Here is a 57,671-nt window from a genome sequence, read left to right on the forward strand (position 1 = left end):
GAGACAAAAAAGCTGAATATGGAAAGAAGAAGAGAACACCTTATTTATAATATGTATTCCCGTCTCCTCCTTTATTTAAAATAGCTACTCACCTTTTTGCAAGCTTCCCCGTATCGCTCCATGTTCTGCTCGGATAAAGGAAAATCTTTAGCGGGAAGGATGGGAATCACTTTCACCGCAAAGTTTTTGGCATCATAACAATTACCACAGACTTGGATAAATGCTTTGCCGTCTACCGGTTGGTAAAAAGGCTGATAGTTTTCAGTTCCTGTGCGCCGGGGTTCGGCAGCTGATAGAAACTCGGCACTACCTTCGTAGAACCCGCCTTTCTGAAGCCAGTAATTGGTTTGCAACGACATGGCAAACACATATTCGATGGTGGGATTCTGTGATAAAACCCATTCGATGTGTTCAATTCCTTTCAGAGCTTTATCTTCGGGTATGAGAACCCTCTTTCCTTTGGGGGCAGGTTCCAAGTTATCATTGCACAGATTGGTGATATAGAAATCTTCGGGAGTCATTTGGTTACCCGTCAGTTTGATGATATAATTGAAAAGGTTGCGCGCCTCTACATTACGGCTGCGTTCACCATGATCTTCGGGAAAGCCACGGAAGTAGTAATCGGCAAACATTACATATTCAGGCACAGTCTCCGACCATTGTAAATTAGAATCTTCACCCACTACCAGCACTTTGGCATTATTTATTGCTTTCCAGTCTTTTGTCCTCATTTTGTTCCTTATTTAATTCAGTGTACAAAAGTAGGATATTCTAATTGGATTTAGGCTGATTATCCGGATTAATTGTTTCTGATGTTTCATTTACTAAAGTCATAAAGGTTTTAAACGAAGCAAGCTGAAACTTAGTAGGTTTCAGCTTGCTGGATATTAAATTTTGCTTAATTCATTGGCGCTATTGATTGAATTAAAGTTAATAAGCATAGCAAGCACGCACTTTGTAACTCGGTTTACCAGAAGTTGAACTACCACCACCATTAAAGGAAATAGCTGAATCGCTGCCAGAATCAGTATTGGAAGTCCAATAGTAATTCTTAAACGTATCTAAATTTATGGCTGTTCCACCTGCATTGGTAAATTTCGTATTATAAGTTGTTGGATTCGCATACCAAATGTTGCCAAATCCAGTCAATTCACCTTTAGCAGGCAAATACCATCCTACACCTTTGGCTACACACCATGCTGCGGCAGGATATTTCGTATCAGCCTCTGCTTGTTCCATTATTATCTTGGTATTTGCAGCACCATCATTATAATCATTTATTGTGAAATAGTGATTCACCGTACTCCACTGTGCGGTAGTCTCATCCAATGATATGACTTTACCATGAACGCCTCCATTAGTAATTTTAAATACTACACCTACAGCAGTGCTTGAATCGTCCGCATCAGGATAATAATCTCCGACATTATAAGCCTTTAAAGGTATGCTCGTTACTTCCACTTTGCAAGTAGCAGTTTTACTTCCATCTTCGGTAGTTACAGTAACGGTTGTTTCACCTGCGGCTTTACCTTCTATTGTACCATCAGTGCCAATAGAAGCAATCTCTGGGTTACTGCTGTTCCATATAATTTTTTTATTCGTAGCATTGGCTGGGGCAATAGTAGCAGTGAGCTTTACCGTTTCACCTATGGCTATGGCTTTGTCTCCCTCAAGCGTAACACCAGTCACGGCAACGCTCTTCACGGTCACGGTGCAAGTAGCAGTCTTAGTAGCATCGGCTGTAGAAGTAACAGTGATAGTTGCAGAACCAGCCTTAACCCCTGTCACTTTTCCAGCTGCATCTACGGTTACAATCTCATCATCACTACTTTCCCACTTTAGAGTTTGAGTAGTAGCGTCGGCAGGTGTGATGGTAGCTATTAAATTCGCTTCGTCACCTACATTGACATCAATTGTGACCTGATTAAGTGTTACACTTTCCACAGCTACTTTCGTACTATATACGATGATACGTGTAGCAGCATGCTCCTGCCCTTTGGTATCAATTACTGTTACTTTCAGTAGGGCAAATTCGTCTTCGGCTACATCGGTAGGGAAGTCGAAGGTAACTACGGCGTTCTCTTTAATCGACTTATCAGCATTGAATGTTGGCTCTTTGAGTGTTACACCCCACGGACTACCGGCTGCGGCACGAGTGGCTTTTACGATAGCTGTCGTCATGCCTTTACTGCTGGTGAGTTCAGCTTTAATAGCTGTGTATTCGTCCTGTTTCAAGTTCAAATCAAGTGTTAGAGTCTTCATCGCTGGGCGCACCATACAGTCAGTAAACTCTTTAAATATCTTCATTTCGCTTGCCATAGGCAGGGTAAATGTTGCACCGTCTTCACCTGCAAGGGTAAAGGTCACCGTGCCTTTGGTTTTGTCTACCGTTACACCGTCTGCGGCAAATACGGCATCGCCTTGTGCACCGTCTGCTCCGGCAGCACCTGCTGAACCTGTTTCACCCTTGTCGCCTTTATCACCTGTGGCTTGAACTTTCTTTCCGCTGTTCAACAGCCATTCACCGTTTACTTTCCAATAAACTTTGCCGTCGGTGTCTGCAGCTACGCTTAATACAGGAGAAGTTCCGGCTACTCCTGCGCTTCCGTCCGCACCCTTATCGCCAGTGGTGCGAATCTTCTTGCCATCGGCGTCGAGTATCCAAGTAGCAGCCGCGGTGCCTGTTTTTACTGTCCAGTAATACTCTCCTTCGAATTTGTCTACTCCAATCACAGGAGTCACACCGTCCGCTCCTTTGGCTCCATCCTTGCCGTTGTAGATGGTGATAGCGTCGCTCTTGGAGAAAGTGATAGTGTAACCATTGGTCACGGGTGAAACTCCTGTCACGTAGTCTTTCGCTTCCAACGCGGTGACCAAACCTTGTAGGGCACTGATTTGCCCATTGACGGTGGTACACCACGTTTCCAACTTTTCCACTCTTGACTGAAGATCGCTAATGTCCTGCTTCAATTCGGTGTCGTCATAGTCTTTTGAACAACCGAATACTGCCATTGCCGTAACCAGTAGTAGGGCGTAATGTCTGAATTTCTTCATTGTTTTGTTGCTTTAGTTAATAATTTGAGTACGTCCCGTTACTTCGTAGGTAACGGGAAAACCTTTGTTTACGCCTGTTGCAAGGTAAATCATACATGGAAAATAAAAAATAGTAATCAAACTCTCCACCCCTGCTTTTCAGGAGAATGGTAGGGTGAGAATGTCTTTTGCAAATTTTAGATGTCGATGAAGCTCTAATGCAAAGAAGTAATATGTTTTGCTCGTGTTATTTCCCTTTTGGAACTATTTGTTAGAAATAATGTTTGTTTCTGTTTGCTTATTTTAGTAAATATGCATACTTTTGCTGCATATTCAAAATCCCGTTACCTACGAAGTAACGTTCTATTTGTCAAGCGATTGCTTTCCCTATCGACCGCTCTACGAAATCAATAATCCTCCTGTTCGCATCATCTATTTTCTTGCTGTGGAATGGCTTCAGGTAGGTTTCTGTCACCGTGATGGACGAATGTCCCATCGCTTCAGAGATCACTCCCGGATGGATTTCGCAATAATAAGCAGTCGTAGCCCACGTATGACGCGCGGCATAAGAACTTAACTTGCCTTTGATTCCCAACAGCTCGCCCAACAAAGCCAGCTGGTGATTGAATCCCCGCAATGCCAACTGCTATTCCCGGTATGCCTCTTCCGTTCCCTCACCACTCCGCAGGATGGGAAACAGATAGGGAGAAGCGACATCCCGATTCATATAGCGCTGCAACAGAAACATCGCTTCCGTTGTCAATGTCACGGACAATGTGCGGCCTGTCTTTCTGCGTCGATACGTGATAACATTCTCCTTCAAATCGTTCTTGCGTAGATAAGCCAGATCGACGAACGGCAATCCGCGGAGCAGGAACATCAGGATAAACCAATCCTGTGCGGTGCGCATGGCAGTAGTGGCGGAGGATTGTGTAGCCAGACGGGTGAACACTTTCTTCATGTCCTCATTGTCCAATGCCCGCTGACGGTCTGCCCTTGTACCCGTGTAAACCGAACGGAATAAATGAGGCACATACGTCGCTTTCCGCTGACTGACCGCACGATTATAGACCGCCCGCAAGGTGCGCAGATAAGTAGACACTGTGTTCCAACTGCATCCACGTTCCCGCAGACTATTCTCAAAACGCTTCAACCATTCGGGCGTCAGTTGTCGGAACGGCATCTTGTCCGCACCCAGAAAGGTGCGGATTGCATTCAAGCTGCTCCGGTACACATGAGCAGTCCCTAAATTTCCCCTTCGCTGCAACTCGGCAGCGATTTCTTTCATAAACGAAATCAAATCTTCTTTCTTCATCAACTTTTTTAATAATTACTATGAGCTGGTTTAACAGCCGAATTTATTCGAAAAAAGCAAAACTACAAATAATTTTTAGCACATGCGATTTGCGTTATAAAGATTCAAAAAATAGGAAAATCGAACTATATATTTTAATATATATAGTTTATTATTTATATATTTATAATAATACCGGTAAGTGTTCAGGGGGGGCTTTTTTAGGTAGGTGTAACCATCTGCCATATAGCGAGTTATCTGCCTTTGGAGAGTGTTCCACTATGCGTTCGGCAAAAAGGCGCTTTTTTATCCCCTAAATGGAGGCTCTAAATCCATGCGGAAGAGCCTCCGTTTGATACATTCAGAGGTTCTGTTTCAAGCAAACAGAGCCTCTGTTTTTTTGCTCTTGTTTCTTTCTGTCTCTAATTCTTTCTGCTTATCCAGACACTCCAAAAAAAGTTATTAATGTACTTACGTGACTGTTTAGAGCCAAACTCGGCCGAAAAGAATCGATAGTTTGGGAAACTTCTGGTTCATGGAGTATTTTTGTTGAAAATTTCAAAAAGGAACAAATATGCAAAATATAAATCCACAACAAATAGTCGGAAACGATTATAGACAAACTTCGACATACGCTTTCACAATATTTCATGATAATAATATCTTGAATATTTTTCTGTTTTTATTTCAATCTACCCAATATACAAATAAGAAAAAGTTAAACTTCATCTTTCACTCTTTGAATATTTACGATGTCATAAGAACAGAAAACATAATTACTTAAATCTTAATCTTTTTCAATTATGGACGTATTAGTGGAGTGCTATCAGCGCAGAAAAACACCAAATAAAGAACAGGAGTAATACATAAAAAAACGAGAAACCTTTTTATTTTTACCGCAAAAGAGATGGAAAGCCAAGAATTATTGTACCTTTGTAATACGAAGAAAAAGCCTCTTTTTTATGTATAAAGAGAAACGTCTCTTTGCAAAACATAAAAAGAAGCGACCCAAAACAATGAGTAAATTTATCAATCCGTTCACCGACTACGGATTCAAACTAATATTCGGCAGAGAAGTGTCTAAGGATTTACTAATCGAATTTCTGAACGACCTGCTCGAAGGTGAACGAGTGATAACGGACTTACAGTTTTTGAATAATGAGCAATTGCCGCTCTATCCGGAAGGACGAGGTATTATCTATGATGTATATTGCACCACGGACACAGGCGAAAAAATCATCGTTGAAATGCAGAACCGTATGCAAAGCAACTTCAAAGAACGCTCGATTTATTATTTATCGCGTGCCATCGTCAATCAAGGAAGGGTAGGCAATGAATGGAAGTTTGAAATAAAAGCCGTATACGGAGTTTTCTTGATGAATTTCATTATCGACAAGAACATAAAACTCCGCACGGATGTTATTCTAAGTGACAGGGAAACAGGAGAACTCTTCTCGGATAAGTTCCGGGAAATCTTTATCGCTCTCCCTCTCTTCAACAAAAACGAAGAGGAATGCGAAACGAATTTTGAACGTTGGATTTATATATTAAATAATATGGAAACTTTAAAACGCATGCCGTTCAAGGCACGAAAAGCTGTCTTCGAGAAATTGGAAGATATCGCTGATGTGGCTTCTATGTCTCCGGAAGACAGGGAGCGATACGACAATAGCGTCAAAGTGTACCGAGATTATTTGGTGACAATGGATGCAGCTGAACAAAAAGGAATAAAAGAAGGGTTGGAGAAAGGTATAGAGAAAGGAATGAAAGAAGGTACACAAAGAGCCCAGCTGAAAATAGCCCGGAACATGAAAGCCAAAGGGATAGACAATGAGTCTATCGCCGAATGTACCGATTTACCTTTAAGCATAATCGAAGGGTTATAAAGTAATCGGATTCATAAAGGCACTATTTACCAACCAACCGTTTACGAACGAAGAAAATAAAAGAGGTGAGCTCCCTTTTTAGGGTAGCCCACCTCTTTCTCTTCATACACAAACATTCAAATTATCAGGTTTCAGGTGTTCGTCAATATAACGGATACCGTCCATCTTAAAAAGCCCCCGCAGAAGCGTATAGTTCAACATACGCTGCACCAGGTACGGGGTGCCTTGCAAGCTGCTCTGGTAGATGACCTCCTGCAAATCCGGTGCAAAACGGTCGGGATCGACTCCGGGAAGCAGATAACCGCAAATCTTACAATGCGTCAAGACATCAATCAACTGCTGCAACCAGAAAGCTTCCTCCCGCTCGAAAGCAGCACGGTATTCCCTGTCGGTAGCAATATCCATCAGCAACTTCTTCCCCAGCGAATGAAGCAGGGTGAGATAGCCATCCACTGTGATGAAAAGTGCCTCCATGCACGAGCTGTCCATCCGTATCTGTTTTTGCTGGATCCGGCTTCTGATTCCGTTAGCAAAATCAGAAAGACAGACACGGAACAGACTCGTTTTGCTGGGAAAGAGCTTGTAGAGTGTCCGCTTCGACATCTTCATTCCCCTGGCTATATCATCCATCGTCAACCCGTCGGCACCATGCTGGTACATTTCCCGCTTGGTGTAGTCGAGTATCCGGCAACGCAGTGTTTCTGGATTCATACATACCTCCCTACATACGGCCGCCACCCAATGCCTGATACAAAGTGATTACGCCTTGGATTTCGGTAAAGCGGTTCGCCACTTGTGACAGTTGCGCGTTGAGCAACGTCTGTTGGGCGGTCAATACTTCCAGATAAGTGGTGTTGCCATGTTTCATCAACAGGCTTGTGCTCTTGGCTGCTGTTTGCAGAGAAGCCACCTGCTTGTTGTAGTAGTCGGCTTTCTCGCGGGCAGTCTGGTACTGCACCAGTGCCTCGTTCACTTCCACGCCTGCGTTCAGCAAGGTCTGTTCGAAACTAAGGCGGGCTTCCTCCTGTTGGGCTTTCGCTATTTTCAGTTGGGCGATGTTCGCTCCTTTATTAAACAAAGGCTGCGTCAGGGAAGCCACGGCGGAGGCCAGGAACTTACCCGGGTTGACAATCATGCTCCCTGCACTGTTTGTCCACCCTGCGCTGCCGCTCAACGTGATGGAAGGATAGAAAGCGGCACGTGCGGCATTCGTTGTATAGAAAGCCTGTGCCAACGAAAATTCTGCGCTACGCACGTCAGGACGGTTGGCAAGCATCTGTAAGGGAACACCCACGGAGAAGTTTTCCGGCAACTGTTGATTTCCCAGTTTGCCACGCTGTATTTGGTGGGGAGTTTCTGCCAGTAAAAGTGCCAGTGAATTTTCCGCCTGATTGATTTGCTCTTTCAGGTCGAGTACGGTGGTACATATATTGAAGTAGGTAGCCTCCGTCTGCGCCAGTCCGGCCTCATTCACCATCCCGGCCTTTTTCATGGCACGGGTGGCATTCACACTTTCTTTCCAGGCAGCTTCGGTAGCCACAGCTATCTCATACTGCGAATCGAGCATCAGCAAGGTGTAATACGTATTGGCAACGGATGCTACCAACTGCGTCTTGACAGCCTGTTCATATTCCTTGCTCTGTTCGTAGGCAGCTTTCGCACGACGCTTTGCTGTTGTCACCTTTCCAAAAATATCCAGTTCCCACGAAGCAGTCACGGGCAGCGAATAAGTTTGTGTAGCCTTTCCACGGTCGAAGCTGCTGGCAGCTCCTTCCGGTGCCAGAAACAAAGAAGGCAGATAAGACAGTTTGGACGTCAACAGCGTGGCTTCCGCTTCTTTCACACGCAAATGGGCAGTCTGCATATCGGTGTTGCGCAAGAGTGCCGAATCCACCAAATTCTGCAGATAAGGGTCGGTAAAGACCTCCCGCCACGAGAGGTTACCGAAGTTTGCCGTATCGGTGGCAGCAACAGACTCGCTGCCGTAAAGTCCTTCGGGAACTTCCGATACCGGTTTGTATTTATTGTAGATACCGCAACTACTCAATATAAGCGTTGCTGCGGACAGAATGATTATTTTTCTCATTAGTTCTTATTTTAATTCAGGTCTAAAACCTTTAATCATCAATTATTCTTTTCCAGCTTTAGATTTTTCTTCCTCGCTCACTTTGATTTCTTCTTCAATCTGCCAGTCATGCGTCGGGACGCTCTGCACGGGACGCAAACGTTCCTGCAACCACTGGAAAGCAATAAACAAAGTAGGCACGATGAAGAGCAACGCCAACGTACCGATGGTCATACCACCTACTACACCCGTACCCAATGAACGGTTACCGTTGGCTCCCACTCCACTTGACATCATCAACGGGAACAGACCGAAAATCATCGTCAATGCCGTCATCAGAATCGGACGCAGACGGGCTTTAGCCGCACTGACCGCAGAAGCAATCAGCCCCATACCTGCTTTACGACGTTCGGCAGCATATTCCGTCAGCAAAATAGCCGTCTTCGCCAGCAGACCGATCAACATAATCAAACCTGTTTGCAGATAAATATTATTCTCCAGTCCGAACATCCAGGCGAAAAGGAAGCTACCCATCAATCCGCAAGGCACACTCAAAAGCACAGCGAACGGAATAATGAAGCTCTCATAAAGCGCACTCAAAATAAGGTAAATCATCAGGAAGCAGATACCGAAAATAATGATCGTCGTACCGCTCTGCTGGTTTTCCTCACGGGTGATACCTCCGTAATCATAGCCATAGCCTTTCGGAAGAGACTGTTCGGCAGTTTCCTGCACAGCCTTGATGGCGTCTCCCGTACTATATCCGTCGGCCGGCATCGCATTTACCGCAATGGAGTTATACATATTGAAACGGCTCAACGATTCCGCACCGTAGCTACGGGTCAGCGTAACGAACTGGCTCAATGGCGCCATCTCTCCATTCGACATACGCACAAAAGCATTATCGAGGGAAGTTTCGTCCAAACGGAACACCGGATCGGCCTGAATCATGACACGGTACACTTTAGAGAAACGGTTGAAATTGGACACATACTGCCCACCGTAATAACCGGACAGCGTACTCAACACAGCGTCGGGCGTGATACCTGCACGCTTACATTTAGCCGCATCCACCTCTACCGTCCACTGCGGATAGCGAACGTCGAACGTCGAATAAGCCATCGATATTTCAGGCCGCTGGTTCAAAGCTCCCAAGTATTGCTGGGTGGTGGTGAAGAACTCGTTCATATCACCGCCCATCTTATCCTGCATGTGGAGTTCGAGCGCATTACCCATACCGTAACCCGGAATCATACCCGGAGAGATGGCGAACACACTGGCATCCTTGATATCAGCCGTACGCGCATATACCTGACCGATCACCGACTGCACATTGTCCTCATCACCCGGACGTTCGTCCCACGGTTTCAGTTTGAGAATCAACATACCGAACGAACTACCCTGTCCTGCCAACAATCCGTAACCGGCCACTTTCTGCACGTGTTTCAGTTGAGGTATTTCTATCAGGCGTTTTTCGATACGTTCCATCACCTTATCCGTCGTTGTCAGCGAACTGCCTGCCGCTGTACTCACATTGACGAAAATAACACCCTGATCCTCGTCGGGTACCAGACTGGTCTTCGTGTTATTCATCAGTAACACAAGCAATACCACGGAACAAGCCAGCAACGACCATGTCAACCATCTGCGCTTGATAAAGAACAATACAATCGTCTTATATTTATCCACCATCATATCGAAAGCCGAATTGAAAGCCTTACGGAAGCGTGCCGCAAAGTTGTTCTTCTGCGTTCCGTCTTCATTAATATAAGGTTTCAGCAGCAATGCACACAAAGCCGGACTCAAAGTCAACGCGTTAATAGCGGAGATACCTACCGCAACCGCCATCGTCAAACCGAACTGGGTATAGAACGTACCGGAAGTGCCGCCCATGAAGGACACCGGAATGAACACCGCCATAAACACCAGCGAAGAGGTGATAACGGCATTACTGATACCTTTCATAGCGTCGATACTTGCCATATATGACGACCTGTAGCCCACATCGAACCGCGCCTGCACCGCCTCGACGACAATAATGGCATCATCCACCACCGTACCGATAACGAGCACTAGCGCAAACAGGGTCAGCAGGTTGATACTGAATCCGGCTATCGCCATGAAAGCAAACGTACCCACCAGGGAAACCACAATTCCGACCAGCGGAATCAATGTAGAACGGAAGTCCTGCAAGAAGACGTACACCACAAGGATAACCAGGATGATAGCCTCGATCAACGTTTTCACCACCTCATGAATGGAAGCGAACAGGAAGTCGTTGGAGCTCATCATCTGCGTCAGTTCCACGCCTTTCGGAAGGTCTTTACTTGCCTCTTCGAGGAGTTTGTCGATATTCTGGTTTACTTCGGTCGCATTGGAACCTGCCGTCTGGAACACCATACAGGATACACCCGGATGACCGTCCATACCACCGTGGTAAGCGTAGCTGTCCTGTCCCAGTTGGATATCGGCAACGTCTTTCAGTTTCAAGACTTCGCCATTGTCGGTGGAACGGATGACGATATCCCCGAATTCTTCGGGAGTAATGAGACGTCCGGTGTACTTCATCGTATACTGATAAGTCTCATCGGAATTTTCACCGAACGAACCGGTAGCCGATTCGATATTCTGCTCGGCAAGCACACCGGTGATATCGGACGGAATCAGTTTGTACTGTGCCATCACGTCCGGTTTCATCCATACACGCATACTATATTCACCGCCCATAATCATCAGGTCGCCCACACCGGAGATACGAAGAATCTGCGGTTTCAGGTTGATGCTGATATAGTTGGACAGGAAGTTCTCGTCGTAACTGTCGTCCGGACTATACAATGAGAACATCTGCAGAATACTCGTCTGACGCTTGGAAGTGGTCACACCGACCTGGGTTACCTCCGCCGGAAGTTGTCCCGTAGCACGTGATACACGGTTCTGCACGTTGACAGCCGCCATATCGGGGTCTGTGCCCTGCTTAAAATAGACGGTGATGCTCACCGAACCGGAATTGGTGGCGGAGGAAGTCATGTAGGTCATGTCTTCCACTCCGTTGATCGCCTCTTCCAAAGGCGCAATAACACTCTTCTGCAATGTTTCCGCACTGGCGCCATAATAGGTGGTACTCACCATAATGGTAGGCGGAGCAATATCGGGATACTGCTCAACGGGCAAGCTGAACAGCCCGATGATACCCACTACGACAATCGTGATAGAGATGACTGCCGATAATACGGGGCGTTCTATAAAGGTTCTTAAATTCATGAATGATTCCTCCTTGGTTTAATTTTCAGTAGTAGTTGCCGGAGACTTCGTTGTTGTCTCTGTTGATGAGGATTGATTAGCATTTGTCACTCCTGCCACTGGAGTTTGAGCAGCCTTTGCCTTGACCGGAGTACCTTCACGAAGCAAACCTACTCCTTCTGCCACGATCACATCTCCCGGTGCCAATCCTTCATCTACAATAAATTCCCGACCGCCATTGACACGGGTCACTTGTACCTGGCTGGATTGAGCCTTGCCGTCCACTACCTTATAGACATATCTCTTATCTTGTATTTCGAAAGTGGCAGCCTGTGGAATGGTCAGCGCAGCTGTTTTTTGAACAGGAACAATCACATTACCCGCACCACCGCTATGCAGCAATCCTTCCTTGTTCGGGAAAACTGCACGCAGGCTGACCGTACCCGTCGAACGGTCGATCACTCCGCTGATAGATTCAATCTGTCCCCGTTCGGAGTAGGCTGACTTATCGTTCAGTTGCAGGTCGATGGCAGGCATATTTTTCAATGCTTCCTCTTTAGAACCGTATTGGCGGATCAGTCCCAGTAATTGGTTTTCCGTCATGGAGAAGTAGACGTACATATCCGAATTGTCGGAAACGGTAGTCAACGGCTGGGCAAGAGCGGAACTAACCAAAGCTCCTACACGGTAAGGCAACGTGCCTACCACTCCGTCGGCCGGACTTTTCACAACCGTATAAGAAAGATTATTGCGGGCACTCACTTCCTGCGCCTTGGCCTGTGCCAACTGTGCTTTGGCAGCCAACAGGGAGTTTTTTGCCGTACTCAAATCGAAAGAGGAAATTACGTTCTCTTTATACAGTTCCTCTTTACTGTCATACGTCAGTTGCGCTGTAGCCAGAGAGGCCTTGGCCGATTCAACGTTTGCCACTGCCGTCTGCAAAGCAGCTTCATACGGCACTTGGTCGATGATGAACAATGTCTGTCCGTTCTTTACACGCTGCCCTTCCGTTACACAGACTTTAGTCAGCGTACCACTTACCTGGGGGTAAATATCAATATCCTGACGTCCGCGGATGGTCGCCGAGTAGGCGCTTGAAATCATCCGGTCGGCCGGAGAAACGGTCATCACTTCGTATTCTGTTTCCATTTGTGCCGGAGGAGCTTGTTTACAGCCCGTAGCAGCTACCATACAGCAGAGCAACAATAGCCCTTGCTTCACTTTACATACCTTTTTACTCATTTTCTGTTACCTATTTAACTATTTTTGAACGCGGCAAAGGTAGACTGTTTTCTTCATAGGAAACTGGACTTAGTATCTTCAGTTTTGTTCATTTTAGGAACATTAAAACCGATATTTAGTGAAAAAGTCCTATTTTTGTACCCAAAATAAGAACAACAATGGAATCAAAAAACTCTAGCCTAGCCATACTTCATGAACCGTTCGTTGCCGGAATGGACGAAAACCTGTCTCCAATTATGCAACGCCTGTGGAAACTGGAAGGGGGTGCCATCTATTTTTGCAGAAGCGGATGGGCACACGTCACAATCGACCTGAAAGACTATGAAATAGTAGAAAACACTCAAATCGTGCTCTTGCCGGGAACGATTATCCGCATCAATGGCAACAGCAGCGATTTCACAGCTTCTTTCTTCGGATTTCCCAAAGAAATGTTTCGCGAAGCCTGCCTCCGTTTCGAGCCGATCTTCTTCCGGTTCATCAAAGAAAAACCGTGCTATACACTCAAGGATGAAAGCACAGGAGCAATCAACGGGTTAATGCGTGCCACAACAGCTATATACAACGATCGTGAAAACCGTTTCCGCAACCAGATCGCCAAAAATCATCTCCAGTCGTTTATGCTGGATATTTATGATAAGTGTTACCGCTACTTCGACCGACAGGAAATCGAAGGAGGAAGCCGGCAGGATGAAATCTTTAAGAATTTCATCGCACTGGTACATGAAAACTGTATCTCACAACGGGAAGTGACTTTCTACGCCAGCAAACTGTGTATCTCCACCAAATACCTGACAGGTATTTGCAAAAGCGTGACGGGCGAGGCTGCCAAAAAGATTATCGACGACTTTGCCATCCTGGAGATAAAAGTGTTGCTTCAATCCACCGGACTGACGATTCAGGAAATAGCCGACCGACTTGGTTTTCCCGATCAGTCGTATTTAGGAAGGTACTTCAAACGGCACGAGGGAATGTCGCCGAAAGAGTATCAGAGTAAGTATTCTATCTAATCAAGTAAAATAATCTTTTATTATTAGATTATTAGGCACGGATTACGCGGTTCTTTTATTAACTAAAACCGTGTAATCCGTGCCTCCATTTATTTTATTAATTTGTATTTATCGCACAACACAGATTGTTAACAGATCTGTAATACTATCTTAATCTGCCTTGCATTCCTTTGCACCGTGAAACAAAAACACGGGTGTGAATAACTTTATTTCATTTAATAAATTAAAAGAAGCAAGGTAAAAGATTATGAAAAGAAACAAATGGCTGCTTTCTCTGTCGATTGGGCTCTTGTGCTGTGGCTCTGCATACGCACAGACAACAGTGAAAGGAAAAATCACAAGTGAAGGCGGGGAACCGTTAATCGGGGCTACCGTAGCTGTGAAAAACTCGACAGACGGCACGGTGACCGACATCGACGGAAACTACTCCCTGAAGACTAAGAAAACATTGACTCAAAAGGATTTGCTTGTATTCAGTTATGTGGGATATAAAACGCTACAGAAGAACTATGCAGGCAATACGATGAACGTAAAACTGGCGGAAGAGTCGCAACAACTGAATGATGTGGTGGTGACTGCCCTGGGGATCAAACGTGAAGAAAAAGGATTGGGATATGCCACGGAAACCGTGAAAGGGGATATGATTACGAGTGCCCTGCCCACCAACTGGTCGACGGCACTGAACGGCAAGGTAGCCGGATTGAGTGTTATCTCTTCCGGTGGTCCGCTTAATTCGAGCCGTATCTCGCTGCGGGGGGACGTCTCGCTGAACCAGAACGGAAACGACGCATTGGTGGTAGTGGACGGTGTACCGATGAGTAGTCCGATGACCAATCCGGGTGTTGCCTACGGTGCAGGTTCAAACAGCGAACTTTCCGTGGACTATGGTAACGGATTCTCCGACATCAATCCGGATGATATCGAAAGCATCCAAGTATTAAAAGGGGCCAGTGCGACAGCCTTGTACGGTACGCGTGCAGCCAATGGCGTGATTATGGTGACTACCAAATCGGGAGCGGGTGCACCCAAAGGTATCGGTGTGTCTTACAGCGGTAACTTCAGTATTGACGATGTGATGAGATGGCCCGATTACCAGTATGAATTCGGACAGGGATTGCCGAGCAATATCGGTCCGGCAGGTTCTATCTACGAAGGCCAGCCCTATTACTCTTACGGGAAAGCGGAAGACGGCAGTTACGCAAGCACTAGCGGAACCAGTAGCGCCTACGGAGCACGTTTCGACGCCAACAGGTTGTTCTACCAATATGACCCCGTAACGCAGGGACGCGCTTCTGTTGCCACCCCTTGGGTAGCGTACAAAAACAACCGCAAAGATTTGTTCCAGACAGGATACACCCTGACCAACTCGGTAGCCTTGACCGGAAAATCCGACCGGGGCAGCGTACGGGCGTCCATCACCCACACTAAGAACGAATGGATTCTCCCCAATACAGGTTTCCAGCGTATCACCGCCATGGTTTCCGCCCAACAGCAGATTTCGAGGGCACTGCGCATTAATTTCAAGTCGAGTTATACGTACCGCAAGCTCAACAACACGCCTGCACTGGGATATAACAGTAACTCTATCTCCTACTTCCTTATCTTCCAGAATCCGAATGTCAACCTCGACTGGTTGCGTCCGATGTGGCGTACCGGACAGGAAAATGTGAAACAGCTCCAACCGTACAGTTCCTTTATCGGAAACCCGTATGTCATTCTATACGAATCTGAAAATCCTTCGGAGAAACACAGTAATGTATCATCCATTTCTGCCAATCTGCGCATCAACAGTAAATTCGATTTCATGATCCGGTCCGGTATCCAGTTGTCAGCCGACCAACGCGAACAGCATCGTCCTATCAGTGACGTGGTTTTCGGAAACGGGTTTTTCAAGAAACAGAATGTGTTCGATTATGAATTAAACAGCGATGCTTTATTTACTTACCATGATTCATTCGCCAACGGATTGCGTGTCAACGCTTCGGCAGGTGGAAACATGATGCAACAAAGCTACGATATGTTGGCTGCCTCGGTGGTAGGATTGATTACGCCGGGAGTATACAAACTGGCAAACGGTGTTTCCAACCCGAACGTGCAGACGGTTATCAAAAAGAAAGCGCTGAACAGTCTTTATTTCACGGCCAATTTCTCGTATAAGGATAAACTGTTTCTCGATGTCACCGGGCGCAATGACTGGTCGTCTACCCTGCCGAAAAGTAACCGTTCTTTCTTCTATCCGTCGGTCAGCGTCAGTGCAGTGATGAACGAGTGGTTCACGTTGCCGGAACAGATCAGTCTGTTGAAAGTGAGAGGTTCGCTGGCACAGGTGGGCAATGACACAGACCCTTACAAGACATCGCCCTATTATGGCACGAGCGATTTCCCCGGATCGGCCATCGTATCTTCTACGCTCTATAATCAGGATTTCAAACCGGAGATTTCGACCAATTACGAAACGGGATTCGACTTCCGTATGTTTCACAACCGCATCGGACTCGATTTCACATTCTATTATAACCGCACCAAAAACCAGATTCTGGATGCTCCGATGGACCCGACCACAGGTTACAGCAAAGCTACCATCAATTCGGGATGCGTCCGCAACCGCGGTTACGAAATCCAGTTGGACGTTACTCCGGTAGTCAGCAGGGATTTCCGATGGAATGCTACTTTCACCTGGTCTAAGAACGAGAACCGGATTCTCTCACTGGCGGAAGGGGCGGATGAGAACCAGTTAATCAGCAGTATCGGTAGTGTGTCTATCATCGGACGTGTGGGTGGAACTACGGGCGATCTCTGGGGATATAAACTGGTACGCGACCCGGAAGGAAATGTGGTCATCAACGACAACGGATTGCCCGAACGTTCGGGAGAGATCGAATACGTCGGCACGGCCTATCCGAAATGGAAAGCCGGACTGTACAATGAATTTTCTTACAAGAACTTCACGCTTAGCGTCCTGCTCGACGGACAGGTGGGAGGTAAAATGTACTCGCACTCGCACCACAAAATGACGGAACAGGGAAAACTGCAACATACCCTGAACGGACGTCTGCCGGGAACGGAATTTTATATGTCGAAAGACGACCCGCGCATCGCTGCCGCCGGACTTTCACCACAAGACGGGATGTACATGATTGCTCCGGGAACAGTGAAGAACGATGACGGAACTTACTCGCCAAACACCAAAGTGGTGACCGTGGAAAGTTATTATAAGGAATATTACCGGATGGCCAATGTGGAAACTAACACGTTCGACACTTCATTCCTCAAGTTGCGCGAAATGAGACTGGAGTACAAGTTGCCGAACAGCACACTGAAGAAAACACCGTTCAGCAAAGCATCGGTGGCACTCTACGCACGCAACCTGTTCTGTATCACTGACTATCCTCTGTTCGACCCCGAATCTGCCGCCCTCAACGGAAGTTCGATGGTGACCGGTGTGGAGACGGGCTCACTGCCTACGGCACGTACTTTCGGACTGAATATTAACGTATCTTTTTAAACACTGACTTATGAAAACCAATAAACTTTTCAAAAATATAGTATGGGGAATGACTTTGTGCGGAGCTCTCTGCACGACTTCCTGCACCAGCTTCGACGAACTCAATACAGACCCCACCCGCATGGATGAGGTGAATCCCGGCACGCTGCTCAACCCGATTTTATACGAAACATCGGTCTACAACTGGAAACGCTACAACAGCTATACCTACGACCTGATGCAATGCGCCGTATCTACCAGCAGCACCAACGGTGTGGGATGGTGGTATATGACGGACAGCGAAGGAGACGGCACATGGACTACTTATTATAAATGGATCAACAACGCCAAAGAGATGATGCGCCTCACCGGAAAATTGCCGGAAGCCTCCAAACAACCCAACTACGATGCTATATCGCTGACTTTGCAATGTTGGTTATACCAGATTCTGACGGATGCCTTCGGTGATATTCCGATGAGCGAAGCCTGCTCCGCCGACGAGGGAATACTTGCACCGAAGTTCGACACCCAGCAGCAGGTGTACCAACAGATTATCGACAATCTGAAAACAGCTAACGAGTTGTTCGACAAAGCTAACGGGTTGATCTACAACCAATCGGGCGAAATGTTGTACAAGACGTCCAAAGGGGATGCAACCGGTATTTTGAAATGGAAGAAGTTCTGCAACTCGCTCCGTCTGCGTGCACTGCTCCGGGTGATCGACGTGCCGGAATTCAACGCGAAACAGGAGCTGCGTACCATGCTGACCGATCCCGCCACTTATCCGGTATTCGAATCGAACGATGATGCTGCCCTGCTTGCCATCAGCGGAACTTATCCGGAGGAAGCTCCGCTCACCCGTCCACAGGATTTCACTTCTTATGTTCAGATTTCAGAGTTCTTTGTTAATCTGCTGAAAGGTTGGAACGATCCCCGTCTGCAGGTGTATGCAACACAGGTCACTCTCCCCGACCAGACTAAAGATTATGTGGGTTTGCCCAGCGGTTATCAGACGTTGCCTTCAATCACTGCTTCGGGACTGAATCAGGAAATGGCGAAGGCACCTATGAAACTTGCCATGATGCCTTATGCCGAAGTGGAATTCATCAAAGCGGAATTACTGAAAAAAGGAGTGATCGACGGAGGAAGTAGCGCTGCCAAAGAGGCTTATCAGAAGGGAGTGCAGGCGGCTATCGAACAGTGGGGACAGAAAATGCCTGACCATTATTTTGAAAATCCGGAAGCTGCTTATGATGATACGCTGGAACGAATCATGAACCAGAAGTTTGTCGCACTGTTCTTCTGCGATTATCAGCAGTGGTTTGAATATAACCGTACCGGTTTTCCTGTGTTACCTGTGGGGCCCGGCATCGCAAATGCTAATAACAAAATGCCGAAACGCTTTAAATATCCATCTGCTCTGCAGCGTACTAATCTGAAGAATTATCAGGCGGCTAAAGCGAACATGGGAGGCGATGACTTCCATATCCGACTGATGTGGCAGCAATAAATGAATGTGTCGGTCACCAAGATTGCGGCAATAATTATCATTTCAATCAATCTTTAAAATTCAATGAATATGAAAAGAATAATCAGTATGGCTGTTGTGTTAGTTATAACGATGGCAGCAACGGCGCAAAAAGGAGAGCTCGCCATGAACGAGAATATCTCCGGAAAAAACCATATTTCCAAAAACGAAAAAGAAGCTACTCCCGTAGGCAAAAAGCCGAAAGCGGTGTTTATATTCGACGTGTATGGAGAAATCCCGACTACCAAACCAGTGTTTGAAGCGGAACATTATCTGGGGAGTGACATTACCGGAAAATGGAATACTTTCATCCAGAATTATACGCATGAGTATGATGTAACAATCGGATTTACGGATTCTTCGGTCGAAATTTTGAAGCCTTCTATTTACAAGGCGGTTAATAAGGTGAATAAATATTATAAGAAGGCATTGAAGAAAGAAGAGGTGAGCCGGGAAGTTGCTACATTCAACATGGGTCATATTCTGGATTGCGCCAATGTGATGTGTTTCGATGATAACAGCAAGTCTTTTGAGGAGGCTCTCAAGTCGGCAGATGAACCGGAAGAAATTATCGCATTATTCAATCAGGTTACTTTAAGAAAGTTATAAGCAATGAAAAAGATCAATTTTAGAAAAACGCTGTTTGCAGCGGTTTTGCTTTTCCAGCTGAACGCTATTGCCGCCTTTGGTCAGACGGTGGTGAAAGGTAGTGTGAAAGATAATACAGGTAAACCCATCAGCGGTGTAGTGGTGACAGACGGGGCACATTTCAATACGACTGATGCAGAAGGAAATTATGTTCTGAACACTGATCCGACACGTTATCCAATGGTTTACATCTCTACTCCGGCAGCGTATGAGCTTCCTTCCAAAGAGGGGGTAGCCGATGGTTTCTATCAATATCTGGATGCCGGGAAAAGCGAGAACCAATGTGACTTCGTATTGACTAAACGGCAGAAACCGGTGGATGAATTTGTCTACATCGTCCTTTCCGACCCGCAAGTGAGAAACGAAAAGCAACTGGACCGCTTCCGCACGGAAACAGTGCCCGACCTGAAACAGACTGCCGACTCACTAAAGAACTTCGAAATCGTCGGCATGGGACTGGGGGATCTGGTGTGGGATGCCATGAACCTGTACGCTCCTTACCGTCAAGCGGTGTCCAACTTAGGAATGACGATGTTCCAACTGATGGGAAACCACGACTTCAACCTGCTCTACAAATCCATAACGCAGACGGATCATCCGGCGGATGGTTATGGGGAACAGAATTATTATCAGTCATTCGGCCCGGCCAACTATTCATTCAATATCGGTAAAGTTCATGTGATAGCAATGAAGGATATTGATTACGACGGCAACAAGAAATACACGGAACGCTTCACGCCGGAAGATTTGGACTGGTTGAGAAAGGATTTAAGTTATGTGCCCAAAGGAAATATCGTGTTCCTGAACGTTCACGCTCCGGTAGCTAATAACACGGTAGCTGCGGGTGGAAATGCGCGCAACGCCAATGCGCTTTTCCAACTGTTGAGGCCTTACCAAGTACATATTTTCTCCGGACACACGCACTTTTATGAAAATCAGTCGCCCGCTCCTACCATTTACGAACATAATATCGGGGCTGCTTGCGGCGCATGGTGGGCAGGACACGTGAATCGTTGCGGAGCACCGAACGGTTATCTGGTGGTACAAGTGAAAGGTGATGATGTGAAATGGCGTTACAAGGCAACAGGGTGTTCTCCCGACTATCAGTTCCGGCTTTACCAACCGGGAGAGTTTGAAAGCCAGAAAGACTATATAGTAGCCAATATCTGGGATTGGGACTGGACGTATACGGTAAACTGGTATGAGGATGGAGTGTTGAAAGGTGCTATGCAGGCTTTTGACGATGAGGATCAGGATTATATCAATATGGTAAAGGGAAAGAAAACGGGTTATCGCACACGTCATCTTTTCCGTGCACAGCCTTCCAAAGATGCAAAATCTGTCAAGGTGGTGGTTAAGAATCGTTTCGGGGAGATATTCACGGAAGAGATAAAGCTGTAGTTTCTCCTACGAAACACAAATAAGTATTGATTCCTGACATCCTACCATCGTGACAAAAAATAGAGTTTATATCATCCGGCTACGAAAATAAACTATTGTAGCTATCCGACATAAACTCTACTTTTTTCAAACCTGTCGCCTACCTCTTATATCTTTATAAATATTTGCTTTTTGTACAGCACCCATACAATTAGATAATTGAATCCGATAAACAGAAGGGCGTAAATCAGAGAGGCCAGATGAGCATCGGGAAGAACGCTCCAAATGGAAGTGTAAATCTTCTCCTGCAAGCTACTCCCCCCAACCGTAATTACTTCCAGCAAAGTAGCTAACACACCGGCCACTATATAAATAAACAATGGATTCGTACCAAAAACATGGAAAGGATATCCCCATTTCTGCTTTTTACGAATATCAATCAGCCAGGTGAGAAACACAAGCAACAAGGAAGCAAAACCACAAGTCACCAGCACAAAAGTCGGACTCCATACTTTCTTATTCAACGGGCAGCCGTAACTCAACAACCATCCTGCAAACAAAAGAGCAATACCCAGTATGGAGATCTGCAACAGCCGGTGATGGATTTCAGTCTTCTCCCGCAAAATATTTCCGCAGAAATAACCGATAATCACTTGCGCAATGCACGGCAAGGTACTCAACAGGCCTTCCGGGTCGAAAAAGATACGCCCGCCATCCGGCAACCACTCCCGATACAAATGGGCTTCTCCGAATAGTGTGCGATCTGTAACGGCAATAATATTCTGTTCGGAAAGTTCAAATCCGTGTCCCAAAGCCAGCAAGATGGAATAACCTGCCAGAATGATCCCGGAGATCCATGCCAGATTTGCCGGACGCCGGACACCCACAATCAGCAAGGAACCAAAGAAATAAGCCAATGCCAACCGCTGCAACACTCCCAGAATACGTATGTGCGAGAAAGGTTGTTCTACTCCTGTGCACACCAACGAGAACCAAGAAAGAAAAAGTCCCAACAAAAACAAGATCACCGTGCGCCGTACCAGTTTGATGATAAAACCGCGACTGAAATGATGATCGAACCGGGATAAGGCAAAACTCATGGAAACGCCCATTATAAACATGAAGAACGGGAAGACCAAATCAGTCGGAGTCAGTCCGTTCCATTCGGCATGTCGCAAGGGTGCGTAAATGGATTCCCATGTTCCGGGGTTGTTCACCAAAATCATTCCGACAATGGTGATTCCCCGGAGTATATCTAATGAAAGTAAACGTTCTGATTTCATATTGTTCTTAGTGTACCAGGATTAAAGAAATCCCGGTTTGGTGAAATAGAATCCATTCGCATTCAACCATTTAACATGCCATTTCAGGCGATTGGTAAAATCAATCCAGTTACGGCTACTTCCCCACGCCAACTCCGAAAATGCTTGAAGAGAGGGAAACACGTGCTGGCCAAACTTCCGTTCATTAGGAATCATCTCCGTCCATACACAAGCCTGGAAGCCTAACACATTTTGCTTCACGATGCCGGGAAACTGGGGTTCGAACTCGAAGTTATACAAAGAGCTTAATCCTTCGTCTGAAGGCGTTGCACTCAAATAGAAACGGGACCATTCCATGAATATAATCGGATACCCTTTCTGGGTAATCTTTCCCGGCTGATCGGGCAGCCAGTCACGCCAATAAGTATAAATCAAATCCTGTGGCTCTTTTTCAAGAAAAGCATCGTCCCATCCCATCACTTTCTTGCCTTTACCCTTCACATAGTTCGTCATAATCTTCACAAAACGGTTTTGCAGTTCATCCACTTTCTGATAACCTTCCTGCTGCATCAATCGCTGACAAACTTCACACTGTTCCCAGTTATCTTTCTCCACTTCATCTGCTCCGATATGGAAATATTCCGAAGGGAAAATCTCGACCATCTCATCAATGATGGACTGCACGAACTGATAGTTCTCCGGGCGCGAGGGACAGATAGGATAAGAGAATTCTTCTCCCCATCCGGCTTCTCCCGTGCACGACAACTCGGGATAGACTTTGATAGCCGCCGAGAAATGACCTGGCATGTCAATTTCGGGTACAATATCGATCCCTCTTTCCAACGCATAACTTACCAAACCTTTCATCTCTTCCTGCGTATAATGACCACCATATTGAGAACCGTTTCTCACGAAACGGGGATCTATCTCATAGTTATAATCCTGTTGGGAAAGTTCTACGCATCTCTTGTCATATTCGTCAAAGTCGCGCCAGCTGCCTTCCTGCGTCAGCAACGGATATTTTTTCACTTCAATGCGCCAACCCTGATCGTCCGTCAGATGCAAGTGAAGCTTGTTTATCTTGTAGAAAGACAAACAGTCTATCACCTTTTTCAGATAATCAACCGTAAACATGTGGCGGACTACATCGATATGAAATCCGCGCCAATCATATTTGGGAGCATCTTTTATATCGACCATCGGAAGATATTTAGCACTTCCGGAAGTGAAGAAATTTGCTTGTTCGAGCGCTTGTCTCAATGTCTGGATTCCCCAGAGAAGTCCGGTTTCCGTTGAATAATAAACGCAGGCTCCCTCTTTGGTAACGGTGAGCCGGTAAGCCTCTTTTGCCAAATCCGATTCCTGTTTCACACGGATAAAGGCACGATCGTTGGAGGCATCACTGACGGAAAGAGAAAGTTTCTCTTCCAGGGTGGATTTCAACAGTTGCGACGTGGAAGCCGGAATGTTCTGGCTGACAGTCACATTCTGCGGAAGAGAGACAACCGATTCTTTATAATCGACTCTTTCCGGCAAAGGCATCACCGACAGGCGGGTGGGCACTCGCTCCGGGTAGTTCCCGTTATCATTATCATTGCACGACAACGATGTGATCGCACCTATTCCCAACAAGAATAATATTCCGGTTCTTTTTATCTTATCATAGTTCATAACTTATCTACTTTTGTGGATTAATCTACTTTGAGAGTGCTTGTTACACTCTCTTTATTTAAATAAAACAGTTTCGCTTTCACAACGGAAGCATCACAGGCTACGGGAGCTTTCCAAAGTTCCGAACGAAGGGTCGGTTCCGTGCCATCGGTCGTATAGCGTATTTCACCTCCCCGGATAGGGGTACTGGCATGGAGTTGCCCTTCTTTGATGCAAAGTCCGGGATGAGGTAAACGGAAATTGATACTTCGGGACGCCCAGTGAGGCATTTCTTTCTCACTCACTTTGGAGTAGAACAGGCCCAGTTCTTTATTGAAAGCCTGACGTTCTTTCTCTCCTGTTAAAGTGCTCCAGGCGGGAAAAGCGTTCCAACCGCGTTCCACCAATCCGAGGATTTTGGGGAAGGTGTAATATTCCACCCATTCAAAATCACGGATGGTTTCAGCAAATAATTGTGCCTGCACTCCCTGGATATGTTCCTTTCCGGAAGCGGTCAAAGTCGTTTTTCCCTTTCCTGCGATGTCCGGATCGACCGGATTGCCTGCCATATCGGTACGCGAAGAACGATAAATGCTATATGGAAGCATGGAGAAACCTTTGGACTCGTCAACATATCCCGCCCACGAGAGACCTCTTTCGTCGGGATGAGCGTCATAGGCCAAATCCAGATAGAAATTGTTCACGTTGCAGAGAATCACCGGATATCCTTTGTTGGCTATCTGGTAAGGTATTTCATCCGCTTCCCATTCAGGAACCGTATTCCAGCAATACACTCCTGCTGCAAGTTGGTTCAAATGACGATCGGTTGTTTCCGGATGTCCCAACGCTACTTCCTGCCAGCCGCTGAATTGCAAATGATGTTGTTGCAGATAGTCTGCCATCTTCGTAATATAGTATTCAGACAGTTCGTGGGCACTTGTCATCCCGTTTTCATCCATAAACGTCCGGCAGACAGGAGAACCCATCCAGGCTCCTTCGGGTACTTCATCGCCACCTAAATGAATCGTAGTCAAAGGTACCTCCGCTTCCTCATACATGGCTATCAACTCACGAATCACTTTTTCCATAAACCGGTATGTAGAAGGCAATGCTACATTCATGACATTATCCGTATAAGACTGCGCGGAAACATAACGGGAAGTGTCCTGTGCGTCACTTAATAAATATTCGTTGGCCTTTTCAGGGGCAGTATTCACATACTTATGATAGCGCGCTTTCATGGACACGATTGCCGCACGGGCATGTCCCGGAGACTCAATCTCCGGAATCACACGCACATGTCTTTGAGCTGCATAACGCAATAAATCGATAAATTCTTCACGGGTGTAATATCCGTTGCCGGAGGTAGCTGCAGACGGATCATAGTTGCCATCGTAGCCCGGATATAAACATTCCAGTTCATCCGTGGTATGTCCCCGGCGTGCGCCAACCGAGGTCAATTCTTCCAAGCCGGGAATCTCCAGACGCCAGCCTTCATCATCCGAAAAATGGAAATGCAGTACGTTCAGTTTATAAGAAGATATTACATCTACCAGCTTTTTCAGATGTTCAACAGTCGTAAAGTTCCTGGCAATATCGAGCATTTGCCCGCGATACGGCAAGTCGGGATAATCGCGGATGGAGAGAGCTTCCAAACGAAACGGCTTTTCCTGACCTTTCAACAGGGAGAGCAAGGTTTGCGTCCCATTGAAAATGCCATGTGAAGTGGAAGCTGAAATATTTATCAGCCCGTTTCCCGTATCAATCCGATAATATTCGCCGTTCACTGCTGTTTCCCGTTCCGGCAAATAATCCAGATGAACTGTTACCGGTGCTTCGGATACAACTTCCAGGCCATGGATGGTTGCCAGCTTTTCTTTCAGTAATTCAGCTTCGTTGGCAAAATCGGGATGGAAAGTCAGTTTTACTTTATTTTCTATAGCAAAACCCTCTTTGCCGGTAGCCGGCACCGCTTCTTTCACTGACGGAAAAATATCAGTTTGCTGCAACTGGGCTGTAGTCTCCAACGCCAAATTCGAAGCATATATCTTATCAGGTGCGGGATACCAGTCTTCTGTCTCCATTCCTTTCAGCGGCTGTATGGTCAGTCCGACAGGCAAGGGAATACCTTGCTTACTGCCTGACTGACTCACCCAGTAAGTGCCTTCGGGAGCATGTGACATTTTTTTCAATCCGTTGGTACAACAGAATTTGACGGTCAACGAATCTCCCGGAGCCAGTGGTTGAAAATTTTCTGCCGGATACATCCGGAAGAAGTTCGCATTCACCACTTCCACTTTGACCGGAGCAGACTCTTCCTGCAGAATCTCACGAGGCAGCTGCGAATAATAGATGATCCAATCCTTTCCTAAAGGAACATCTGAGATGTTCTTCAGGACAAATGAATTCTCATAGTAACCGGGCTGTACTTCCACAGCTCCCATCTTCCAAGTCAATGACACGGGGGCTTTCGCCCCGTCAGTCGATTTACAACCGGAAATGACCAGCAGGAGGCACAGACTTCCCCATATTATATATAGCATATTTCTCATAGGCTTTCCTGTTTTTCTATATATCATTCTTTTAGGTATTAATCACTCAATCGTTCGATGTGCAAAGTTTCTTTGCCTACTCCCTGCGAGGCGTCGAAAGTCAGACGATAATAGCCGGGAACGAAACCGTCGCCACTCGTTATTCCATTGGAACCAGATAGTTCAATTCCATCCGTATCGCCGGACAATGAACCCTCTTGCAGTAGCATGCCTTTATCTTTATTCCATTGCAAATCGCTGTAAATTTCAATTTCGAAGGATTCCCATTCATGAGTGTTACTCAAATACACGGTGGTCTGGTATTTCTGTTCACCGATTGGCACAATATATCCTAACTGTGATATGTCTTCCAAATTCCAGCCTCCACTATTATATGCTTCATTCCAGACGGGTGCGCATGTAAATCCGTGTCCTACCAGCCAGAAGCAAGTGGGAGCCGTATCACCCATCCGTGCCACCCAGATATAATTATACTTAGAAGAATAATAGATCTCCCAGGTTCCTGATTTGCGCAAGAAGGTAAACTTGCCATTATTCGGATTATAGCTAAAGAAGTCGCGATTGTAAGCGTGTTCCACATCTTCAAATCCACTCATTTCGAACTCTTCCCCCTGCGTAAAGCTAATCTGTGCACGGAAAAATCCCTCACTGGCTATCAACTCGGTTTCTTTAATTTTCAGGTTCTTTTGGTAGCCGACTACTCCCAGTTCAAAAGTCATCACATTGAAAGTGATTTGTTCGACAAACCAATCCCGGTAATCAAAAGCAAAGCTAGGGCCCGACGCTTCAATAAGGACTGCCGTATTGCTTGCTTCGGCAGCTCCCCAAATCAGTTTTGCATCATCCAATGATACTGTGGTTGAGATCTTTCCGGATAGCTCCATCGGATAACCCTCTTCCGAATCGGAAACTTCCGTAAGGTACAGGTAAGGATTGTCCTCACTCCGGTTCATTTCTACCACCTCACCGTTATAGTGAAGATAAAGCACTTCGGGAATCTGCGGACGGGTTATATGGAAATCAAATGTTTGAGTGACTTCACTACCTTCCACATTAATGGCTGTCAGAATCACCTTCGCTTCCTGATTCTCTTCAAGTCCGGCTTCAAACGGGATATAAATCCCTTTTTCAACAATCGAGACATCAGTGCCTTTCGTACGGATCGACTGCGAACTGACCAAAGTTTCACCTGTCATCAATTTCACTTCCAGCGTAGACAAAGGAGTCTGCGGATCGTGAATCTTCACAGAAAAATAAAGAGAATCGGCAGCAGGTGTCTGATCGGTAGTTGAGAATTGCAGTTCCGATATTTCGGGACACGAATATGGATACGTCACCCGGCCATCTTCTTCGCTGCATGAAGCCAGCCAACAAACAGTCAGCCCCAGCAGCCATAAAAACAGATTATTGTGTTTCATCATTTTTTCTTTTAAAGTTTTACGTTCCTCTTTTCATTAATAGCCTTCATTTTGAGTCAGATTGGTGTTCTTATCTTTCTCTCCTTGAGGAATCGGCCACAACTGCCGAAAAGCCTGCAAACCTGCAAACAGCAATCTGCCGTCTTTGTCTTTATGCTTCTGCATCACTTCCAGCAAACGATTATTGCGTACCAGGTCGAACCAGCGCTGACCTTCCATATACAACTCTAATTGGCGTTCGTTCTCTACCGCCAGGCGTCCTCTGGCCTGCCCCATATTTTCATCTAAAGAAGAAGGAGCAAAACCGGCACGCTCTCTAATGCTGTTTACAATCCGGATGGCTTCCGGGGTGCGGTCCAACTCTACCAGTGCTTCGGCTTTCAACAGCAGTATATCTGCCAACCGCATCAAAATGATATTGGAAGTCTTCTCGCGAATCTTATAAGACAACGGGTAACTGTCTGCCGGCCAATAGGTATCATAAGGCACTGATTTCCAAAGAATACTGGATGCATAACGGGTATCTTTCTCTTTGTCAAATTTAGCAACCAGATCATGAGTAGGTGTACAATAACGTCGCCAGGTTACTGATCCGTCATCTTCTTTCAGCAATACCCAGTAAGCCCAGTTGGGTGCATCGGAGGTGTAATAGACTTCAAAGATGCTTTCTGAAGAAAATTTCTTATCGGGTTGCCACAACTCGTCAAAATTGCTGACCAGCGTATAGCCTTCTGCTATTACTTTGTCACAAGCCTCAACCACTTTGGTATAGTCGCGTGTTGATTTCTCCCCTCTCGTTGCTAACACTTTGGCACGTAAAGCATAGGCTGCTCCCTTGGTTGCCTGGAAAATTCCTTTATTCTTGCTTACCAGGTAACGAATGGTATTTTCTTCATTCAGGTCGTCCAGGATCTGGTCATATATTTTATCTGTGGCAGAACGTTCCGGATACATCACCGGATACCATTTATCGAGGTTTTCGGCTGTAATGGTCGGAATCAAATCCAGCACCATCGGGGCATCACCCCATAAACGGACAATATCAAAATACGCCCATGCCCGCAAGAACTTGGCTTCTGCAATAACACGATTACGTTCTTCTGCTACGGTAGAAGTAGGATCCATCATCTTCGTATTTTCAATCACACTGGTTGCAGTGCCCGCCATCGAATAATACTGTGACCAGACCAGTTCTACTTTATAATTGGTAGAGGTCAGTTTCAACAAATCAAACTCCTGTTCGGCCACACCATCTCCGCCGATATAACAATTATCGGACTGCACATCTCCAATAGTATAATTTTCCGACTGGAATATATCTGCTTTAAAACTCTCATACGCACCCTGCAACTCGGCCTGTGCATCTGCCAGACTTCCATATTTAGACTCCTGATCTTCCGTTCCGGTACCTTCCTGCATAAAATCCGATTGCGGTTTCTCATCTAGGAAACTACTGCATGAAACGACTAATGTACAGAGTACGACATACGCTAACTTTATTATGTTTTTCATTTTCGCAGCTATTAAAATTCAATATTCAAACCAAAAATTACCGCCCTCGATTGAGGATAAGTACCATAGTCCACCCCTTGAGCAACGGAGTCTCCGCCAAAAGCATTTACTTCAGGATCGTATCCTTTGTATTTAGTCAGTGTGAAGAGATTCTGTCCGGTGACGTAAGCCTGCAATCTGGACAGATGTATCTTATTCAACCATTTCTTAGGAAAATTATAGGATAAAGTGACTGTTTTCAGGCGCAGGTAAGATCCATCTTCTACAAAACGGGAGGAGTTATGATTATTCTCTGTATTACCAACGCGGGGGACATTGGTAATCATACCCGGTCGTTTCCAACGATCCAACACACGAACCGACTGGTTTCTAAAGTCTGTCATGCCTTCCATATCAATACGCGATGCATTAAAAATCTTATTGCCCTGACTTCCCTGCAAGAATACAGACAGGTCGAAACCGGCATACGAAAATGTATTCGTCATACCGTAAATGAACTTGGGCTGGGCATTTCCCAAAGTAGTGCGATCTTCCGGATCGATAAAACCGTTACCATTCAAGTCACGATAGATAATATCTCCGGTTTCCGGATCAACGCCTTCTGATATGTAACCAAAGAATGTGCCTAACGGAAGACCTTCTTTCAGGATGACGGCTTTCTCCTTGGATTCGTACATTTCAGCATAATAATAAACTTTATTCAAACCGAGCTTCGTCAGCTTATTCCGGTTGAAAGATATATTGAAATCGGTATTCCACTGAAAGTTACCTTTAAAATTCTGGGAAGAGAGAGTGAACTCCATACCTTTATTCACCATCTCACCGTCGTTTCTTGTCACACTGCTCGGCACCACATTCTCCGGCAGGCTGACTGTCAATAGTAAATCGGTGGTCTTTTTGTAGTAAGCATCAACCGAGAAGGATAAGCGGGAATCAAACATGGTCAGGTCGAGTCCCAGATTCCATTGGCTTGTTTTTTCCCAGGTCAGTTCTTTATTGGCTGCCGAGCCGGGTTTAATGGCAAGTCCCGGATATAAGTTTCCCTCCGAAACGGGCAGTTTACTGACGCTCATGGAAGCCATGTAAGCGTAGTTTCCAAAACCGCCTTGGTTACCATTCATACCCCATCCGGCACGTAATTTCAAGTCGGTAACAATGTCTTGCAAAGGTTGCATGAACTTTTCGCCTGAAATTCTCCAACCTGCAGAAACAGAAGGGAAAGTACCCCAACGATGTCCCGGGGCAAAACGAGAAGAACCGTCTGCACGGAAGTTAACCGTCAGCAAATAACGGCTGTCGTAATTGTAGGCTACACGACCCAGAAAAGAGGCCAGCGTCCATGCGGAAGCAGAAGAACCGCAAGCGTCCTTATCCAGTTGATTGGCGGCACTGATGGAATGAATATCGGGATAAGACTCTGCCAGGTCGAAACCTGCCATCCACGAACCGTTATATTGTGCACGCTGCTGGGTAGCCCCTCCCAAAATAGAAAGGTTATGTTTGTTGAATGAACAATCATAGGTCAGCAAATTTTCAAAAAGCCATTCAAAGTTTCGTGAGAAACTCTCTTCCACACGTCCTTTTGTACCCCGTCCGTCCGAAGTTGAAATCGGGTCCAGATAGTAGTCCCAATGTTCATTGGTCAGTTCAATGCCAAAAGTGGTTTTAAACTTCAGTCCTTTGAATATGTCAACTGTGAAGCCGAGTGAACCATTTATATGGTCTGTATTCGTGTTACTATCTGCAGCATTGGCAGCCAGCGGATTCAGAATACGTGCACCGTAAGCCTGTTCGTCATATTCGTTCGGATCATACGGATTCCATTTCTGCATAAACGGAGGAGTATTCACAACGGATAAGATGGAACCGGCACGCAAAGAACTACGGCTTTCGTTCACCCATTGTCCGCCTGTATGCGAATATGCAAAATTGAGTGCCATCTTTAGCCATTTGGTCTGCTCACTATCCAGGTTTGCACGGAAATTATACCGATTGAAATGTGCTTTCTCCACAATACCCTGTTCGTCGGAATAACCTCCGGAAACAAAATATTGCAGTTTCTCGGTTCCATTTGCCACAGACAACTGATAGTTCTGATTGACACCCGTACCGAAGAATAAATCAGTCCAGTCCACATAGCGCGTTTCACTTTCGGGGATATTGGGGGCAACATCCGAAACTGCTTTCAAATCTTTCATCAAGTCTTTATATTGTTCTGTATTCAACGCATCTATTTTTTTCCCTAATTTAGAGAAACCCACATAAGCACTCATTTTCACTTGCGGTGCACCGATCTTTCCTCTTTTAGTCGTAATCAACACTACTCCGTTTGCCGCACGTGCTCCGTAAATAGCTGCCGATGAGGCATCTTTCAGAATTTGCATGCTTTCAATATCATTCGGACTGATATTCGAAATGTCATCCGACGGCAAACCGTCCACCACATACAACGGTTCATTGGATGCCTGTACCGAAGTGGCTCCTCTCACCCGGATTGTCACTCCGGAACCCGGCATACCCGACGGCTGTACAACCTGAATACCGGCTGCCTTTCCCTGAATAGCCTGTGCAGCTGTCATAATCGGACGTTCTTCAATATCTGCCGTGGAAACGACAGATACCGCAGTCGTAATATCTTTCCGTTTCATAAAACCGTATCCCACTACGACTACCTCTTCCAGTACCTGCGAATCTTCGCTCAATGACACATTGTATACGTTCTGCTTATTGACCGTATGAGATTGGGAAACATAACCGATATAGGAGAAACTGACTTTTGCCCCCACAGGAGCTTCCAAAGAGAAACGACCGTCTATATCGGTAGCGGTTCCAATATTCTCTCCCTCCACTCTCACTGTGACACCAATCAAGGGTTCTCCCCTCCGGTCGGACACAACACCGGTGATTGTTTTCTTATCGCCTTTCTGGGGGGCGTTCTGTTCACTTTTCAGAGTAAGCACCACTTGCTTACCCGATTCTATTTTATAACTAATAGATGATCCTTTGAAAACTTTTTCTAAAACCGCATCAATACTTTCATTACTCACTGTCAATGAAATTTTTTGATCTAATCCGGGAAGCTTATCCGTATAAAAAAAGCTGTAATCAGCCTTCTTTTCAATCACTCGTATCGTCTGGCGTATCGTCTGATTCTTCACAGAGAAAGTGATCTGTGCACTTGCCTCTTGAGACACAAACAACAAGATACAACTGAACATAACAAGCCTGAATATGATATGTAATTGTTTTCTCATTAGTAATTAGCTTTAAATTCTTTAAAATATAAGTCTGAAAATTAGACTTTTTATTATCTTTGTAAAATCGTGAAGCAAAAAGGATTCCCTTTCCCTTATCCGCATAAGGAAAATTTCTTTTTTACTATCATGTATAAACCGTATTTGATTTCGGGGTGGAATTATGCTGCTACATAATTCTACCCTCTTTATTTTATTATGAGGTGTCTTCCATAAATCGTCCTTTTTAGTTAATACTACTTCCTATTCTCACCGTATCTCCTTCTAACTCATAGGTTAAAGGATAAGTAAGGCTTATAATGTAAAATACATTATGCAAGCTGCTGTTCCGGATAGTTCCGGAAAATGGCACATTCTTCAGTTTCTCGGAGTCAAACACGACTTTCACTCCATACATCCGCTCCAGCGTAGTCGCGATCTCCGCTAAAGAGGATGAATTAAAAATCAACATATTGTTCCGCCAAAAGTCGATTTCACGCATATCCGAGATTGCCGATTTAGTAAATGTCTGCTTGTTCTTATGGTATTCTACCTTTTCCCCGGGTTTCAACAAGGTAACGTCCGTTTTATTAGAAACCTTGACGCTTCCTTCTGCCAGCAGTGTCGTGACTGAATGATCGTCACAATAGCCTTTCACATCAAAGGTGGTTCCCAACGCTTCTATCTCCAGATCATTGCAGCAGACGATAAAACGTTTTTCTTTGTTTTTCGCCACTTCGAAATAGGCTTCTCCGTCCAAATAGATTTTCCGATCGGATTTGTTGTACTCCGCATCATAAGAAAGATGAGTAGCCGAATTTAACCAGACTTTCGTTCCATCGGGCAAAGTCAGATTCGCTTTCTGTCCATAATCGACAGCCACCATGAAAGGGTCCTGTGACACCTTATTCATATGTTCTACCCCAAAGTAAGTGGCCAGTCCCAAACAAACCGGTAACAAGATAGTGGCTGCCACCTTATATACAATAAGTTGCCAGCGCCGTTTCTTCGGAGACAGTATCTTGGGCTCATCCAGATTCCTCTGCAGATGGTTCCACATTTCTTCTTCCACTGTCTTATCAATTTCAACGGCTGCTTCTTTCCACATTTGCTCGCAAAGCAGATTAAACTCATTACGAATTCCGGGTTTACGAATCCATTCAATAAGTATCCTTCTTTCTTCAGAAGAGGCCTCCTTTTTGAAGAATTTTTCCAATAGTACTATGTAATCGTGTTGCTCCATAATTTTCCTGTTCTATCTATACTAGTCTTGAGAGACAGAAAAGGACTACAGAGAAATCGAAACAATTCAGATATTAACTTTTATTAAAACTTTTGTATTAGATATCATGCAAGAAGAGAGAGACTGAAAAGGCAATTATTCCCAGTTTGTCACGCAAGAAATCCAAAGAACGGTGTACCTGCGTGGCAACAGTCTTTTCCGAGATATTCAACTGATCGGCTATCTCACGATAGTTCAACCCTGATTTCCAGTAAAGCATAAAAACTTCCCGGCGCGCTGGAGGCAGTTCTTCTAAAAGTTTCAGGATATATTCTTCCAAAAACAAATAATCCAGTTCTTCATCTATCTCTACGGATTCGTCAGATGACTCATTCGCAAGCCTGTCTACATAATTTTGAAGCAGGAGTTCGCGTCTTACATAATGATATACCATGTTTTGGGATATTTTAAAAAGATAGCCGTCAAAATTCCCTTCCAAATCGATATTAAGCCGCTTCTCCCAGATATGGAGAAAAATATCTTGTGTGATATCTTTCGCCACCCCGGCATTGCTCACCATAGAAAGGACAAAATTATAAATGCGAGCATTGTATCCACGATACAATGCTTCAAAAGCATTTTTATTTCCTTCTTTCAATAATTGAAGTTGCTGGGTGGTAATCATTATAAAATAAGGTTAAATCATATATCGATTCAAAAATAGCGAAATAACTAAAGCCGACAACCAAAGCACTTGTTAAAATTTCAATAAATCAATATCATTGCATTTAAAAGGGAATAGAATACAAAAACATATACTTGACATATCATATCATTATTTTAGCCATTTTGCTATAAAATTAATAGAAATTATTAATCAATAGCTACAATTTCGAACTTTTATTCCTACATTTGCGGTCAAATGATAACTTATTAACAAATTTCATAAATACCATGGCTAAAATAACGAAAGAAGCCGCTTTGCTCTATCATTCACAGGGCAAACCCGGTAAGATTGAGGTAGTGCCTACCAAACCTTATAGTACACAAACCGACTTATCACTCGCATATTCTCCCGGTGTAGCAGAACCTTGTCTCGAAATCGAGAAGAATCCGCAGGATGCGTATAAATATACGGCTAAAGGTAATCTGGTGGCCGTTATTTCCAACGGTACAGCCGTACTCGGACTGGGTGATATAGGTGCATTGAGCGGTAAACCTGTAATGGAAGGTAAAGGTCTGCTTTTCAAAATTTACGCGGGCATCGACGTTTTCGACATCGAAGTGGATGAAAAAGATCCGGAGAAATTCATTGCTGCAGTAAAGGCTATTGCTCCTACTTTCGGAGGTATCAACCTGGAAGACATCAAAGCTCCCGAATGTTTTGAAATCGAACGTCGCCTGAAAGAAGAACTGGATATACCTGTCATGCACGACGATCAGCACGGTACTGCTATTATCTCCAGTGCCGGTTTGGTGAATGCCCTGCAAGTGGCCGGAAAGAAAATCGAAGATGTAAAAATCGTTGTGAACGGTGCAGGTGCATCTGCCGTATCTTGTACTAAATTGTATGTGTCACTGGGTGCACGTCTCGAAAACATCGTCATGCTGGATAGTAAAGGTGTTATCAGCAAGGTGCGCACGGATCTGAACGAACAGAAAAGATTTTTTGCAACCGACCGCACTGATATTCACACGCTGGAAGAAGCAATCAAAGGTGCAGATGTATTCCTCGGCCTGTCGAAAGGAAATGTGTTAAGCCAGGATATGGTGCGCAGCATGGCTCCGATGCCGATTGTGTTCGCATTGGCTAACCCGACACCGGAAATCTCTTACGAAGATGCCATGGCAGCACGTCCTGACGTACTGATGGCTACCGGACGTTCCGACTATCCGAACCAGATTAATAATGTAATCGGTTTCCCGTATATCTTCCGCGGTGCTTTGGATACTCACGCTAAAGCTATCAACGAAGAAATGAAGATTGCAGCCGTACACGCTATCGCTAACCTGGCAAAACAGCCGGTACCCGATGTAGTCAATGCGGCATACCACGTGAACAACCTCTCTTTCGGTGCAGAATACTTTATCCCGAAACCGGTAGATCCACGCCTCATCACTGAAGTTTCCTGTGCAGTGGCAAAAGCTGCTATGGAAAGCGGAGTGGCTCGCACAGAAATCAAAGACTGGGATGCTTACTGTGTTCACCTGCGCGAATTGATGGGTTATGAATCCAAACTGACCCGTCAGCTGTATGATACAGCCCGCCGTTCACCGCAACGTGTCGTATTTGCCGAAGGTATCCATCCAAATATGCTGAAAGCTGCCGTTGAAGCGAAAGCCGAAGGTATCTGTCATCCTATCTTATTAGGAAACGACGAAGCTATTGGAAAACTGGCAGAAGAAATGGATCTTAGCCTGGAAGGTATTGAAATCGTCAATCTCCGTCACCCGGACGAATCGGACCGCCGCGAACGTTACTCACGCATTCTTGCAGAAAAACGTGCACGCGAAGGCTTTACTTATGAAGAAGCCAACGATAAAATGTTCGAACGCAACTACTTTGGTATGATGATGGTGGAAACAGGAGATGCGGATGCTTTCATCACCGGACTTTATACAAGATATAGCAATACGATCAAAGTGGCCAAAGAAGTAATCGGTATCCAACCGGGCTTCAAACACTTCGGAACAATGCATATCCTGAACTCCAAGAAAGGTACTTACTTCCTGGCAGACACACTGATTAACCGCCACCCGGATACGGAAACATTGATTGACATCGCCAAACTGTCCGATAAAACAGTTCGCTTCTTTAATCACACGCCAGTTATCTCAATGTTGTCATACTCCAACTTCGGTGCTGATACTGCAGGTAGCCCTGTGAAAGTGCACGAAGCTGTTGCCCACATGCAGGAAGAATATCCGGAACTGGCTATCGACGGTGAAATGCAGGTAAACTTTGCCATGAACCGCGAATTGCGTGATACCAAATATCCGTTTACCCGCCTGAAAGGAAAAGATGTAAATACATTGATTTTCCCGAACTTGAGTTCAGCAAACGCCGGTTACAAACTGTTGCAGGCAATGGACCCGGATACGGAATTCATCGGCCCTATCCAGATGGGATTGAACAAACCGATTCATTTCACCGATTTCGAAAGCTCTGTCCGCGACATTGTCAATATCACAGCTGTAGCCGTGATCGACGCCATCGTTGACAAAAAGAAAAGAGGAGGTAAATGAAACGTCCGTTATCCAAATCACAAATAGTTTGCATCAGCCTGCTTTGGTTGGCGCTTTGCTATCTAGTTCTGACAAAAGCCGAACGAATTGACGGGATGACGGTGGTAATGCTTGGCATTTCGGCAGCATTAGTGTTTATTCCTGTCTATAAGTCGATCAAAAAGAACAAATAAATATCTTTTTTCCTATTTTTAATGCGATAAAATATCAAATTTGATGTTTTATCGCATTTTTCTTTATAAAATGTTTGCTAGTTCAAATTTTATCTTTACTTTTGCAACCGAAAATAAATATCCGATGTACCCATACGCAGATGTGCAAATCTGCTATATAGCACAAAAGCACATAGTCAAACGGTATATTAGCAAATTGTCAAATTAGCACTTTATTTATATCAACCAATTAAAGAAAAAAAAGATTATGAATGCAGCAAAGGTATTAGACGATCTGAAAAGAAGATTTCCCAATGAACCGGAGTATCATCAAGCAGTAGAAGAAGTACTTTCTACTATTGAAGAAGAATACAACAAACATCCGGAGTTTGATAAAGTAAACTTGATCGAACGTTTGTGTATTCCTGATAGAGTATATCAGTTCCGTGTGACTTGGATGGACGATAAAGGTAATATTCAGACCAATATGGGTTACCGTGTTCAGCATAACAACGCAATCGGCCCTTACAAAGGCGGTATTCGTTTCCACGCATCTGTGAACCTTTCTATCTTGAAGTTCCTTGCCTTTGAACAAACATTCAAAAACTCACTGACTACTCTGCCAATGGGTGGTGGTAAAGGTGGTTCCGACTTTTCTCCTCGTGGAAAGTCAAATGCCGAAGTAATGCGTTTCGTACAGGCATTCATGCTGGAACTGTGGCGTCACATCGGTCCTGAAACTGACGTTCCTGCTGGTGACATCGGTGTTGGTGGCCGCGAAGTAGGTTTCATGTTCGGTATGTATAAGAAACTGGCTCATGAATTTACCGGAACATTTACAGGTAAAGGCCGCGAATTCGGTGGTTCACTGATTCGTCCGGAAGCTACAGGTTACGGTAACATCTACTTCCTGATGGAAATGTTGAAGAGAAAAGGAACTGACTTGAAAGGTAAAGTTTGTCTGGTTTCCGGTTCTGGTAACGTTGCTCAATATACAATCGAAAAAGTAATCGAACTGGGTGGTAAAGTAGTTACTTGCTCTGACTCTGACGGTTATATCTACGATCCGGACGGTATCGACCGCGAAAAACTGGATTATATCATGGAACTGAAGAATCTGTACCGTGGCCGTATCCGTGAATACGCAGAAAAATATGGTTGCAAATATGTAGAAGGAGCTAAACCTTGGGGTGAAAAATGTGATATTGCTCTTCCTTCTGCTACTCAAAATGAATTGAACGGTGACCACGCTCGTCAGTTGGTAGCAAACGGTTGTATCGCTGTATCTGAAGGTGCTAACATGCCTTCTACTCCGGAAGCTATCAAAGTATTCCAGGATGCAAAAATCCTTTATGCTCCGGGTAAAGCTGCTAACGCCGGTGGTGTATCAGTATCAGGTCTTGAAATGACTCAAAACTCTATCAAATTAAGCTGGAGCGCTGAAGAAGTAGACGAAAAGCTGAAGAGTATCATGAAGAATATCCACGAAGCTTGCGTTCAGTACGGTACAGAAGCTGACGGATACGTAAACTATGTGAAGGGTGCTAACGTAGCCGGATTCATGAAGGTTGCTAAAGCAATGATGGCACAAGGTATCGTATAATCAGCAAAGGATATATAAGCTATAGTTTATTTAAAAGCTCCCGCCTTCCGAAAGGAAGTGCGGGAGTTTTTTTATGCAAATAAAAAATAACAGGCAATATATACACAATTCATAGTTATTCTCTATCTTTAGATAGAAATTTTCTGTTTGACAAGTGAGCAAAAGAGAGCTATCTTTGTTACATATTATAAACCCCGGATGAGAGAATAAAAAGGCACAGTCTGCTTATACTTGTATCCGACAAAAAATCTATTTATGGAAAAGAAAAAACTAACTGCTGCGAACGGCCGTCCTATCGCCGACAATCAGAACTCGCAAACCGCAGGTCAACGCGGACCTGTAATGTTACAAGACCCCTGGCTTATTGAAAAACTTGCCCATTTTGATCGTGAAGTGATTCCGGAAAGACGTATGCACGCTAAAGGTTCAGGAGCTTACGGTACTTTTACCGTTACTCATGACATTACAAAATATACCCGTGCAGCTATTTTTAGTAAAGTCGGAAAGCAAACAGAATGTTTTGTCCGTTTCTCCACTGTAGCCGGAGAGCGTGGAGCTGCTGATGCAGAACGTGACATCCGAGGTTTCGCCATGAAATTTTATACGGAAGAAGGTAACTGGGATTTGGTGGGTAACAACACTCCTGTATTCTTCTTACGTGATCCGCTTAAATTTCCGGATTTGAACCATGCCATCAAGCGGGATCCGAAAACGAATATGCGTAGCCCGAACAGCAACTGGGATTTCTGGACACTTTTGCCGGAAGCTCTGCATCAGGTTACCATCACCATGAGTCCTCGCGGTATTCCTTATTCATATCGCCACATGCACGGTTTCGGCAGTCACACCTATAGTTTTATCAATGCAGAAAATCAACGTATCTGGGTTAAATTCCATCTTCGCACCTTGCAAGGTATCAAGAATCTGACCGATCAAGAAGCAGAAGCTATTGTTGCCAAAGACCGTGAATCTCATCAACGCGACCTCTTCGAGAGTATCGAAAAGGGTGACTATCCAAAATGGTTGTTCCAAATTCAGTTAATGACGGAGGAAGAAGCGGACAACTACCGCATCAACCCGTTTGACCTGACTAAAGTGTGGCCGCACAAAGATTTCCCTCTGCAAGATGTCGGTATCCTTGAACTGAACCGTAACCCGGAAAATTATTTTGCTGAAGTGGAACAAGCTGCTTTCAACCCGATGAATATTGTAGACGGTATCGGTCTGTCTCCCGACAAAATGTTACAAGGTCGTTTATTCTCTTATGGCGACGCACAACGTTATCGTCTAGGAGTGAATGCAGAACAAATTCCGGTCAACAAACCTCGTTGTCCTTTCCACGCCTATCATCGTGACGGTGCTATGCGCGTAGACGGTAATTACGGTGCTACCAAAGGATATGAACCGAACAGTTACGGCGAATGGCAGGATTCTCCTGACATGAAAGAACCGCCACTCAAAGTTACCGGTGAAGTTTACAACTACAATGAACGGGAATATGACGACGATTATTATAGCCAACCAGGTGATTTATTCCGATTGATGCCGTCTGAAGAACAACAATTATTGTTCGAAAACACAGCTCGTGCCATGGGAGACTCCGAACTATTTATCAAACAACGTCATACGCGTAATTGTTACAAAGCTGATCCGGCATACGGAACAGGAGTTGCCAAAGCGTTGGGAATTGATTTGCAAGAGGCTTTGAAAGAGTAAAGAAATAAAAAATTAGTTTATTAGAGGAATGTGTCAAAACCCTTATTTCATTGAAAAAAGGCGTTCTTGACACATTCTCTTTTTATAAATTCTCTATCTCCTTTTCCGGTAATCCTGTGCTCTGCATGATTATTTCCGTGAGATGCTCTTCGTAGGCACATTGCTCAACAGGTGACAGACTAAAGTAAGTCAGCTTCTGCTGTGCTTCCAATCATATCACAAACCGCAACTTTATTCATTGCTCATTTTACTCATTTGTATTCATGATTTAAGCAAAACCGTCTGATAGCTTTGGGTAATACATTGTGATTTGTACCCCTTTTATTGTCAATCTGTCAGAATGGCACCCAAGTATCTGAATATCAGCTTTATATATCCTGACAATAGATGCTGACAATAGGCTGATAATAAAATATATATACTCCTATTGTCAACCTTGATTTCTTATCAGGTAGCTTGTTGTGAGGTTAATAAAGTGAGACTTTATAATGAGAGATGCCGGTACGGTTGCGTTGAGAAGCCTGTATAGTTGCGCTGAGATGTCGGTATTGTTCCATTAAAGTGTCGACATTGCTAACTTCCCACGGCCGTGACAAGATCTTCCCACGGCCGTGGTAGGAACTCTTCACGGCTGTGGGAAGAAGCTACCACGGCCGTGGTGAATTAGCTATATCGGCATCCCGATCGACAAATAGTTACTGTATGATGGAAGTATAACGGTTGTATAACGATTGTTTAATGGGGATTTGTCACAAAAGCTAAGTAGAACCGGATGGATAAGCTTATTATCGGAGTGATGTGAATACCATCGGGATGTTGTTATTGTTCATTTCCGCACCGATATGAACTAATTTTGGTGCAGTTGCCCCTGTTTTAACACTCAACAGAAATAGCCTTTCAACTCTTTTAACTATCTTTGTTCCTTGTATAACCCATTAATATTAATAACAGACTGATGAAACTAAAAAAATTATTCGCCGGAACGATATTATGTCTGGCAGTTGCTTCCTGCATTCAGGATGAAGCTCAAAATGTCGAAGCAGCTATAGACGGATGCAGCGGAAACCATATTCAGCAGTATTTGATTGATCGAAATGACTTCACCGTTCAGTTGTATGTATCAAAAGCTGCTGACCCATCCAAAATAAACATCAACTTCGACCTCCCTACTGGAGCTTCTGTAAAACCGGTACGACAGTTAACCGGAGACGAAGCTAACGTCTACAACTTTGAAGACGAAAACCCTAGAGAATTTAAAGTTACATCAGAAGATGGTGCTTTTTCTGCAACCTATACAATCAAACTTTGGCAAACAGAAATGCCTTTGGCATACGATTTTGAAACTCTAAGTTCAGATGCTCCTTATCACAAATTTTATGAAGATAAATCTTCTGAAAATATTATCCGTCGACTAGAGCTAGCTAGTGGAAACCCAGGATTCGAATTAACAAAAATGGCAAAAACGCCAGAAGACTATCCTACAGTACAAGTAAACGGAGGAGTTAATGGTGGCAAATGTGTAAAACTGACAACGAAAGACACAGGTAGCTTTGGAAGTATGGTAAAAATGTATATTGCTGCAGGTAATTTATTCGTTGGCTCATTTGAAGTGGGACAGGCCTTAAACAACGCAATGAAAGCCACTCACTTTGGTTTCCCATTCTTCTACTATCCGCTCAAGTTGGAAGGATGGTACAAATATAAAGCAGGTACCAACTTCTCATCAAAGGGAGAAATCGTAGAAGGAAAGAAAGATAAATGTGACATCTACGGTGTATTATATGAAACAGATGATAATGTACAATTCCTTGATGGCTCTACTTCACTCACTTCACCCAATATTGTAGCCTTGGCACGAAATCTTGATGCACTTCCTGAAACAGATAATTGGCAACAATTCAGTTTTAATTTCGAACCAAAGAATGGCAAATCTATTGACCCTGATAAACTAGAGAAAGGTATCTACAAACTTGGCATCGTATTCTCTTCCAGTGTAGACGGTGCAAAATTTGAGGGAGCAGTAGGTAGTACGCTTCATATAGACCAAGTAGAGATTGTCTGTACTTCTAACCCGAGTGAATATCCCGTAAATCAATAATAAACCTAATCAATTGATAAGATAATGAAGAAAACAATATATAATAAAGTAGTAGGGATTGTATTCCTCACAATGCTTTTTTCACATGTGGCATATGCCCAAAACGAACGTAACAAAGCTCTTATCTACTCATATTTACATGGATGGGAGTATAGTATCAAAGCTGGATTGAGCATTGGAGGTACTTCTCCTCTACCCTTACCTAAAGAAATACGCAGTATTGATAGCTACGCTCCCAATATAGCTATCGCTATTGAGGGAAATGCCACAAAGTGGTTCGGTAATGACAAGAAATGGGGAATGACCGCAGGTATACGTCTTGAGAATAAAACTATGACTACTGAAGCTACCGTAAAAAATTATGGAATGAAGATCATCAACACTAATGGTGGCGAGCTACAAGGTCTTTGGACTGGCGGCGTAAAAACAAAAGTGAAAAATTCCTATCTCACAATCCCTTTGTTAGCTAATTATAAGATAAGTGATCGTTGGAAAATATCACTTGGTCCTTATTTTTCCTACATGACTGAAGGTAGCTTCTCCGGCCATGTATATGAAGGGCATTTACGTACGCCTGATGAAACAGGTCAGCGTGTCGACTTCAACGGTGAAAGTATTGCCACTTATGATTTCTCTGACAACTTACGTAAATTTCAATGGGGAGCTCAATTAGGCGGCGAATGGAAAGCTTTCAAGCACCTTAATATCTATGCAGATTTAACATGGGGACTAAACGATATTTTTAAGAAAGACTTTGATACTATCACGTTTGCAATGTATCCTATCTATCTGAATATTGGCTTTGGATATGCGTTCTAAATAAACGAGATATAAAAAAATAGAATAAAAGAAGTGGCGAAGAACCAGTGTTGTAAGTTCTTCGCCACTTCTTTTATTCGCATCAGTTAGATACTTTAGAATTATCTCCCACTTTTATTCACCTTATTGATACTTCCAAAAACGCATATTTCTCCTATATGCTAACTGAATATAAACAAACTCTTATTCTTCCTTATAATGAATTATGCGAATCAGTAGTTGAATTAGAGTAAAACGTACCGGTTATGAGTGAAATTATAAATAAGGAATTAGGCACGGATTTCACGGTTTTTAGTGTTGTCATTACTGCAAAGTGATCGCGTTAATCCGTGTAATCCGTGCCTAAATATATTCTTTTCCATACAGTTATGAGGAAATTATAAATAGTAGTTTGTTTTCAAGTACTGATAGATAAAAAAATAGCAGGAACAATTATATTCCTGCTTATTTCTATTTATCATTGACGACAGAATTCTAGAAAGATACTTTCAAATCATCAATATATAATACACTATCCGGTGCACCGGAGAACTTATCTCCGTCTTTACTTGAAGAACACACAATAGCTAGCTTATATTTATTTGAAGCATTCCATGATTTACCATCTTTCCATTCAAACGATACATTAAATGTAGTCCACTCTGCTTTCTCACCAGCATCCTTTACAGAAGCAATCGCTACTATTTTTTCAGACGTCAACAAATTTGTTCCATCTAAATAATCAGCCATATAATCCGATACTTCATACAATACCGCATTCATAGCCGGGGCATCTGTTTTTGACTCATCCAAGTTTGCGACATTAGCTTTTTTCGGATCTGGACATACATAATATTTTTCTCCGGCTGTATATTTATAAACTCCAGAGAATGTTTTCGGTTCCCTATCACAAGGCTGTCCGAAACGTGTACTCTTTAAGGTGTTAGAAATTTCCGTAATAAATACCCCATTAAACAAAGAACCGGAAGTAACATACGGAACCATTGCCAAGGCTGAACCACTTGAATTAAGTGTTGTCAACTTAGCTGCTTTACCTGAATAACCTGCTGCTGCTTCATGTACAGCATAAGGTTTTGTTTTATCATATTTAGTAAAAAGACTCATTGATTTTAAATATTCAACTCCTGGATTCGAAGTTGTCCACCCGCCAACCGGTTCATAATACTTCATATGTTCATCATCAGTATTATTCTTCAATTCCCATTGTTCCAAATCGGTTGCAAAATTCAAAATACCACAAGATATAATATATTCTTCTCCAGTTGTCTTGCCTTCGCTGTAATCTTTCTCTGAAACAATATTTATTCTTTGCGTCTTAGAACAATCAATGGCACCTCCGTCATAAAGTTCACCATTATAAAACACCTTTGCACCATCTGAAACAACTAACTTCGGCACAATTTTCAATTGTTCTGCCTGTGCATCCGGTTTTGCATAAAGAATAATCCAGTTGCCTCCCATTGAAGAAGTAACAATAGAAGGTTTATAAGCAAGTACATCTTCATTGATGGTTACACTCAAAAGTTCTTTCTCTGTCTTTAATACACCAGAAACAAATGTATAATTTACATTATATGTTTCTGACTTTATATTAATTTTCAACGTCATTTCTTTGTCGCTGCTGATAGAACCTGAAATTGTATACTCGGTTGCTTCCCTTCTATTAGCAACTGCGGTTGTGGTTCCTTTATACTCTCCAATAGTGAAAGAGCCGTCTGCCTGCTTTTCGATAGCCACTTCATCAGCTTTCAAACCCTGATATTTATAAGCACTCGCCGTAAACCCAGGTTTTACAGGGAAAGACACACTAAATGATGAAAGACTAATTTTATTATAACCTTTGGCCACCATAGTGATCCCTTTAGAAGGTTCAGTCAATTCAAATCCTTCACCTGTGTAGTCACAAGTAAAACCATTCTCCGTACGTGGATACCAACCTGCAAATACTGTTGAATAATCAGCATCATCCGCTTCCGTACTAATACGGGTACCCGTAACTTTCACTTCAATATTCATTGTAGTAGACGGATCTTCCGGCATATGTTGAACCACATTTATTGTCATATTGACTTTCTCTGCAACCACATTTCCTGATACGGTAATGTCCAATGTACCTAGATCTGCATGTTGTATTGTGGTCTTTGTTTCCTGCAATACTACTTGAGAAGCATCACCTTCCAAAACAACACCACCAACTATAATATCCCCTACAGTTAAAGGAGCACCAGCTATATCTATCGCAAAATTACGCAAAGACACCGTTACTTTGTTCTCGTCTTCCGATTTAACAAATATTCTTTGAGAAATTGGGGCACTTTCTGTCAAATCCACTCCTTCCAAGAAGACTTTCAACTGACTATTATAAGTTCCTACCACATAACTATTAAGTCCAAGTCCTTCTCCTCCATCGTTACCGTTTTTATCATCATCACTACAAGATGTAAACAATGCCACTGTACACAATACAGTAAACAAGTAATAAAATAAATTCTTTCTCATTTTTTAATTCTACTTTTAATTAATAAAAGCAAATACGTGATATTCCCATCACACAGATGCCTGAATTTTACAGGCGCAAAGTAACTATTATTTTCAGATACCCACAAGGTCTATATTTCTTGTTTCTGTTCCATTTTTAAAGAAATACACCTAAAATAGGCTATAAAAAAGCATAAATTCCCGCTGATTATTAAATAGAAATATTCTCTTTTTAATAATCAGCGGGAATCTACAGTTCCAATCTCACACATTGATATATCAATACAGCCTACTTACAGGCTGTTCATTTATGACACTCAATGTTCTATTGTTTTATTGTTTCACACCAGTATATTGAACATTTACATCCATAAACTTTTCGCCTCCAGACATACTTACCCCTACAACGATCGGCAGACTCAAATTCTTACCATCCACTGTTGCATCAGCTATGTCAACTGTACAATCGACAGGTAGCTCGGAAGTTTCAGTTATTGGAACTTTTATTCCTTTCAATTCCGTTGCACCACTAAAAGTATATTTACCATCTTTCTGGGTCAAAGCACATTTCTCTACTTTTAAATCGCCCAAGCTTACTGGTATAGATGCTTCTCCTATAGATACACTCAAAATAAAATCTTTGATAACTACATTTACTGCGTCATCGCCATTCTTTACCAGAGATAAAGATTTGGTTTCATTGGCTACTTCCTGCCCCATCAACTTAACAACTAAATTACCATTATACGTACCAGCTACCTTTTCAGAGGCAACAGTAGTGTCATCGTCATCATCGTCACTACAAGACATTAAAAAACTCATAGTGCCAATTAACATTGCAAACAAATAAAATGAAATTCTTTTCATAACATTCTCTTTTAATTAAAAAAACTTCTCACTTCTAAAGAAGATAAAACAATATCTTCCATGTTTTTTCTCAAAACATAGGCGCAAAGTAACTATTATTTTCAGATATTTGCAAGGTCTATTTTTCTTGTTTCTGTTCTATTTTTAAAGAAATATACCCAAAAGGACTTATAACATACCATTTTACAATTAAAATGATGATTAAAAAAGGAAAGAGAATCTATATCTCTGAACCCATTTATCTTCGTTATATGCTATAAAGCCAATCAGTTATCATAATCGTATTCCAGACTAAACTCATCCACATAAAGCACACTACCGGACGCTCCGGTAAAGAAATCACCGTATTTGCTTGCAGAACATACCAGGACGATATAGGTTGGTTTTCTGTTCGTAGCCCTATATTCCAGTTTCAAGTCAAATTCCTTATACACGGCAACAGAAGTTCCCGATGTAAATTCAGCATAAGCAATCACATGCTTATCATTTTTATCAAACAATTTCCGGTTAGAAGGTTTGGTGCGTATTTCAATCGGACTATCCCAATCACCAATGGCAATATAGATCGAGCAGGTATCTGTCCTTCCTTTTAAATAATTATATTCAATGGAAGAGTTATCAATGACTCCGGGCTGGTACTTATAATATCCTTTCAGATGAGTAGGATAAGCAGAGAACGATTGCCCAAAGTTCAAGATACCATTTGTTCCGTCGGTTGCCACATATTTACCGACAAAGAGGTTACCGGCTGCTAATTTCCCGGCAGAACCTACTCCCACAAACTTAGACTCAAGCTTCGCAGCCATACCGGTTGTTTTACCCGACCATATATCTTCGGTAGGAACAGAGTTGCTGTCACCTAAAGTTGTAGCTCCCTGATTTCCGGTATCCCAGAAAGGAGTTTCATTACTTCCCCACGGGTTCCAGACTTTACCACTCTGATTCCAATTATCAAATGTACCACCTGTTAAAGGAATCGCAGCAGTCGTTCTAAAAGTAATCTCTTCACCACGATCTTCTGTTCCATCTACCAAAGCACGACATACATATTCCGTGTCCGCTTTCAAATGCGGAACACAAACATAGAAATTTACTCCATTCTGTACAACGATATCCTGATCTACCCTTGTCCATTCTTCTGATGAAGCTTCACGTATTTCAAAGCCGTTCACTACATCCTCCTGTCCTTCTCCATAAAGCCATGCTACATTAGTCCAGCCATCCGCCGAATTAGTAAAGACAACCTTATCCGTAATGAATGCGTACAAACTCCACTCTTCGGTTTTTCCTTTAAATGTCACATTTACTTTCTGCTCTTGTGTAAAGTCCTTCAAAGTGGTAAAGTCAGGCGAAACGGTAGAACTGATCGGCCCCAGCTTCAAATCTTTCACGGTTATTTTGTTGAGCATCGTATTTTTATTGACATAAACGATAGCTTGTCGAGCTTTTTCGTCAATTACGGCTCCTCCGACCTGATTCTTGACGCTAAATACGCGTTCGACGGTCTGGTTGGCTATAATCTTCCATCGATAATCCTGATACAAAGACAATACCACTTCTTTAGGAGAAGACAAATCAATCGTTGTATTCACCTTCAAATCCGTATTAGCCTCTTCCGAATAATCGAAACGAGTGACAATCACTTTCTTCAAATCCACAGAATCGAGCAAGTCTACTGTTACTGTACGTTCTTCATTATTAATGACTGCACTACCAATCTGTCCATTCACCTCAAAGCCGGTAATAGACAATCTGACAACAGGATACGGCAAATCGTTCTTGACGCATGATGAAAAAGCAAATGCAATGCAAATGCATATAATTAAGGATAAAAGTCTATTTCTGCCTTTACTTTTCATGATTACATACTTATAGTTAATCCTAAATTAATATCAAACAAATTTATTTTAAAGTTGGCTCCACCGTTCGTACGGGAACCTTTCTCACCAAGATTATTCACCTGACTTTCCTTACGGTATTTCAAGCCTATCACTCCCACACTACATTCCACACTCACATTTTGCATAATAAAGACAGCCACTCCGGGATTAATCCCCAACTGTGCCTCAAATATATTCGTTTTGGTATTCTTCAAACTCTCGCCCGAACCTCTTGTAAACTCCGAATGTCCGAATCCCAAACGCAGATTGGTTTCATTGAACAATCCGAAACGTTTTCCCGGATCCAACCCGATATAGGAGCTATGGAAAAAGGTGCAATTATACAACTCTTCTTTCAACTTCAATTCCTTGAGAGTGAAATTCACGTCATCATCAATCTTAAAACTAACATTGCCTAAATGACCGTCCGTATGCTTATAACCGAGCTTTACACCCACTACCTGATTATCTTTGAAAAAATAACCGATAAAAGGAGCCACATTAATGGTACGTGCTTCAAAATCAAAATTATCGAGGTAAGTAAACAATAATTTAGAGTCCTCACTGTTATAATCCCAAAATGAAAAATCCGTACCAAACATCCATTTTCCTTTAGGCATAAAGCGATAATTCACAATGCCACGATCAAACCGCCCTACCCTTTTGATTCTCAATAAATCAATGCCTCGCTTGGTCTCTAACGTATCACTTTTCCAATCGAACTCTCTTTTAACCGTTTCAACCGCGTGAACCGGAAGTGCAGCTGTTATTTTACTATCCTGTTGACGCTCCGACAATACAAGGTCACAAATAGTTCCTTCTAACTTCAAAGGAGTATTGACAACATCAGAAGCCAATTTTATATCCGTTGAAGAAACCGGCGGAACAGCTACTGCTTCTCTCTTAGACGCAACCTTCTGCCTTTTATCTGCCTGCTTTTTATCTACAAACTTCCCCACTGATCTTTCTTCAGATTTCTCCACTGTTCTTTCTTCAGGCTTCTTCACAACCTTTTCCACAGAATTCTCTGCTGGAGACACGTTTTCCTCCACTTCTCCAATTATCTGGCAGGCAGAGTCCACAACAGCTTCAGGTACCTGATGAGTATCCTCTACTGATGACAATACCTCCTGTTTGTCTTCCTGTCCCTCACTTTTTATTCCATAAAAGAATACCAAGCCGGCACATACAACCAGAAGCAGGAACAGTAATATGTATTTTTTTCTATGTCTCATAAAATCATAAGCAAATCGTCAATCCTAAACTAATATTGAAAGGATTCACCCTAAAGTTAGATCCACCCGTCATCCGTTTTCCCGTCTCTCCCAGATTATTTTTCTGTTTTTCCTGCCTGTAACGAATGCCGGCTATTCCGAGCGAACATTCAATACTTACATTTTGCATGATAAAAACAGCCAATCCCGGATTTATTCCCAATTGCACCTCAAATATATCTGTTTGAGTATTAACCAGATTTTCTTCTACACCACGGTCGAATTTAGACTTTCCAAAATTGAACGTCAAAGCAGTCTCATTGAACAATCCAAATCGTTTACCGGCATCCAAACCTACATAAGAGCGATGAAAGAACGACACGTTATACAAATTTTGTTCCAACTTTAAATCTTTCAAAGAGAAATCGACATCATCATCAATTTTCAGCGTGATATTATTCAAGGCTCCCCGCATATTCCGGTATCCGAACTTCAATCCCAACACCATATTATCACGCACGGCATAGCCGCCATACACAGAAAAATTAAGGTTACGCCCGTCACAATCAAAATTATCAAAGTAGGCAAACAGCAGTTTATTATCCGCACTATTGTAGTCCCAGTATGACATTGTGAAACCAGAGATCCACTTCCCTTTAGGAATGAAACGATAATTCATGATTCCACGATCATAGCGTCCGATACGTTTGATTCGCAGGAAGTCCCAACTCCCTTTTACCGGTAGCGTATCCTTCTGAAAAACGGGGACAGAATCTTCTACCTCCAACGATTGACAAACCGTTTCCGTCTTTCCCCACAAAGAGAAAACGAATACAGACACCAGTACTGTTACCAATAACCGTTTATACATTCGTCTTGTTTTTTAAAGGTAAAAAGCTATTCCCAGTCCTATACTGAAAAGATTAATTTTAAAATTGGCACTCATCGACGAACGGTTGCTTTCGTAAATCCGGTCCGTCACTTGATGGGTTCGACTGACATTCAGTCCCAACACACCAATGCTTACTTCCACTGCCGTATAATTATTGATAAAGGCAACCAAACCTGGACTCAAACCAACACTTGCATCCAAAGAAGTCTGATATACTCCTGTCAGGTCATCCCCTTTACCGTTCACCACTTTTGAAACAGAACCTCCCAACTCTAACTGCACTTCATTGAATAATGCAAAACGCTTGCTAGTACCTAAATTGATATAATTTCTCAAGACAGCAATTCCCGAATAAGAGTTCTTCAATTCATACAGGTTACTAATATCAAAGTTGGTATCTTCATCAATATTTACACTGATATTATTTAGCTTGGTATACGTCCGGCTATACATAAAACGTCCACCTGCAGCTACATTATCCTTAAAAGCATAACACAATACCGGACTCACTTTAAAAGCATACCCTTCTCCACTCAAATTCTCTATCACCAGAAACTGATAGTTATCATTTGAGTATTGAGAATAAGAAACTGAACTACCCACAATCCATTGTCCCTTAGGAATGAAAGTTCTCATTTCTATATTCCGTTTGAACTCCTGTTGCGCGCATGTTTGCGTCGTTCCAACAATTATTCCCAAGATTATCAGGAATGAAGTTTTGATAAAGTAATTCATACTTTGCTTATTCATAAATTAATTCCAAATCATCAAGCCACAAAGTACTGCCCGTACTTCCGGTAAAATAATCTCCATATCTACTTGCACTACCCACTAAAATAATATCAGTCGGTTTACGGTTAGAGCGATAGTTAATCGGGATCTCCAGTTTAATCAATCCTTCACCCTCCGTCGACTCTTTAAGAATACACTCTCCATAGCCTATCACATTCGAAGAATTTGAATCAAAAAGCTGCCTGTCAGCAGGCTTTGTCTTAACAAGTACCGGTATATCCGTTTCTCCTTCAAAAGTCTGATGTGGCCAGTCACCCAATGCTATATAAATAGAGCCCATGTCTTTACTGTTTTTCGGCAACTCACTCAATGTTGAATAGTCCACCGTACCAGCTACATATCTATAATAAAGCACCAATTTCGATGGACGTGAAGTGAAAGGACGTCCAAACCGTAAGATACCGTCTGTTCCATCTATTTTCAGGAACTTCCCAACAAATACATTTCCGGCAGCAAAAGCACCAATTCCAAAAAGAGCCACATATTGAGACTGTAATTTTGCAGAATAATTCCCGCTGTGCTTAATGGTTGCGTCATACGTTGTCACATTCTTATTCAATGTAGCAGAACCCGTATTACCACTATCCCAGAACATTTCTCCACCACTCTTATAAATATAAAGAGGAGAACTTCCATGCCAGTCTTCAAACCCGGCATTCGGTAATTGCGCAGGAGCTTCTGTAGTGAATTGTTTTGTTTCTTTCGCTGCAACAGTACCAGCCATTGCCTGATATTCATAGGTTATACCAGGTTCAAGTCCGGTTATTTGACTCGTAAATATTTTATTATTCAACACAGCCTGATTCGAATACATCCAGTCATTGGAACCAAGCGCCCGGTAACGGAAATTCATTTCTGTAACTGAAGCAACCAGACTACCATACAGAGTGGCTTTTGTTGACCAAATATCGTTCTGTGTAGCAATATCCTCGGTAGCAACCAAAGCATCTGTAGCGATAACCGTCAACGTTTTCGCTCTATCTTTTCCATTCCGGTCCCTTACTTCAATGTCAAATCGATAGGTGTTATTACCGTCGTCAATCGAATTAGTCATTATCTCTCTCAAGTTTTCCTTAAATGCAAACTGAACCTTTGTCATATCCGCATTAAATTGGATACTAAATCCAAGATTATCCAGTTCTCTTATCTGAACTTCAGTCAATTCCATCAAGTCGAAAGAAGAAAAATGGGTAATTCCCAACCGTGCAAAATCCGCACTCGTCACTTTCAGTTCAGTAAAAGGCACACTGGCAGCCATCCGCACAACAATAGGTGTTTCCTTGTCGAATTGCGCACGATAAACTGCATTATCCAACTCATAAATCTGATCATTCTCGATTATCTTAATAACAGGACGTGCTAGTATATCTACTTTCTCATCCGTCGTCAAAGCTGTCTCAACCACATTTACAGAAATCATGCCACCACCCACTTCAGAGGAAGAATTACTAAAAGTCAAATCATATCTGGTTGCTTTCCGCACCAAATTAATAACTCCACTTTTGGTTATTTCTGTTTCACTGCCGTTAAGTTGCCCAACAAAATTCCATCTTAATTGGTTTTCATCATCCAACAGCATAAAATATCCAAGCTGGGATATATTATCCTGTGTATATTCCAAGGTTCCCAATCGGTTACTCACCGTAATTTTATAAGTAGGAAATGCCTCCTGTAATTCGTCAGACAGAACCAGACTGACTACTGTATTGCGAATGCCACACACTACTGATTCCGAAATAGCCGTCCCTTTTGAAATTGTAAACTCTTTCGTCCCCTTGAAATAAGAATCGGTAAAAGATGCAGCTACAGAATCACCCGCAGTAACTTCCGCTTTATAATTGTCGGGAACTAACAGTATTTGTTCCGGCATTTCATCCAAAGTGGCGAATTTACGCACCAAGCCCTCCGCGTTACGGATATACACTTTACACTTCTGAAGCAATTCTTCATCGGTAAGCGTAGCTCTCGTTTTTCCGGCAGAAACAGTGGGTAATTCACGTTGAACACCTATCTTTAAAGATAATGCACCCTCTCCATTATTTGTCAGATCACTTTCACGGCAGGAGACACAAACAAGTCCAACAATGAAAGCTATGACTAATATATGTATCAGTTTTTTCATTCTGTTTTCTTTGCTATTGATTTCAATGCTAAAGTAGCTGTTCTCGTATTATTTGCCTGATCGACAACGGTAATAATAAAATTATGAGAAGCAAGTCCATACAATCCGAGTAGCGGGGTAAACTGTGTAATATCAAACACCAAATATTTCACTCCGATCACTTCACTGCCCACCGGGAAACCTAAGCTCTTCAACGCTTTCTCCAAATCAGCATTTGCAGGATGTGCCAAATCAAATTCGGAAGACAAGCCTACCGACTTCAGAATTTCAGGCGTCAAAGTCTCCGAATCAATCTTCACTTTCAAATTTTGAATGCCATTATCTGCCGTGATATTAACAATAATAGTTTTGGTTTCGTCTTTCTCGACTTCTATCTCATCCATTATATTGAAACCTTGTCCTACGATTGTCGGTGCACTTGTACCAGGATTTACAGATGGATCTTCCGGCAATATATCTTCTGCTCCCGGATTAGCCCAAGCAAGCAAATCCACTTTCTTACATACCGCATCCAGCTTTACGCTTAATCCCATGTCACCCACTGAAGGTATCTCCAGATTAAACACAATGTTCCGGTGCTCTCCACCTTTCACATTGCTGAAACTGGTTTGCTCTTCTGTCCATTCCCCATCTACCGTTCCCTGGAAATGAACAATAATGATATTGCTTACTTCGGCAGCTTCAAAGAATCCGGCACGTCCACTTCCAATATCGTTATTATTAAAAGTCAGTTCACCTGTACCGACTTTTATTGTAATGGATTGGTCACCACCGACTTTCTGCTTCAAATCATCATTGAGATCGACTGTCACCATTATATTCTGCAAGAAGCATTTAATTACATCAACCGATGTAACCTCATCTTTCTTTATTGTAAAAGTCTGGGTTCCTTTATAGAAAGGTTTTTCCCATTCAGCAGGTTTTACGTCATGTGATAATGCTTCAATCTTATAGTTACCCACATTCAAGGTCAAGATCTCCGGCATATCTCTATATCTTGTATATTCCTTTACCAATAAATTATTATCAGTTGAATAAATCCGAATGATATAATCATCTGTATTGATTGCTTTACCGTCCGCACGTGACAGCACATCCACAGAAACAGAAACACTTGTTCCCGCAAGTCTTACCTGTCCTTCGCCTTGATTTGTATTCCCGGTTCCTTCGTCGTCCCTTCCAAAATCAGGGTTATCATTCATACAAGCACTGCATAAACCTAAGATGCTTGCCAAACATATAAAAACGAGTTTTTTTATTGCTTTCATATTACTCATTACTTATATTCTAATATTATATTTTTATCTATATACAATTCACTACCAGTAGAAACAGCTTCACCCTTATTATCCGTTGTTTTAATCTTACTGTCTTCAACACTTTGAGTGTTTGAAGCATTGGAAGAAGAGGCAAACATCACTCTTAAATGAGTCGCTTTTTTCTCAAACATCGTATTATAAGTTAAGTCCACCGTGAAGTCCTTTTGAGAACTCGTCGCTGTTAAGACTTCACTACCTTCGGCCAGCTTTAATGTTTGTCCTCCTTCGCGGTTTTCTACTATTACAGTTACAATACCGCCCTGATCGTTATTAGCTACATAAGTATAAGTACCCTTTAGCTTTATCGGACGGGAAGTGAAGGATATACCTTCATTATAGATTTCGACATTAGTAGAATGGTTATAACTATAACTTCCCAAGAAAAGCTTACCGGCAGAACGATGACCATGCGTAGGAGGCGTAAGATCAGTTAAGCTATTTCCAAACAAAGCACTTTTCCCTGGAGGATCTGCTGAAGTCATGGTCCATGCAACATTGCGCATTAAAACACCATTATTTTGTTTGATGCTAGAAGGAACCATATACCAAGAATTTAGATTGCCACTAGTTGGTACAGTTTTCTGATTAACAGTAACCCAAGCCCCATTTCCATCTAAATCAAAAACAGTCAAATCTGTTGTATCAAATTTATAAGTTCCAAAAGCACCATGAGTATACTTTCCTCCTTTATTAATAGTTCCACTAAAGATTGTCTTACCCCATCCCTGCGTGAAATCCGGAAGCTGTATTACACTCTCTGTTGCCTGCATAACAGGAATTGAATAAGTCGTACCATCATCACAAGTCGTTCTGAAATAATAAGTAGTTCCCGGAGTAAGTCCTGAAATGACAGCCTTTCCAGTGGTTACATCCAGTTTCAAATCTTTGGCATCCACTTTCGTCCACGTACTTCCATTCAAAGAAATATATGCTTCAATAGCACTCATCACATTAGACATATCTTCGGCATATTCAGGTATAATCGTCATTTCAGCCGTGTATGACCACACATCAAACGGTTCGAGGATAACACTATAAGAAGGTATAATAACAGCTACGGAAACGATGGCTGATTTCAAACCATTATATTCAGCCTGGAAGTCTTTGGCTACAACTCCCATATCAATACCACTTGCTTTTATATTGTAATATCCTTCTTTTCCTTCTATCGGAGTGATAACCGTATTGTTAATCAAAGTCATCACACCATAATAACGATAATAGAGCTTAATATTCTGCGGATTGCCTTCTTTCAGTTTCACCGGAATCGTCACTTCTTTACTCTTCATCTTCACAGGCTCCGTAGGCAGCAACATAAAGTTCTTAGGCGTTGTTATATTCAACACATAATCTTCACTTTGCTTACCATAAGTACTAGTGGCACTCAAATAGAATAAATGAGTATCATTATTATCCGTGATATTCAGATTAGGAATCAAACCAGTAAAATTAATAATACCCATCTGATCCTGATTAATACCAAAGCCAATCAACTTCACACCTGATTTGTCCAGCAATGCTTGATCTTCAGGAGTAAGTGCCGCCAGATTAAATCCTTCCTCCGGCCAATCGGGTAAATTAGGAGAAGTAGTTCTAAGAATACATTTCGTAAAACCGCCCAAAGAAGTCAACAAAGCCGATAACTGATTCGATTCAATCGGATTACCGTCCCACTGATTACCATCATTACTTGTTTTCTCAAATCCGGTCAATGTGAAATAAGGAGGTTTAATATTCAATGCTTTATCCGAAATATCCAAAGTAATGGGTCTGACTTCCGTTACACGGTCAAAAACAATGCTCAACATGGCTTTACCAGCGTCCACATTCATTTGCAAATGATAATGATGTTGAGCTAACGCCTCCTCAATGGTAGCCACTTCAATAGTAGTCGGACTTAGTCCGCCATTCACTTTCGTGAAAGTCAGTTTTACTGAAATTCTACCCGGCTTCACATAAGCAGCACGTGTTTCTCCGGACGAAAAAGAAACTTCACTTCCCAACTCTGCCTGTACGGTAGAAGAATAAGTCTTAAAATACTGTTTGAAATCATCCGTGTATTCAATACTTATTTTAGTATTGGCCAACTTACAAGTAGTTTCCACAGGAGTAGTCTCGCCACCACGGATGTTAAAATCGGTAGTACCCTCATAATAAGGAGAATCAAAGCCTTCCTTCTCAATGTCACCATAGAAAGCTTTCAAGGTATAACTTCCTACCGGAAAAGTAGTGTCTTCATCATAGTCACTCAACTTATCCCAGGAAGCCTGCACTTTGTCACCTTGCAACACAGAAATAGAGAAATCTTGTATGGAAGGCAGTACTTCCTCACTCGAGCGTGTCGTAACATCTGTCACCGAAGAATTTGCGGATAGATGCAAGCTCATTCCGCCAAAGGCACCCGAACGCTTTTCATCGTTTACACAACTGCACAACAATACAATCTCTAAAAATAAAATAAACTTCAAAATACCCTTCATACCGAATTAAATACGCCTTTAAATAATACGGAGTCCCTCTCTCTGAAATCAAAGATAAGCTTAAATACCTAATATACAGGTGCTATCTTGTAAACTAGCCGCAAAAATACAGTTTTATTTCTTTATAATAAAGTATCTAAAGAAAGTTTTATTTCCGAATATGAAAAGAAGACCACAATTAAGGCCTAGAATATGAAAAATAAAACATTTTTTAAGAGATATAACATAAAAGTTCTGCCTTTCAGATGAAAAACAGAACTTCATTATGTAATAGTTAAAACGTTAATAAAGCTTATTTATCGACACCTGGCATCAAGACCACTCCCAACTTCTTTTT

General features: G+C 43.1%; 36 protein-coding genes and 1 pseudogene (1 of these 37 cut by a window edge). 12 read left to right on the plus strand and 25 right to left on the minus strand.

Going from position 1 to position 57,671, the window contains the following annotated elements; genetic code table 11:
- Nucleotides 1–71 precede the first annotated feature (71 nt).
- From NQ505_RS25280 to NQ505_RS25290, 3 genes and pseudogenes are all read right to left on the minus strand, one after another.
- Nucleotides 72–731: a hypothetical protein gene (locus tag NQ505_RS25280; RefSeq protein WP_008998753.1), complete on the minus strand. Its 660-nt coding sequence runs from the start codon at nucleotides 729–731 to the stop codon at nucleotides 72–74.
- 199 nt (nucleotides 732–930) lie between these two features.
- Nucleotides 931–3,054, minus strand: coding sequence for an Ig-like domain-containing protein (locus NQ505_RS25285; protein WP_008998754.1), 2,124 nt, complete (start codon nucleotides 3,052–3,054; stop codon nucleotides 931–933).
- A 349-nt stretch (nucleotides 3,055–3,403) separates the two neighbouring features.
- A pseudogene (locus NQ505_RS25290) lies at nucleotides 3,404–4,348 on the minus strand (tyrosine-type recombinase/integrase).
- A gap of 941 nt (nucleotides 4,349–5,289) precedes the next feature.
- Here NQ505_RS25290 and NQ505_RS25295 point away from each other — a divergent pair.
- Nucleotides 5,290–6,213 (plus strand): Rpn family recombination-promoting nuclease/putative transposase, encoded by a 924-nt coding sequence (locus NQ505_RS25295; RefSeq protein WP_008998757.1) that lies wholly within the window; start codon nucleotides 5,290–5,292, stop codon nucleotides 6,211–6,213.
- Nucleotides 6,214–6,315: 102 nt separating this feature from the next.
- Here the strand turns inward: NQ505_RS25295 and NQ505_RS25300 are convergent, their stop codons facing one another.
- The 4 genes from NQ505_RS25300 to NQ505_RS25315 are packed head-to-tail and all read right to left on the minus strand — an operon-like array spanning nucleotide 6,316 to nucleotide 12,760.
- Nucleotides 6,316–6,924, minus strand: a complete 609-nt coding sequence (locus NQ505_RS25300; RefSeq protein ID WP_004321749.1) for a TetR/AcrR family transcriptional regulator — start codon at nucleotides 6,922–6,924, stop codon at nucleotides 6,316–6,318.
- Nucleotides 6,925–6,934: 10 nt separating this feature from the next.
- Nucleotides 6,935–8,299 (minus strand): TolC family protein, encoded by a 1,365-nt coding sequence (locus NQ505_RS25305; RefSeq protein ID WP_004321752.1) that lies wholly within the window; start codon nucleotides 8,297–8,299, stop codon nucleotides 6,935–6,937.
- Between the two features lie 42 nt (nucleotides 8,300–8,341).
- On the minus strand, nucleotides 8,342–11,539 hold the full coding sequence (locus NQ505_RS25310) for an efflux RND transporter permease subunit (protein WP_004296741.1): 3,198 nt from the start codon (nucleotides 11,537–11,539) through the stop codon (nucleotides 8,342–8,344).
- 18 nt (nucleotides 11,540–11,557) lie between these two features.
- The gene (locus NQ505_RS25315; RefSeq protein ID WP_004296740.1) at nucleotides 11,558–12,760 is read right to left on the minus strand and encodes an efflux RND transporter periplasmic adaptor subunit; all 1,203 of its coding nucleotides are present in this window, start codon (nucleotides 12,758–12,760) and stop codon (nucleotides 11,558–11,560) included.
- A 158-nt stretch (nucleotides 12,761–12,918) separates the two neighbouring features.
- Here NQ505_RS25315 and NQ505_RS25320 point away from each other — a divergent pair, with 158 nt between their 5' ends.
- The 5 genes from NQ505_RS25320 (at nucleotide 12,919) to NQ505_RS25340 (ending at nucleotide 20,828) form a co-directional block, all read left to right on the plus strand.
- Nucleotides 12,919–13,767: a helix-turn-helix domain-containing protein gene (locus NQ505_RS25320; RefSeq protein WP_004296739.1), complete on the plus strand. Its 849-nt coding sequence runs from the start codon at nucleotides 12,919–12,921 to the stop codon at nucleotides 13,765–13,767.
- Between the two features lie 247 nt (nucleotides 13,768–14,014).
- Nucleotides 14,015–17,272: a SusC/RagA family TonB-linked outer membrane protein gene (locus tag NQ505_RS25325; protein WP_004321754.1), complete on the plus strand. Its 3,258-nt coding sequence runs from the start codon at nucleotides 14,015–14,017 to the stop codon at nucleotides 17,270–17,272.
- A gap of 10 nt (nucleotides 17,273–17,282) precedes the next feature.
- Nucleotides 17,283–18,761: a SusD/RagB family nutrient-binding outer membrane lipoprotein gene (locus tag NQ505_RS25330; RefSeq protein WP_004296736.1), complete on the plus strand. Its 1,479-nt coding sequence runs from the start codon at nucleotides 17,283–17,285 to the stop codon at nucleotides 18,759–18,761.
- A gap of 69 nt (nucleotides 18,762–18,830) precedes the next feature.
- Nucleotides 18,831–19,388, plus strand: coding sequence for a hypothetical protein (locus NQ505_RS25335; RefSeq protein ID WP_008998758.1), 558 nt, complete (start codon nucleotides 18,831–18,833; stop codon nucleotides 19,386–19,388).
- Between the two features lie 3 nt (nucleotides 19,389–19,391).
- Nucleotides 19,392–20,828, plus strand: coding sequence for a calcineurin-like phosphoesterase C-terminal domain-containing protein (locus tag NQ505_RS25340; RefSeq protein WP_004326050.1), 1,437 nt, complete (start codon nucleotides 19,392–19,394; stop codon nucleotides 20,826–20,828).
- Between the two features lie 146 nt (nucleotides 20,829–20,974).
- On the opposite strand, the gene NQ505_RS25345 is transcribed toward NQ505_RS25340, so the two are convergent.
- The 8 genes from NQ505_RS25345 to NQ505_RS25380 form a co-directional block, all read right to left on the minus strand.
- Nucleotides 20,975–22,090: an acyltransferase family protein gene (locus NQ505_RS25345; RefSeq protein ID WP_004326051.1), complete on the minus strand. Its 1,116-nt coding sequence runs from the start codon at nucleotides 22,088–22,090 to the stop codon at nucleotides 20,975–20,977.
- Nucleotides 22,091–22,111: 21 nt separating this feature from the next.
- Entirely contained in the window at nucleotides 22,112–23,740 is a 1,629-nt protein-coding gene (locus tag NQ505_RS25350; protein WP_004326052.1) for a beta-N-acetylhexosaminidase, read from the minus strand.
- 20 nt (nucleotides 23,741–23,760) lie between these two features.
- Nucleotides 23,761–26,271, minus strand: a complete 2,511-nt coding sequence (locus NQ505_RS25355; RefSeq protein WP_008998759.1) for a family 20 glycosylhydrolase — start codon at nucleotides 26,269–26,271, stop codon at nucleotides 23,761–23,763.
- Nucleotides 26,272–26,309: 38 nt separating this feature from the next.
- On the minus strand, nucleotides 26,310–27,692 hold the full coding sequence (locus NQ505_RS25360; protein WP_004297681.1) for a DUF5016 domain-containing protein: 1,383 nt from the start codon (nucleotides 27,690–27,692) through the stop codon (nucleotides 26,310–26,312).
- A gap of 33 nt (nucleotides 27,693–27,725) precedes the next feature.
- Nucleotides 27,726–29,201 (minus strand): RagB/SusD family nutrient uptake outer membrane protein, encoded by a 1,476-nt coding sequence (locus NQ505_RS25365; RefSeq protein ID WP_004297680.1) that lies wholly within the window; start codon nucleotides 29,199–29,201, stop codon nucleotides 27,726–27,728.
- Nucleotides 29,202–29,212: 11 nt separating this feature from the next.
- Nucleotides 29,213–32,455, minus strand: a complete 3,243-nt coding sequence (locus NQ505_RS25370) for a TonB-dependent receptor (RefSeq protein WP_008998760.1) — start codon at nucleotides 32,453–32,455, stop codon at nucleotides 29,213–29,215.
- A gap of 226 nt (nucleotides 32,456–32,681) precedes the next feature.
- On the minus strand, nucleotides 32,682–33,677 hold the full coding sequence (locus NQ505_RS25375) for a FecR family protein (RefSeq protein WP_008998761.1): 996 nt from the start codon (nucleotides 33,675–33,677) through the stop codon (nucleotides 32,682–32,684).
- A gap of 97 nt (nucleotides 33,678–33,774) precedes the next feature.
- Complete coding sequence (locus NQ505_RS25380) at nucleotides 33,775–34,341, minus strand: RNA polymerase sigma factor (RefSeq protein WP_004297676.1); 567 nt, start codon at nucleotides 34,339–34,341, stop codon at nucleotides 33,775–33,777.
- A gap of 269 nt (nucleotides 34,342–34,610) precedes the next feature.
- Between NQ505_RS25380 and NQ505_RS25385 the strand changes: the two genes are divergently transcribed.
- The 6 genes from NQ505_RS25385 to NQ505_RS25410 all read left to right on the plus strand — a co-directional run bounded on the left by NQ505_RS25385 (nucleotide 34,611) and on the right by NQ505_RS25410 (nucleotide 43,290).
- Entirely contained in the window at nucleotides 34,611–36,902 is a 2,292-nt protein-coding gene (locus NQ505_RS25385; protein ID WP_008998762.1) for an NADP-dependent malic enzyme, read from the plus strand.
- Nucleotides 36,899–37,075: a hypothetical protein gene (locus tag NQ505_RS25390; protein ID WP_004297674.1), complete on the plus strand. Its 177-nt coding sequence runs from the start codon at nucleotides 36,899–36,901 to the stop codon at nucleotides 37,073–37,075. The genes NQ505_RS25385 and NQ505_RS25390 overlap by 4 nt, the downstream gene beginning before the upstream one ends.
- Nucleotides 37,076–37,322: 247 nt before the next feature.
- Nucleotides 37,323–38,657, plus strand: coding sequence for an NADP-specific glutamate dehydrogenase (locus NQ505_RS25395; RefSeq protein WP_004297671.1), 1,335 nt, complete (start codon nucleotides 37,323–37,325; stop codon nucleotides 38,655–38,657).
- Nucleotides 38,658–38,912: 255 nt separating this feature from the next.
- Nucleotides 38,913–40,373 (plus strand): catalase, encoded by a 1,461-nt coding sequence (locus NQ505_RS25400; RefSeq protein WP_008998764.1) that lies wholly within the window; start codon nucleotides 38,913–38,915, stop codon nucleotides 40,371–40,373.
- 955 nt (nucleotides 40,374–41,328) lie between these two features.
- Entirely contained in the window at nucleotides 41,329–42,471 is a 1,143-nt protein-coding gene (locus NQ505_RS25405; RefSeq protein ID WP_008998765.1) for a PCMD domain-containing protein, read from the plus strand.
- Between the two features lie 24 nt (nucleotides 42,472–42,495).
- Nucleotides 42,496–43,290 (plus strand): porin family protein, encoded by a 795-nt coding sequence (locus NQ505_RS25410; RefSeq protein WP_008998766.1) that lies wholly within the window; start codon nucleotides 42,496–42,498, stop codon nucleotides 43,288–43,290.
- A gap of 474 nt (nucleotides 43,291–43,764) precedes the next feature.
- Here the strand turns inward: NQ505_RS25410 and NQ505_RS25415 are convergent, their stop codons facing one another.
- From NQ505_RS25415 to NQ505_RS25460, 10 genes are all read right to left on the minus strand, one after another.
- Entirely contained in the window at nucleotides 43,765–45,789 is a 2,025-nt protein-coding gene (locus tag NQ505_RS25415) for a PCMD domain-containing protein (protein WP_008998768.1), read from the minus strand.
- A gap of 312 nt (nucleotides 45,790–46,101) precedes the next feature.
- On the minus strand, nucleotides 46,102–46,635 hold the full coding sequence (locus NQ505_RS25420; protein WP_008998769.1) for a calycin-like domain-containing protein: 534 nt from the start codon (nucleotides 46,633–46,635) through the stop codon (nucleotides 46,102–46,104).
- Nucleotides 46,636–46,901: 266 nt separating this feature from the next.
- Complete coding sequence (locus NQ505_RS25425; protein ID WP_008998770.1) at nucleotides 46,902–48,494, minus strand: PCMD domain-containing protein; 1,593 nt, start codon at nucleotides 48,492–48,494, stop codon at nucleotides 46,902–46,904.
- A 2-nt stretch (nucleotides 48,495–48,496) separates the two neighbouring features.
- Nucleotides 48,497–49,750 carry a hypothetical protein gene (locus NQ505_RS25430; RefSeq protein ID WP_008998771.1) on the minus strand — a complete coding sequence of 418 codons (1,254 nt, stop codon included), beginning with the start codon at nucleotides 49,748–49,750 and terminating at the stop codon, nucleotides 48,497–48,499.
- Nucleotides 49,751–49,754: 4 nt separating this feature from the next.
- On the minus strand, nucleotides 49,755–50,600 hold the full coding sequence (locus NQ505_RS25435) for a hypothetical protein (protein ID WP_008998772.1): 846 nt from the start codon (nucleotides 50,598–50,600) through the stop codon (nucleotides 49,755–49,757).
- A 12-nt stretch (nucleotides 50,601–50,612) separates the two neighbouring features.
- Nucleotides 50,613–51,356, minus strand: a complete 744-nt coding sequence (locus tag NQ505_RS25440; protein WP_004306842.1) for a hypothetical protein — start codon at nucleotides 51,354–51,356, stop codon at nucleotides 50,613–50,615.
- 7 nt (nucleotides 51,357–51,363) lie between these two features.
- Nucleotides 51,364–53,535, minus strand: a complete 2,172-nt coding sequence (locus NQ505_RS25445) for a DUF4493 domain-containing protein (protein WP_004298005.1) — start codon at nucleotides 53,533–53,535, stop codon at nucleotides 51,364–51,366.
- Nucleotides 53,532–54,803, minus strand: a complete 1,272-nt coding sequence (locus NQ505_RS25450; protein ID WP_008998773.1) for a DUF4493 domain-containing protein — start codon at nucleotides 54,801–54,803, stop codon at nucleotides 53,532–53,534. The genes NQ505_RS25445 and NQ505_RS25450 overlap by 4 nt, the downstream gene beginning before the upstream one ends.
- Before the next feature lie 8 nt (nucleotides 54,804–54,811).
- Nucleotides 54,812–57,334 (minus strand): DUF4493 domain-containing protein, encoded by a 2,523-nt coding sequence (locus NQ505_RS25455; RefSeq protein WP_004298002.1) that lies wholly within the window; start codon nucleotides 57,332–57,334, stop codon nucleotides 54,812–54,814.
- A gap of 292 nt (nucleotides 57,335–57,626) precedes the next feature.
- Nucleotides 57,627–57,671: the 3' portion of a PEP/pyruvate-binding domain-containing protein gene (locus NQ505_RS25460; protein WP_008998774.1), read on the minus strand. It continues 2,931 nt past the right edge of the window; 45 of the gene's 2,976 nt are visible here — the last part of the coding sequence; its start codon lies off the right edge, out of view; the stop codon is at nucleotides 57,627–57,629.

The organism is Bacteroides sp. D2 (assembly GCF_025147085.1).
GTDB lineage: Bacteria > Bacteroidota > Bacteroidia > Bacteroidales > Bacteroidaceae > Bacteroides.

What these genes read in the sequence shown, in the direction of transcription:
- NQ505_RS25380 (WP_004297676.1), bottom strand. Translation starts at nt 34,341, where the DNA reads ATGATTACCACCCAGCAACTTCAATTATTGAAAGAAGGAAATAAAAAT.
- NQ505_RS25440 (WP_004306842.1), bottom strand. Translation starts at nt 51,356, where the DNA reads ATGAATTACTTTATCAAAACTTCATTCCTGATAATCTTGGGAATAATT.
- NQ505_RS25305 (WP_004321752.1), bottom strand. Translation starts at nt 8,299, where the DNA reads ATGAGAAAAATAATCATTCTGTCCGCAGCAACGCTTATATTGAGTAGT.
- NQ505_RS25400 (WP_008998764.1), top strand. Translation starts at nt 38,913, where the DNA reads ATGGAAAAGAAAAAACTAACTGCTGCGAACGGCCGTCCTATCGCCGAC.
- NQ505_RS25450 (WP_008998773.1), bottom strand. Translation starts at nt 54,803, where the DNA reads ATGAAAGCAATAAAAAAACTCGTTTTTATATGTTTGGCAAGCATCTTA.
- NQ505_RS25430 (WP_008998771.1), bottom strand. Translation starts at nt 49,750, where the DNA reads ATGAGACATAGAAAAAAATACATATTACTGTTCCTGCTTCTGGTTGTA.
- NQ505_RS25350 (WP_004326052.1), bottom strand. Translation starts at nt 23,740, where the DNA reads ATGAACTATGATAAGATAAAAAGAACCGGAATATTATTCTTGTTGGGA.
- NQ505_RS25415 (WP_008998768.1), bottom strand. Translation starts at nt 45,789, where the DNA reads ATGAGAAAGAATTTATTTTATTACTTGTTTACTGTATTGTGTACAGTG.
- NQ505_RS25355 (WP_008998759.1), bottom strand. Translation starts at nt 26,271, where the DNA reads ATGAGAAATATGCTATATATAATATGGGGAAGTCTGTGCCTCCTGCTG.
- NQ505_RS25330 (WP_004296736.1), top strand. Translation starts at nt 17,283, where the DNA reads ATGAAAACCAATAAACTTTTCAAAAATATAGTATGGGGAATGACTTTG.
- NQ505_RS25425 (WP_008998770.1), bottom strand. Translation starts at nt 48,494, where the DNA reads ATGAAAAGTAAAGGCAGAAATAGACTTTTATCCTTAATTATATGCATT.
- NQ505_RS25385 (WP_008998762.1), top strand. Translation starts at nt 34,611, where the DNA reads ATGGCTAAAATAACGAAAGAAGCCGCTTTGCTCTATCATTCACAGGGC.
- NQ505_RS25300 (WP_004321749.1), bottom strand. Translation starts at nt 6,924, where the DNA reads ATGAATCCAGAAACACTGCGTTGCCGGATACTCGACTACACCAAGCGG.
- NQ505_RS25325 (WP_004321754.1), top strand. Translation starts at nt 14,015, where the DNA reads ATGAAAAGAAACAAATGGCTGCTTTCTCTGTCGATTGGGCTCTTGTGC.
- NQ505_RS25310 (WP_004296741.1), bottom strand. Translation starts at nt 11,539, where the DNA reads ATGAATTTAAGAACCTTTATAGAACGCCCCGTATTATCGGCAGTCATC.
- NQ505_RS25370 (WP_008998760.1), bottom strand. Translation starts at nt 32,455, where the DNA reads ATGAGAAAACAATTACATATCATATTCAGGCTTGTTATGTTCAGTTGT.
- NQ505_RS25395 (WP_004297671.1), top strand. Translation starts at nt 37,323, where the DNA reads ATGAATGCAGCAAAGGTATTAGACGATCTGAAAAGAAGATTTCCCAAT.
- NQ505_RS25360 (WP_004297681.1), bottom strand. Translation starts at nt 27,692, where the DNA reads ATGATGAAACACAATAATCTGTTTTTATGGCTGCTGGGGCTGACTGTT.
- NQ505_RS25280 (WP_008998753.1), bottom strand. Translation starts at nt 731, where the DNA reads ATGAGGACAAAAGACTGGAAAGCAATAAATAATGCCAAAGTGCTGGTA.
- NQ505_RS25410 (WP_008998766.1), top strand. Translation starts at nt 42,496, where the DNA reads ATGAAGAAAACAATATATAATAAAGTAGTAGGGATTGTATTCCTCACA.
- NQ505_RS25455 (WP_004298002.1), bottom strand. Translation starts at nt 57,334, where the DNA reads ATGAAGGGTATTTTGAAGTTTATTTTATTTTTAGAGATTGTATTGTTG.
- NQ505_RS25420 (WP_008998769.1), bottom strand. Translation starts at nt 46,635, where the DNA reads ATGAAAAGAATTTCATTTTATTTGTTTGCAATGTTAATTGGCACTATG.
- NQ505_RS25365 (WP_004297680.1), bottom strand. Translation starts at nt 29,201, where the DNA reads ATGAAAAACATAATAAAGTTAGCGTATGTCGTACTCTGTACATTAGTC.
- NQ505_RS25285 (WP_008998754.1), bottom strand. Translation starts at nt 3,054, where the DNA reads ATGAAGAAATTCAGACATTACGCCCTACTACTGGTTACGGCAATGGCA.
- NQ505_RS25340 (WP_004326050.1), top strand. Translation starts at nt 19,392, where the DNA reads ATGAAAAAGATCAATTTTAGAAAAACGCTGTTTGCAGCGGTTTTGCTT.
- NQ505_RS25375 (WP_008998761.1), bottom strand. Translation starts at nt 33,677, where the DNA reads ATGGAGCAACACGATTACATAGTACTATTGGAAAAATTCTTCAAAAAG.
- NQ505_RS25315 (WP_004296740.1), bottom strand. Translation starts at nt 12,760, where the DNA reads ATGAGTAAAAAGGTATGTAAAGTGAAGCAAGGGCTATTGTTGCTCTGC.
- NQ505_RS25345 (WP_004326051.1), bottom strand. Translation starts at nt 22,090, where the DNA reads ATGAAATCAGAACGTTTACTTTCATTAGATATACTCCGGGGAATCACC.
- NQ505_RS25390 (WP_004297674.1), top strand. Translation starts at nt 36,899, where the DNA reads ATGAAACGTCCGTTATCCAAATCACAAATAGTTTGCATCAGCCTGCTT.
- NQ505_RS25435 (WP_008998772.1), bottom strand. Translation starts at nt 50,600, where the DNA reads ATGTATAAACGGTTATTGGTAACAGTACTGGTGTCTGTATTCGTTTTC.
- NQ505_RS25335 (WP_008998758.1), top strand. Translation starts at nt 18,831, where the DNA reads ATGAAAAGAATAATCAGTATGGCTGTTGTGTTAGTTATAACGATGGCA.
- NQ505_RS25445 (WP_004298005.1), bottom strand. Translation starts at nt 53,535, where the DNA reads ATGAAAAAACTGATACATATATTAGTCATAGCTTTCATTGTTGGACTT.
- NQ505_RS25405 (WP_008998765.1), top strand. Translation starts at nt 41,329, where the DNA reads ATGAAACTAAAAAAATTATTCGCCGGAACGATATTATGTCTGGCAGTT.
- NQ505_RS25295 (WP_008998757.1), top strand. Translation starts at nt 5,290, where the DNA reads ATGTATAAAGAGAAACGTCTCTTTGCAAAACATAAAAAGAAGCGACCC.
- NQ505_RS25320 (WP_004296739.1), top strand. Translation starts at nt 12,919, where the DNA reads ATGGAATCAAAAAACTCTAGCCTAGCCATACTTCATGAACCGTTCGTT.